54 protein-coding genes (2 of these 54 cut by a window edge) are annotated in these 55283 nt (G+C 72.5%); 8 read left to right on the plus strand and 46 right to left on the minus strand.

Features of this window, described 5'->3' with window-relative positions; genetic code table 11:
* The 21 genes in view from ABZ562_RS18025 to ABZ562_RS18125 are tightly spaced (at most 20 nt apart) and all read right to left on the minus strand, a layout consistent with a single transcriptional unit that may run on beyond the window.
* Positions 1-78, minus strand: partial view of a hypothetical protein gene (locus ABZ562_RS18025; protein WP_361480025.1) — the 5' end (the start) only. It extends 231 nt beyond the left edge of the window; 78 of the gene's 309 nt are visible here — the first part of the coding sequence; the start codon lies at positions 76-78; the stop codon falls past the left edge of the window.
* Between the two features lie 5 nt (positions 79-83).
* Entirely contained in the window at positions 84-2186 is a 2103-nt protein-coding gene (locus ABZ562_RS18030; RefSeq protein WP_361480028.1) for an ATP-binding protein, read from the minus strand.
* 5 nt (positions 2187-2191) lie between these two features.
* Positions 2192-4027 carry a hypothetical protein gene (locus ABZ562_RS18035; RefSeq protein WP_361480031.1) on the minus strand — a complete coding sequence of 612 codons (1836 nt, stop codon included), beginning with the start codon at positions 4025-4027 and terminating at the stop codon, positions 2192-2194.
* Entirely contained in the window at positions 4024-4554 is a 531-nt protein-coding gene (locus ABZ562_RS18040) for a hypothetical protein (protein WP_361480034.1), read from the minus strand. Before ABZ562_RS18040 ends, ABZ562_RS18035 begins: the two co-directional genes overlap by 4 nt.
* Before the next feature lie 2 nt (positions 4555-4556).
* Positions 4557-5693 (minus strand): hypothetical protein, encoded by a 1137-nt coding sequence (locus ABZ562_RS18045; RefSeq protein WP_361480037.1) that lies wholly within the window; start codon positions 5691-5693, stop codon positions 4557-4559.
* Positions 5690-7681, minus strand: a complete 1992-nt coding sequence (locus tag ABZ562_RS18050) for a hypothetical protein (RefSeq protein WP_361480040.1) — start codon at positions 7679-7681, stop codon at positions 5690-5692. The genes ABZ562_RS18045 and ABZ562_RS18050 overlap by 4 nt, the downstream gene beginning before the upstream one ends.
* Positions 7682-7683: 2 nt before the next feature.
* Entirely contained in the window at positions 7684-8934 is a 1251-nt protein-coding gene (locus tag ABZ562_RS18055; RefSeq protein WP_361480043.1) for a hypothetical protein, read from the minus strand.
* Positions 8935-8947: 13 nt separating this feature from the next.
* Complete coding sequence (locus ABZ562_RS18060) at positions 8948-10906, minus strand: phage tail protein (protein WP_361480046.1); 1959 nt, start codon at positions 10904-10906, stop codon at positions 8948-8950.
* Positions 10903-12960: a putative baseplate assembly protein gene (locus ABZ562_RS18065; protein WP_361480049.1), complete on the minus strand. Its 2058-nt coding sequence runs from the start codon at positions 12958-12960 to the stop codon at positions 10903-10905. The genes ABZ562_RS18060 and ABZ562_RS18065 overlap by 4 nt, the downstream gene beginning before the upstream one ends.
* On the minus strand, positions 12957-14906 hold the full coding sequence (locus ABZ562_RS18070; protein ID WP_361480052.1) for a putative baseplate assembly protein: 1950 nt from the start codon (positions 14904-14906) through the stop codon (positions 12957-12959). Before ABZ562_RS18070 ends, ABZ562_RS18065 begins: the two co-directional genes overlap by 4 nt.
* A complete protein-coding gene (locus tag ABZ562_RS18075; RefSeq protein ID WP_361480055.1) occupies positions 14903-15325 on the minus strand; it encodes a GPW/gp25 family protein in 423 nt (140 codons plus the stop codon). Before ABZ562_RS18075 ends, ABZ562_RS18070 begins: the two co-directional genes overlap by 4 nt.
* Positions 15322-16008 (minus strand): phage baseplate assembly protein V, encoded by a 687-nt coding sequence (locus ABZ562_RS18080; protein ID WP_361480058.1) that lies wholly within the window; start codon positions 16006-16008, stop codon positions 15322-15324. The genes ABZ562_RS18075 and ABZ562_RS18080 overlap by 4 nt, the downstream gene beginning before the upstream one ends.
* Positions 16009-16010: 2 nt before the next feature.
* Positions 16011-17192 (minus strand): type IV secretion protein Rhs, encoded by a 1182-nt coding sequence (locus ABZ562_RS18085; protein ID WP_361480061.1) that lies wholly within the window; start codon positions 17190-17192, stop codon positions 16011-16013.
* 10 nt (positions 17193-17202) lie between these two features.
* Complete coding sequence (locus tag ABZ562_RS18090; RefSeq protein ID WP_361480064.1) at positions 17203-17874, minus strand: LysM peptidoglycan-binding domain-containing protein; 672 nt, start codon at positions 17872-17874, stop codon at positions 17203-17205.
* The gene (locus tag ABZ562_RS18095) at positions 17871-18056 is read right to left on the minus strand and encodes a putative phage tail protein (RefSeq protein ID WP_361480067.1); all 186 of its coding nucleotides are present in this window, start codon (positions 18054-18056) and stop codon (positions 17871-17873) included. The genes ABZ562_RS18090 and ABZ562_RS18095 overlap by 4 nt, the downstream gene beginning before the upstream one ends.
* A 5-nt stretch (positions 18057-18061) precedes the next feature.
* A complete protein-coding gene (locus ABZ562_RS18100) occupies positions 18062-18580 on the minus strand; it encodes a phage tail protein (protein ID WP_361480070.1) in 519 nt (172 codons plus the stop codon).
* Complete coding sequence (locus tag ABZ562_RS18105) at positions 18577-20070, minus strand: phage tail sheath subtilisin-like domain-containing protein (RefSeq protein WP_361480073.1); 1494 nt, start codon at positions 20068-20070, stop codon at positions 18577-18579. Before ABZ562_RS18105 ends, ABZ562_RS18100 begins: the two co-directional genes overlap by 4 nt.
* A 1-nt stretch (position 20071) precedes the next feature.
* Entirely contained in the window at positions 20072-20527 is a 456-nt protein-coding gene (locus tag ABZ562_RS18110) for a phage tail protein (protein WP_009720918.1), read from the minus strand.
* Between the two features lie 20 nt (positions 20528-20547).
* Positions 20548-22803, minus strand: a complete 2256-nt coding sequence (locus tag ABZ562_RS18115; protein WP_361480077.1) for a phage tail sheath C-terminal domain-containing protein — start codon at positions 22801-22803, stop codon at positions 20548-20550.
* 10 nt (positions 22804-22813) lie between these two features.
* The gene (locus ABZ562_RS18120) at positions 22814-23539 is read right to left on the minus strand and encodes a carboxypeptidase regulatory-like domain-containing protein (RefSeq protein ID WP_361480080.1); all 726 of its coding nucleotides are present in this window, start codon (positions 23537-23539) and stop codon (positions 22814-22816) included.
* Positions 23536-24114: a DUF4255 domain-containing protein gene (locus tag ABZ562_RS18125; protein WP_361480083.1), complete on the minus strand. Its 579-nt coding sequence runs from the start codon at positions 24112-24114 to the stop codon at positions 23536-23538. Before ABZ562_RS18125 ends, ABZ562_RS18120 begins: the two co-directional genes overlap by 4 nt.
* A 203-nt stretch (positions 24115-24317) precedes the next feature.
* Here ABZ562_RS18125 and ABZ562_RS18130 point away from each other — a divergent pair, with 203 nt between their 5' ends.
* On the plus strand, positions 24318-24527 hold the full coding sequence (locus ABZ562_RS18130) for a hypothetical protein (RefSeq protein WP_361480086.1): 210 nt from the start codon (positions 24318-24320) through the stop codon (positions 24525-24527).
* A gap of 279 nt (positions 24528-24806) precedes the next feature.
* The gene (locus ABZ562_RS18135; protein ID WP_361480089.1) at positions 24807-25508 is read left to right on the plus strand and encodes a BTAD domain-containing putative transcriptional regulator; all 702 of its coding nucleotides are present in this window, start codon (positions 24807-24809) and stop codon (positions 25506-25508) included.
* A 13-nt stretch (positions 25509-25521) separates the two neighbouring features.
* Here ABZ562_RS18135 and ABZ562_RS18140 read toward each other — a convergent pair whose 3' ends face one another.
* Positions 25522-26043: a hypothetical protein gene (locus ABZ562_RS18140; RefSeq protein ID WP_361480092.1), complete on the minus strand. Its 522-nt coding sequence runs from the start codon at positions 26041-26043 to the stop codon at positions 25522-25524.
* A 443-nt stretch (positions 26044-26486) separates the two neighbouring features.
* Between ABZ562_RS18140 and ABZ562_RS18145 the strand changes: the two genes are divergently transcribed.
* A complete protein-coding gene (locus tag ABZ562_RS18145) occupies positions 26487-27581 on the plus strand; it encodes a non-reducing end alpha-L-arabinofuranosidase family hydrolase (RefSeq protein ID WP_361480094.1) in 1095 nt (364 codons plus the stop codon).
* A gap of 40 nt (positions 27582-27621) precedes the next feature.
* Here ABZ562_RS18145 and ABZ562_RS18150 read toward each other — a convergent pair whose 3' ends face one another.
* The gene (locus tag ABZ562_RS18150) at positions 27622-28248 is read right to left on the minus strand and encodes a hypothetical protein (RefSeq protein WP_361480097.1); all 627 of its coding nucleotides are present in this window, start codon (positions 28246-28248) and stop codon (positions 27622-27624) included.
* Between the two features lie 112 nt (positions 28249-28360).
* On the opposite strand from ABZ562_RS18150, the gene ABZ562_RS18155 reads away from it, so the two are divergent.
* Positions 28361-29893: a protein kinase gene (locus ABZ562_RS18155; protein ID WP_361480100.1), complete on the plus strand. Its 1533-nt coding sequence runs from the start codon at positions 28361-28363 to the stop codon at positions 29891-29893.
* A gap of 10 nt (positions 29894-29903) precedes the next feature.
* Here the strand turns inward: ABZ562_RS18155 and ABZ562_RS18160 are convergent, their stop codons facing one another.
* The 17 genes from ABZ562_RS18160 to ABZ562_RS18240 all read right to left on the minus strand — a co-directional run bounded on the left by ABZ562_RS18160 (position 29904) and on the right by ABZ562_RS18240 (position 45263).
* A complete protein-coding gene (locus ABZ562_RS18160) occupies positions 29904-30944 on the minus strand; it encodes an MBL fold metallo-hydrolase (RefSeq protein ID WP_361480103.1) in 1041 nt (346 codons plus the stop codon).
* An 81-nt stretch (positions 30945-31025) separates the two neighbouring features.
* Positions 31026-32543 carry a class I adenylate-forming enzyme family protein gene (locus tag ABZ562_RS18165; protein WP_361480106.1) on the minus strand — a complete coding sequence of 506 codons (1518 nt, stop codon included), beginning with the start codon at positions 32541-32543 and terminating at the stop codon, positions 31026-31028.
* 50 nt (positions 32544-32593) lie between these two features.
* Positions 32594-32914, minus strand: a complete 321-nt coding sequence (locus ABZ562_RS18170) for an EthD family reductase (RefSeq protein ID WP_361480109.1) — start codon at positions 32912-32914, stop codon at positions 32594-32596.
* 48 nt (positions 32915-32962) lie between these two features.
* A complete protein-coding gene (locus tag ABZ562_RS18175) occupies positions 32963-33340 on the minus strand; it encodes a hypothetical protein (protein WP_361480112.1) in 378 nt (125 codons plus the stop codon).
* Complete coding sequence (locus ABZ562_RS18180) at positions 33337-33693, minus strand: nuclear transport factor 2 family protein (protein ID WP_361480115.1); 357 nt, start codon at positions 33691-33693, stop codon at positions 33337-33339. The genes ABZ562_RS18175 and ABZ562_RS18180 overlap by 4 nt, the downstream gene beginning before the upstream one ends.
* Before the next feature lie 268 nt (positions 33694-33961).
* Positions 33962-34582, minus strand: coding sequence for a TetR/AcrR family transcriptional regulator (locus ABZ562_RS18185; RefSeq protein WP_361480117.1), 621 nt, complete (start codon positions 34580-34582; stop codon positions 33962-33964).
* A 111-nt stretch (positions 34583-34693) separates the two neighbouring features.
* Positions 34694-35842, minus strand: a complete 1149-nt coding sequence (locus ABZ562_RS18190) for an acetyl-CoA C-acetyltransferase (protein ID WP_361480120.1) — start codon at positions 35840-35842, stop codon at positions 34694-34696.
* Positions 35843-35865: 23 nt separating this feature from the next.
* Complete coding sequence (locus ABZ562_RS18195; RefSeq protein ID WP_361480123.1) at positions 35866-36657, minus strand: enoyl-CoA hydratase-related protein; 792 nt, start codon at positions 36655-36657, stop codon at positions 35866-35868.
* Entirely contained in the window at positions 36654-37433 is a 780-nt protein-coding gene (locus tag ABZ562_RS18200) for an SDR family oxidoreductase (protein ID WP_361480126.1), read from the minus strand. Before ABZ562_RS18200 ends, ABZ562_RS18195 begins: the two co-directional genes overlap by 4 nt.
* The gene (locus ABZ562_RS18205; protein WP_361480129.1) at positions 37430-38206 is read right to left on the minus strand and encodes an SDR family oxidoreductase; all 777 of its coding nucleotides are present in this window, start codon (positions 38204-38206) and stop codon (positions 37430-37432) included. Before ABZ562_RS18205 ends, ABZ562_RS18200 begins: the two co-directional genes overlap by 4 nt.
* Positions 38203-39435 (minus strand): acyl-CoA dehydrogenase family protein, encoded by a 1233-nt coding sequence (locus ABZ562_RS18210; protein WP_361480132.1) that lies wholly within the window; start codon positions 39433-39435, stop codon positions 38203-38205. The genes ABZ562_RS18205 and ABZ562_RS18210 overlap by 4 nt, the downstream gene beginning before the upstream one ends.
* 25 nt (positions 39436-39460) lie before the next feature.
* A complete protein-coding gene (locus ABZ562_RS18215; RefSeq protein WP_361480134.1) occupies positions 39461-40435 on the minus strand; it encodes a phosphotransferase family protein in 975 nt (324 codons plus the stop codon).
* A complete protein-coding gene (locus ABZ562_RS18220; RefSeq protein ID WP_361480387.1) occupies positions 40432-41670 on the minus strand; it encodes an acyl-CoA dehydrogenase family protein in 1239 nt (412 codons plus the stop codon). The genes ABZ562_RS18215 and ABZ562_RS18220 overlap by 4 nt, the downstream gene beginning before the upstream one ends.
* A gap of 42 nt (positions 41671-41712) precedes the next feature.
* On the minus strand, positions 41713-42858 hold the full coding sequence (locus ABZ562_RS18225; protein WP_361480137.1) for a thiolase family protein: 1146 nt from the start codon (positions 42856-42858) through the stop codon (positions 41713-41715).
* Positions 42855-43235 carry an OB-fold domain-containing protein gene (locus tag ABZ562_RS18230; RefSeq protein WP_361480140.1) on the minus strand — a complete coding sequence of 127 codons (381 nt, stop codon included), beginning with the start codon at positions 43233-43235 and terminating at the stop codon, positions 42855-42857. Before ABZ562_RS18230 ends, ABZ562_RS18225 begins: the two co-directional genes overlap by 4 nt.
* Before the next feature lie 5 nt (positions 43236-43240).
* Complete coding sequence (locus tag ABZ562_RS18235) at positions 43241-44029, minus strand: enoyl-CoA hydratase/isomerase family protein (protein ID WP_361480143.1); 789 nt, start codon at positions 44027-44029, stop codon at positions 43241-43243.
* 94 nt (positions 44030-44123) lie between these two features.
* Positions 44124-45263 (minus strand): acyl-CoA dehydrogenase family protein, encoded by a 1140-nt coding sequence (locus ABZ562_RS18240; protein ID WP_361480146.1) that lies wholly within the window; start codon positions 45261-45263, stop codon positions 44124-44126.
* Between the two features lie 188 nt (positions 45264-45451).
* On the opposite strand from ABZ562_RS18240, the gene ABZ562_RS18245 reads away from it, so the two are divergent.
* Complete coding sequence (locus tag ABZ562_RS18245; protein ID WP_361480390.1) at positions 45452-46492, plus strand: NAD(P)-dependent alcohol dehydrogenase; 1041 nt, start codon at positions 45452-45454, stop codon at positions 46490-46492.
* Positions 46493-46569: 77 nt separating this feature from the next.
* Positions 46570-47322 carry an SDR family oxidoreductase gene (locus ABZ562_RS18250; RefSeq protein WP_361480149.1) on the plus strand — a complete coding sequence of 251 codons (753 nt, stop codon included), beginning with the start codon at positions 46570-46572 and terminating at the stop codon, positions 47320-47322.
* Between the two features lie 79 nt (positions 47323-47401).
* Here the strand turns inward: ABZ562_RS18250 and ABZ562_RS18255 are convergent, their stop codons facing one another.
* Together ABZ562_RS18255 and ABZ562_RS18260 are read right to left on the minus strand one after the other, a co-directional pair.
* Complete coding sequence (locus ABZ562_RS18255; RefSeq protein WP_361480152.1) at positions 47402-48703, minus strand: MFS transporter; 1302 nt, start codon at positions 48701-48703, stop codon at positions 47402-47404.
* A gap of 170 nt (positions 48704-48873) precedes the next feature.
* Positions 48874-49677 carry an SDR family oxidoreductase gene (locus ABZ562_RS18260; RefSeq protein WP_361480155.1) on the minus strand — a complete coding sequence of 268 codons (804 nt, stop codon included), beginning with the start codon at positions 49675-49677 and terminating at the stop codon, positions 48874-48876.
* A gap of 148 nt (positions 49678-49825) precedes the next feature.
* On the opposite strand from ABZ562_RS18260, the gene ABZ562_RS18265 reads away from it, so the two are divergent.
* Positions 49826-51166, plus strand: coding sequence for an FAD-binding protein (locus ABZ562_RS18265; protein ID WP_361480157.1), 1341 nt, complete (start codon positions 49826-49828; stop codon positions 51164-51166).
* Positions 51167-51199: 33 nt separating this feature from the next.
* Here ABZ562_RS18265 and ABZ562_RS18270 read toward each other — a convergent pair whose 3' ends face one another.
* Positions 51200-52219 carry a glutathione S-transferase C-terminal domain-containing protein gene (locus tag ABZ562_RS18270; protein ID WP_361480160.1) on the minus strand — a complete coding sequence of 340 codons (1020 nt, stop codon included), beginning with the start codon at positions 52217-52219 and terminating at the stop codon, positions 51200-51202.
* A 347-nt stretch (positions 52220-52566) separates the two neighbouring features.
* Here ABZ562_RS18270 and ABZ562_RS18275 point away from each other — a divergent pair, with 347 nt between their 5' ends.
* Entirely contained in the window at positions 52567-53673 is a 1107-nt protein-coding gene (locus tag ABZ562_RS18275) for an amidase domain-containing protein (protein ID WP_361480163.1), read from the plus strand.
* 58 nt (positions 53674-53731) lie between these two features.
* Here ABZ562_RS18275 and ABZ562_RS18280 read toward each other — a convergent pair whose 3' ends face one another.
* The 3 genes from ABZ562_RS18280 to ABZ562_RS18290 form a co-directional block, all read right to left on the minus strand.
* Positions 53732-54442, minus strand: coding sequence for a helix-turn-helix domain-containing protein (locus ABZ562_RS18280; protein ID WP_361480166.1), 711 nt, complete (start codon positions 54440-54442; stop codon positions 53732-53734).
* A gap of 139 nt (positions 54443-54581) precedes the next feature.
* Entirely contained in the window at positions 54582-55121 is a 540-nt protein-coding gene (locus ABZ562_RS18285) for a hypothetical protein (RefSeq protein ID WP_361480169.1), read from the minus strand.
* Between the two features lie 43 nt (positions 55122-55164).
* A protein-coding gene (locus tag ABZ562_RS18290; RefSeq protein WP_361480172.1) for a cysteine desulfurase-like protein crosses the window boundary here: on the minus strand, positions 55165-55283 show its end. The gene runs 1084 nt beyond the window's last position; the window shows 119 of its 1203 coding nt (coding positions 1085-1203); its start codon lies beyond the right edge, outside the window; its stop codon occupies positions 55165-55167.

Below are 55283 nucleotides of genomic sequence, written 5' to 3' on the forward strand. Positions count from 1 at the left end.
CGCGGCCTCCGGGGTTCGGGCCGGTGGGACCGGGGCTATCAGGCGGTGGAGGGAGAGCGGGGGTTCGGTGGGCAGCATCGGTGTCACCCCGGGGTTCCGTCGTCGAGCAGGTGGGCGTGCGGGCCGAGTTCGGCCGGGCGGAGCAGGCGGGCCTCGCGCTGGAACTGGCGGGCCACGCCCCGGATGATGTGGCGCATACCGATCGTAGCGCTGTCGGCGTCCGCGGCGGAGAGGGCGGCGGTGCGGGCCGCCGCGGTGATGCCCGCGCCGGTCATGTCGAGGCGGGCCAGGGTATCCAGGTCCACATCGGGGGCGAGGGGGGCCTCCTCGGGGAAGGCGATGCGCCACAGTCTGCGGCGTTCGGCGGCGGCCGGCCGCGGGAAGTGGACGACGAAGTGGAAGCGGCGCGTGAACGCCGGGTCGATGTTGTCCTTGAGGTTGCTGGTGAGGATCACCAGGCCGTCGCTGGCCTCCAGGCGTTGCAGGAGGTAGCCGACCTCCAGGTTGGCGTACCGGTCGGTGCCGTGCTTCACCTCGCCGCGCTTGCCGAACAGGGCGTCGGCCTCGTCGAAGAGCAGCACCGCGTGGCTCTCCTCGGCCTGCCGGAACGCGGTCTCCATGTTCTTCTCCGTCTCCCCCACCCACTTGGAGACGACCTGGGCGAGGTCCACCTTGAGCAGTTCCAGCCCCAGCATGCCGGTGACGATCTCGGCGGACATGGTCTTGCCGGTTCCGGGCTCCCCGGTGAACAGCGCCTTGACTCCGCCGTGTCCCGAGCGGCGGGCGAAGCCCCAGCTCTCGGCAATCCGGGGCCAGGCGCGGAAGGCCGAGGCGATCTCCAGGATCTGGCGGAACTGGACGTCGGGCAGGACCAGGTCGTCGACGGTACGGCGGGGCAGGATCGAGTGGACGGCGCTGCCGCTGCGTCCGCGGGTGACGGTGGCGATGGCGGGTTCGACGTGGTCGGCGACCGGCTCCGGGTGTCCGTTGCCCGCCAGGCGTGCCCCGGCGTCCGCGACCGAGGCGACGGCGCGCAGTTCGCCGCCGCTCATGCGGTACCGGACGGCGAGGTCTTCGAGGAGGGGTCCGTTCAGGTCCGGGAGCGCGGCCGACCACATGGCTCGGCGGTCGGTGAAACCGGGCACGGGGACGGTCAGTTCGGCGTAGGCGCGGGCGGCGAGCAGGCCCGCGGGGCGCCAGGGCTTCAGGCCGGTCAGGCACACCGGCACGCGCGAGCGGAGGAGGGCGGCGGAGATCGCGTCGGCGTGGGGCCGCTGCTGCTCGCCGTGCAGGTCGTCGGTGGGGATCCACAGCACCGCGCCCAGCGCGGCGGCGGTCCGCAAGTCGGCCTCAGGGTCGGCGGTCAGGGTCCGCAGCGGTGCTCCTGCGGCCTGGGTCAGCGCCTGGACGGCGTCGAGCTGACCGTCGGGCGGGCAGCCCCACAGGCCGGTCAGGTCGATGTGGCCGGAGGCGAGGGCTCGGCCGAGTCGGGTGAGGTCGTCCGACGAGAGGTACGGGGAGAGCACGCGGGGTTCGGGCGGCGCGACCTCGCCGGGGTCGTGGCCGAGCAGTCCGACGTCGCCGCCCCAGCCCAGCAGGAAGTCCAGCACCCCGGGGCCGAGGATCAGTTCCTGGGCCAGCTCGACCGCGGCCTCGCCGTGGGGGCGCAGCAGGCCGTATCGGCGTAAGGGGGCGGCCGGGGCGAGGGAGCGGCGCAGGGCGAGGTGGGCCGGTGCGCTGTCCGCCCCCACGGTCACGATCAGTTCGATGCTGGGCAGGCGGCGGTTGAGGTTGTCGACGATGTAGGCGTAGATCCGCTCGTAGCCGCGATCCAGTTCCGGCGCGGCGACCAGCAGCAGCGCGTCCTGCTCGGCGCGCGTCAGGCCGAAGCGGGTGGCGAGGGCGTCGAGGGGGAGGGTCGTGCCTTCGGCGGAGGCGCGGCGTCTGAGGTCGCGTTCGGCTTCCGGCTCCGGCGAGCCGGAGACGTACGGCTCGGCCATGGTGTCGGTGAAAGCGTGCACCTCGCCGAGGAGGACGTCGACCTGTTCGTCGGTGACGCAGTACGGGGTGAGGTCCGGCCGGGTGAGCCGGGCCGCGATCTGCGCCTGGCGCTCGACGGCGGCGCGCAGTGCGCGGTGTGTGTCGGCCAGCCGGATCCGCAGATGCTCCAGCGCTGGTTCGCCCATGTGCCTCACCCGGCCGAGAAGGTCAAGGTCCGGCCGCCCAGCCAGACCACGTCGGGCACGTCGGCGAGCAGGCCGCCGCGCAGGAGGTCCGCGTGGCGCCGTCCCATCGGTACGCGGACCCGGACGGCCGCGGGCTCGAACCGCACGGTGGCCTCCAGGTCGGCGAAGCGGTGCAGGGCCAGGAGCGGATCCGGGGTCTCGCGGTCGCGCCACAGCGTCCAGGCGATGGTGGACAGGCCGAGCGCGGCGGCGAGGGTGACGGTGTGCTCCAGGCCGCTGTCCGGGGAGAGCGGTACGGCGCGGCGCTCGGTGACCAGGGCGGTGACCAGGTCCGCGAAACGCTCAGTGTGGGCGGGCAGTTCGGCGGCGAGGCGCGGGTCCGGGGTCGCGCCCCTGGCGGCCCACAAAGGTGTACGCCAGGGCAGCCGTTTCGCCGGATCGCCACGCAGCGGCCGTACGGCGGTGAGGAACGGCACGCCTCCCGAAGCCAGGTCGCGCAGGGTGCCGGGCGGCAGGGGGCCGTCGCAGAGCAGTACGGTCGGCCGCCCGCACGCCTGCCAGTACGGCAGCAACCCGGCGGCGTCCGGGGCCCAGGCGACGGGGAACATGCCCTGGGCGTCGACGAGCAGCAGCGCGTCGTCGGCGCCGGTGATCAGGAGCGGATCGGCGGGGTCGTGGCCACGGCACACCGAGAGCGCCAGGACGCCGTCGAGGACCGGGAGCGCGGGGCGCACCTGGCGGGCGAAGGCGGTCAGCTGCTCCTCGGCGACGGGTGGGTGGAGGCCCGCGAAGGCGGCCGCGGCCTCGGTGTCCCGCTCGGTGCGGCGCCAGCCTCGTGCCGTGACGCCCAGCACCTTGTACGCGAGGGCCGCCGCGAACAGTGGTGCGTCCTCGGCGAGTTCCAGGCCTGCCAGGGCGGGGCCGATCGCGTCGAGGTATCCGATGCGTGCCAGGGGCCCGGCGAGGAGGAAGGGCAGCCCGGACCACACCCGCACCTCGTCGGTGGTGCGCGACGCCATCGGGGTGTCGCCTGCCGTCCTGGGACCCACCGCGCTGGGTGGCGGATCCATGGTGTGGCCCGCGTCGACGGGCGGCTCATGGGCGGAGCCGTCGGGCGGGCCGGTCACGGTCAGGGCCAGCCGTATCGCCTCCTCGGGGCCCACCGACGTCACGTAAGCGGCAAGGACCCGGGGCAGGTCGGTGGCGTCGGCGCCCGCGACCGCCGTACGCAGCGGCTCGGGCAGCGCGTCGGTGGGCCCGGCGGTAAGGGCGCGCCCGACGAGTTCGGCGAGCAGCCGGGCGGCCGCCGTCGGGTCGTCGGCGCCGAGGAGGGCGGGCAGATACGCCCGTACGGACGTATCCGGCAGCAGCGCGAGCAGCGCGTCCAGTTCACCGCGCTCGGCGAGTTCGGCGAACAGCGCGGTGGCGTTCGGGGTGGTCCGTGGGTCGGGCGGCGCCGCGAAGGACTCCTCGAGCGAGAGGGCGTCGGTGTCGGAGGCGGGCGCGTCGGCGGGGATCTCCACCATCGGCACCGGCGCGAAGTGGACCTCGGCGGGCGGACCGCCGCTCGGGGCCCAGCCGAGTGTTCCGTTCCGGCCCGGCCGGACGGTGACGGTCAGCGGTTCGGTGATCTCCACGTCCGGTCCATCGGCCGCCAGCCGCTCGGCGAAGTGGTCCGCCAGCAGTTCCGGGAGGGAGTCCACCACGTGGCGGACCAGGCCCCGTGGATCGGGGCCCCAGCTCCACCCACCGCGCCGGACCACCGTAACGGTGCACCGGTGCACCGTGATGTCGGCGGTCTCGCCGGTTCCGCCGGTGGCCGACGCGGTGGGGGCGCTCATGTCACCTTCTCCCTTCCCAGGCGGCCCGCCCAGCCCGCCGCGAGCACCAGCACACCGTGCTCACTGCCCGCGGTGAGGGTCACCGGCAGTTTCACCTGGGTCTGCTGGGCGGGGATCTCCCCGGCGAGCACATGGGTGTCCTGCTCGTCGGAGATCAGGGCGACGACGGGAATGGTGCGGTTCGCCGGGACCTGCACGGTGATGGTGATCCCGTCCTTGGCCAGCGCGATGCCGTCGTCCCACCCCGCCAGGCGCACCAGCTCCGGTTTGGGTTTGTCCTCGGACGTCAGCTCCACGCCGAAGGCCAACGGATCGGCGAGGGCTCCGGGTTCGTCGTCCACGGCCGCCACGCCGAGTTTTCCGGCGCTCAGCGGCAGGGTCGCGATGCGGCCGTCGCCCAGGGAGACGCGCAACGGCAGCGCGCGTCCGACGAGTGCGGCCGCGTCGGCCGGGGCGTCGGCGCCGGTCCGGGCCAGGGCGCCCACGACGTGGCCGGTGCCGAGCGCGTACACCACGTGAAGAGCCATCGTCAGCCACCGCCGTTCGTTGCCGTGACCGTCGCCACCACCAGGAAGTCGGCCGCGCCGGGCTGGTCGGCGACCTCCCCCGGGGCAGCGACGGGGTCGTACCGGCGCACCCGGCACCGGAGCCGCCGGTCGGCGTCCACGGCGGTCTCCACCGGGCTGTACAGCGCCGTGTCGGCCAAGGGCGGTGTGCGCGGCGTCAGATGGACGTGGAGCACGACCCGTCCGTCGGCGACCTGTTCCGGGGTGACGCCGGACGGCAGCGGCAGCAGCATCCCGTCGGTGGCGGTCCCGGACGCGACGAGCGTGCTGCCGGTCTGCGTCCCGCCGCTGAAGCTGCCCTCGATCGTGAGGTTGCCGTTGGCCGCCACGGTCATCAGCGGGGCGACCGTGCCGCCGCCCTGGTACAGGCCGAAGACCAGGTTCGGCGTTTCGCCGCCGGACAGGACGAGCGCAGGCTTGCCCTCCTGGGCCTCCGGGGCCGTGCGCAGGGTGAGCGCGCCGGACGCGGCCGAGACGCTGTCCGCGCGTACGCCCACGAACCGCGCCGCGACGCCGCGCGCCTCGGCCACGACGCCGCTGAAGTGGCCGTCCGTCCACTGGACGTAGCCCAGCAGGATGAGCCAGCGGACGGGCGGATCGGCCGGTGGGGCGCCGATCGCGGGCGGTTGCTGCTCCGCGACCAGCAGCTCGTCGCCGAGGCGGCCGAAGAGGATCTGGTACGACTCCTCCACGCGGGTCTTCGTGGCGCTGCCGGAGCAGGAGACCGGAGCGGCGGACCGGTCCGGTTCGCGGTCGGTGGCGGTGAGGAAGACCGGGTAGGGCTCGACGGTGAGCTGGTCCGCGCCGTTGACCTCGTCGAAGTCGCTCTCGCGCAGCACCACCGGCTCGGTGACGACCACCTCGCGGCCGGTCCCGTCGACGGCGATCCCCGGCGACACGCTCACCTCGACGTAACGGACGCCCGTGGCCGGGTCGGTACGGGGCTGGGTGACGAGGCCGAGCCCTTCGGCGATGCCCCATTCGTGCAGGTGCCGGGCGTGGCGTGCGGCCGGGCCGCGTGCGTATTCCACCGTGGCCGACAGGTCGGCGGCGGCGAGCACCTGGCCCTCGTGGAAGGCGGGGCGCAGGGGGCCCGTCATGGCGTATCACCGGGCTTCTGGGTACGGGGGCGGGGCGACCGGGCGCGCTTGACCGGGGGTTTGGGCGGCTCGTCGTCCCCACGGGCCGGTGCCGGATCCGCGCCCGGGTCCGCGTCCGCGTCCGGTGTGCCTTCGCGCTCTGCGAGGCGTTCCTCCAGGTGCGTGACCTGTGTCTCGGCGCTGTCCATATGGGCGCGCAGGCCCTCCACGGCGGCGGTGAGATCGGCGACCTGGGTCCTGAGCCGGGCGAGTTCCTGCATGCTGTCGGTGACTTCGCTGGGAGTCGTGTAGACCTGTTCGTGCAGCGCCTTGGGCGGTGTCTCGCCGGGCGCCGGGGTCAGCAGCAGGGACAGCATCTCCTCCAGGTCCCCGGTGCGCGGCCAGTCGCCGAGCAGCCCGTCGGCGTAGGGGCGCGCCACCGGGCCCTCCGTCGGGAGCGGCAGCGTGTGGTACACGGGCAGGGGCTCGCAGCACACTCGCTCGGCGAGTTCGCGGAGCCGGTACAGCTTGGGCAGCCATTCGCCGTAGGCCGAGCCGCCCGGCAGCACCTGTTCCCGGGTGGCGGAGCAGACCCGTACGACATCGCAGCCGTCCAGCTCCACCCGCGCGAGCAGGACATCGGTGTCGGTGCAGTCGCCGCACGGCGGGTTCAGCGTGGCGCACGCCGCGTCGGTCAGGAACCGGCGCACCGCGGTGCTCAGCGCCGTGGCGGCTCCGGCGATCTGCTGCACCTCGGCGATGGTGGCCTTCTCGGTGCTGTCCGGTGGCGGGGCCGGCAGTGGCGCCGGTACGTCGGCGGTGGCGACGTCGTGGCGCAGCGCGCAGTCGGCGAGGTCGGCGGACTGGTCCAGGCGGCCCAGCAGCCACTCGCGGATCAGGCCGAGGTCCGCGCGGAACTCCACCCGCAGCGCGTGGCCGAGCGGGAGGCCCTGGGCGAGCATGCGCACTTCCAGCGGCGCGTCCGGGTCGCCGCCCTCCGGTACGACCCGGGCCGCGGTCTCGGTGACGACGGCGTTGGCGAGGGAACGGCGCAGCGCGTCGGGCCACGCGGCTTCCATGTCGGCGCCTCGGAGCCGTTCGCACGCCGTGCCCAGGGCGCCACGGGCCTCGCGCAGGGTGGCGAGGTCCGGGTAGTTCTGCCTGAGCTGGTCCTGCCCTGCCGCGTCGTAGGTGTCGAACCGGGCGATGGCGGCGGCGAGTCCCCGTACGTGCTCGGTCATCTCACCGGCCGTCGACGGGGGCGGTGGGCCCTCGCCGCCCCCGTTCTCCCGCAGCCACGCGAAGGCGGTGGCGTACCGCTGCGCGTCGGCGGCGTCGAAGCGGAAGGTGCGGCCGGTGCCGGTCGCGGCGAGGGTCAGGGCGTCGGCGTAGTGGCCGAGCCGCCGGTCGCGGGTGCGGGCGCGGTCGGCCCGCGGGAGGTCGCCGATGCTCGCGAGGAGCCGGGTGCCGGGGTTGTGGCGGTGGTCCTCGGAGTCGTCGCACTTGACGACGAAGCGGAACCCCTCCTGGACCCTGGAGGGCACGCATCCCGGTGAGGGGCAGGGTTCCTCCGTGGCGTACGGTGCCACCGGTTCGACGGGAAGCTCCTGGTACCGCACATAGAGCCCGTAGCGGCGGCCGCCCTCGTCGTCGCAGTCCTCACCGCAGTCCACGCCGAGGGCTTGGACGCGCCGCTCCCGCACCAGGGCGGTGACGTCGACGCGTTCGGTGCAGGACACGACGATGTCGTTTCCGGCGCAGTCGAGTGCGTGTCCGGGATGGACTGCCAGGGTTCCACCGCCGCACGGGTCACAGGTCACGCCGAGGCCGCAGATGACGCCCGGCCCGTACAGGGACCGGTTGTGGAGTCTGCGCTTCGCCGTCGTGTACTCGACCAGCAGGCTGAGGTCGTCCTCGGTCAGCAGTTGCCCTGCGAAGAAGCGAGGACGTACGAAGGCGGAGGTCCGGGTGGCGTCGCCACCGCAGCCGCATCCGCAGTCTGTTCGCATGATCAGCGCTCCTTCACGAAGAACCAGCTCTCGAAGACGTCCCCGCCCGCACCGGTGCCGGAGGTCCAGGGGCCGATGCCCGAGGGCGGGAGGTCGCAGCCGCCGTGCGCGGCCGACCGGGTGGTGTTGTGGTGATCGATGGTCGGTACGCGTCCGCCGACGTGGGTGCCGTCGACCGGGCGGCAGCAGCGGTCGAGGAGGAACGCGGCGCGGACGGTGATCAGTAGGCGATCGCCGTCCTGCAGCGTCTCGCGGGTGGTCTGGCGGTAGCGGAACCGCTCGGTGAACTCGCCGCATCCGCCGTCCGTTTCGAGGTCCGGTTCGGCGAAGGTGCCGCCCATGTACCAGGTGGAGGCGTTGCGTCCGCTGCCGCCCTCGATCACCTGCAGCTCCACGACGCCGGGCCGCAGGGTGTCGGTCCGTACGCCGGAGGAGAACCGGACCACGAGGCCGCCGTCCTCGTCCTGGGTGCCGAGGAGCGCCTTGGCCTCGTCGATGGTGTAGGTGTGTCCGTGGATCCAGTTGATGCCGGTGATCACGGTGGGGACGTGGCGGCCGAACGCGCGGCGTACGTTCATGTGGATCTGGTCGCGGCGCACCGGCTCGTACCAGTCCACGCAATCGATCCTGGCCAGCCACAGCACGGTGTGTTCGCAGGCCGAGCAGCAGGTGTCGCAGCGCTCGTCCGCCGGCGGCTCGCATCCGGTGACCCGTACCGTGTAGCACTCCTCCGTCCAGCCGAACTCGCAGTCGGAGGTGTCCGCGCAGGCGTCGTTGTAGACGGCGCGGGTGGGCTCGACGGGCCGCTCGGCGTATTCGATGCCGACCCAGACGGTGTCGGTGTCCCGTTCGTGCGCGGGCAGCGCCTTCCACAGGTCGATCGCGCAGCCACCGCGCACCACGACCTCGTTGCCGTCGCAGTCCACGCCGAGTCCGGGGGTGATGGTCACCTTGACCCGGCGCCGGGTGTGCCGTTCCTCGACGCCGCTCTGCTCGGCGGGTGGTGGCGTTTCCCCGCCGGTGTCCGGCGGGCAGTCGTCCTCGTCCCGTGGCGCCGGTTCCACGTGCAGACCGCACACCACGCCGTAGCCGAGCAGGCTGCGCATGCGCAGCTTCAACTTCTCGCGGTGGTAGTCCTGTTCGCGCTGGAAGTCCCGCGCGCCCAGCATCTGGCCGTGGAAGTACCGCAGCCTGCGCAGCGGTGGCGCGTCGAACTCCTCCGCACCCGGCCGTGTTGTCCCTGTCTCCGTCATCCGCCCCGTCCTCTCACGACACCTGTGTGTGCACACCGACGGCGGAGACGACTCCCACGCCCACCCCTCGGCGCAACCCTCTCGGTCCCGGCCTCAGCACCCCGTCGCGGCCCAGCCGCAGGGGTTGCGCTCCGCCCAGTACGGGCGCGGGCAGGGGTACGAACGCGGTGTCCACGCCGACCGTGGACCGCGTCCCGACCACGAACCCCGCGCCACCGGTCCGTACCGACCCCACCGTGTGCGCGGGCGCCTGCCGCTCCACCAGCCGCGCGAGCGCCGTCCCGTCCGCCGATCCGGCGGGCAGGGCCACCCGGAACCGGTGCGCGTGCGCGGTGAACGGATCGCTGTCGGGGGCGCCGAACGCGCGCAGTGGCGCCGCGCCCAGCGCCGAGCCACCGACCCGGAACCGGCTCGCTGACCGGCCGAACAGCCTTATGGCGCCCAGCCCTTGGTCCTGCCCCGGCCCCGCGCCGGAGCCGCTGACGGCCGCGCGCAGGTGTGCCCAGCGGCGGTCCGTCGCCAGTTCGTCGATGACCGGGGTCACCCCGAACACGATGCTTATCGCCTCCCGCAGCGCCCACGGTGTGCCCCGGCGCCGGTACAGCTCCGGGGCGGCGGCCAGCAACGCGCGCCGGGTGGGGGCGTCCCAGCCCGCCTCGTACGTCAGGCCCAGCAGCCCGGCCAGCCACGGCAGCACTCGGTCGGGCACCCCGGCCGGGTCGAGGAGCGCCGGATACCGCTCGATGACCCGGTCGAGCTGGGCGAGCGTGGCGTCGAACAGCGACAGGAAGCGTTCGGTGAAGTCGTCGGCCGCGGGGTCCTCACGGAAGGCGGGCGGCAGCAGGTCGGCGCTGGTGACCCGGGGGAAGTCCAGCCGGATCCGCCGTACGACCGGGGTCGCGGCGCCGTCCCCGGAGAGCCGCAGCCGCAGCCGGAGGAAGCGGCCGGGCGGCTGGTCCACGAGGAAGTCGTTCACGCCCGGGGCCGACGCCTGCCAGTCGCTGTCGTCGTACCATTCGTCCTCGCTCACCACGATCTGGACGGCGACCGCCGTCCCGTCGGGCACGTCGGCGTCCACGCGGACCCGATGCCAGCGGCAGCGCGAGATGCCGCTGTCGATGAGGGTGGTGACGTACGACCCACTGGCCTCGTAGACGTCGGTGGTGGGCGGCGCGGGGTCCCGGGGCTGGCCCTGCCAGGTGTAACAGGTGGTCCGGGGGCCGTCCGGGCCCTGCTCGCTCAGGCAGAACCCGTCGTCGTCGGCCGAGGTGAGCGCGGACGGCGGCAGGGCGGCGGCCAGTTCGTCCAGAGTGGCGGCATGGAAGGGGCGGCGGTGGCCGCCCCGGTGGATCGTGAGCCGTCCGCCGTCGTCGGTGAGCAGCCATACGGTCCGCTCCGGTCCGGTGCGCAGGCCGATGACCTCGCCGCGGGCGCCGGTGCGGAGCACACCGCGGAAGCGGCCCGCCTGGTCGTACCGTCGCAGGTCCGTGCCGCCCTGACAGGCCACCAGGATCTCGTCGCCGGGGGCCGGGGCGGCCCAGCGGGGCCGCTCGGCGCGGATCACCCCGGTGAGTTGCGCGCCCTCGCGGTGCCACACCAGGACGCGGCCGGAGTCCACGACCACCAGCCGGTGTCCGCGCGCGGCGACCGAGACCGGTTCGCGCAGCAGGCCGGGGTCGCAGCCGGGCGGCCAGACCGGAGTGAAGGCGCCGCAGGCGTCGCGGCGCAGCAGCCGCCGCTCGCCGGGAACGAGCAGATACCAGGCGCACGGCCCGCACCCCGGCGCGAGGCGGGGGTCGGGGAACCAGGGCAGCAGCTGTCCCCTGGTGGGGCCTTCGGGCGCGGTGCCGCCATAGGCGAGCCGGAGGCCGGACGGGTCGTCGAACCCGACGATGTCGTGCGTCTCCTCCTCGTCCCAGCCGACATAGGCGTCGAGCAGACGGAAGGTCGCGGGGTGGGGTGTGCACGTCATGACCGGTCTCCTACCGGGATCAGCAGCGGGCGCTCCGGCCAGACCAGGGTGTGGGGCGGGAGGGCGTGGTCGGTGCAGGGCGGCAGGCGCATGCCGTCGACGGTGAGCGAGAGCCGGTCGACGGCCAGCACCCCGTCGACCGCCAGCAGCCGCCGGACCAGCGCCGTGTGCCGCAGCGCGCCGCCGAACGGCCAGCCCCCGCCGTTCTCCCCGCCGCGCAGCGGGTCCAGGTAGGTGCGCACCGCGTCGCCCGCCCGGGCGAGGACCGCGGCCCGGTCGAGGTCCGGGTCGAGCGTGACCCAGCACTCCACCCCGACGCGGCGGAACGGCGCGGGGGCGGCGACGACCGTGACCCCGGCGGGCGCGGCTTCGCGGGACAGGAAGTCGGCGACGGCGCGCAGGGTGGCGGCGGTGGGGACGGGCGGTTCGGCGGTGTCGTCGCCCGGTGGTACGGGTGGTACGACGAGGACGCCCACGACGCCGGGGATCGGTGTCCCGGCGAAGTCGGGGTGCAGTCCGGGTACGCCCCGGGCACGGGCCACCGAGGCGCCGGGCGCGCGCAGGGCGAGCTGACCGTAGTCGGCGGGGGCCACGGCCCGGCCGCGGGCCCGCAGTTCGCCGACGCCGCGCCGCATGACGTCGGCGTCGGGTTCGGCGTCCGTACCACCGGAGGCCGGGAAGGGATTGCCCACGCCGGTGACGAACGGCAGCGCGGTCACCACGCCGCTCACGGCTCCCGCCCGTACGGCACCGGCGCTGCCGCCGCCCACGCGGTAGCGCACGGCGCGGACGTTGCGGAAGCCGGGCGGGACGGCCGTGCCGTTGACGCCGTCCCCGAAGGTCACTTCGCCGCTGTCGTAATCCACGGTGAACACCCGGTCGTCGGCCCCGTACCCGGCCAGGCTCTCCACCTCGCGCCAGCGGGTGGAGGTTCCGGCGGTGGTGCCGAACACGTCGCCGCCCGTGTCGTCGTCGACCTCGATGACCACCGATCCGGCGAGGATGGGCACCTGGCTGAGCTTCATGCGCCGCCGCCCGGTCGCCGCGCCGTCCTGGACGGGCTGCAGCGGTTCGTCGCGGATGGTGCGGGCGGCGGTGGCGGTGACCACGTTCAGCCGCAGCCCGGACAGGACCGGCGCCGCCTCGGGGAAGGCGCCGTGCGCGATCCGCAGACGCAGCCAGCGCAGCAGCGGCCGTGGGCGGGTGCCGGGCGGGGTGCCCGGCTGCCAGGAGCGCGGCACCCTCAGCTCGACGGTCCCGTTCGCGCTGAGCCCGGCGGTGGAGTCCCGCATCACCTCGGCGGGGACGAGCCGGGTGCCGTCCAGCACGTCCCAGCGCAGCAGCGGCGCGGGCGGCAGCGGCAGGGGCGCCGACCCTCCGGAGGCGGCGGGCGCGGGGGGCGCGGCGACGACCACGAAGCCCAGCGACAGCCGCGGATAGGGGCCGGCGGGACCGGCGAGTCCGATCCACAGCCCGTTGCCGGGCTCCGGGTCGCGGCCGAAGGGCGTGAAGGGGCGGCTGGGTCCGGACGGTCCCAGCGGCAGCGTCTCCAGCCGTCCGGCCTCCTGGACGGCGAGGGCGCCGAGGCTGGCCGGCGTGGCGTACAGGTCCTGGTCCGTCTCGTAGACGACCTGTCCCGCCGGGGTGGAGGCGGCGCTCTGGAATCCGGCGGGGACGAGCACGGAGGAACCGTCGGGCGGGTTGACGGTGAACTCCAGGAGCGCGGTCGCCGCACCGGCCGGGCGCCGCCGCACGCCCGCCGTCGCCAGGTGTTCGGCGAGCACCTTCTCGGGCAGCCGGTTGACGCGGCCGAGTACGGGTTCGGCGAGGGTGCCGAAGAGGCGGACGAGCGCGACACCGGCGTCCTGGCGGTCGGGGTCGGTCCAGTCCGGGGTGTAGCCCGCGATGCGGCCCCGTACGGCGGTACGGACCGCCTCGCGGGTCGCGTCGACGAGTTCGGGCGATACGCCGCAGGGTCCGGGGCCGGGCACGGTCCGCCCGTCCGTCCGCTCCTCTTCCCGGGCGTCCCTCTCCCACCACACGTCGCCGGTCATACCAGCCCCTCCCCCGGTTCGACGGCGGGCACGATCCGGGTGCGCACCGTGCGCAGGACGGGCAGCTCCCCGGCGGCGATCGGCACCTCGTCGCAGGCTTCGGCCGGGTCGGCCCCGTCGAGGCCGACGCCGATGGCGGCGATGTCCGCGAGGTCCCCCAGCGCCCGCTGCGCGGCCCGCAGCAGGGCCGAGGGCCGCATCGGCTCACCGAACGGCCAGCCGTCCTCGTCGTCGCCGCCCACCAGCGGGTCGAGGAAGCGGCGCAGCGCCACGGTGACCGCGGTGGCCACGCGGGTACGGTCGGCCGGGTCGCCGGACAGGTCGACGCGCAGGGCGACATCGCGGTAGCGGGGCCCGCGGACGAAGACCTCGGAGGTGAGCAGCCGCGCGTGTTCCAGTCGGGTGGCGACCTCGCACACCATGCCCGGGTCGGGCAGCGGCGCGGCGACGAAGTCCTCGCGGGCGAGGTCGTCCCGGGGCGCGGCCGGGACGATGTGCACGGTCACCGCGCCGGGCACCGTGGCACACGGGAAGCCGGGGTGCGCGCCGAGGGCCGGGTAGGCGCGCGCCACGGCGACGCCCGGGGTCGTACGGGCCAGCGTGACGAAGTCGTCGGCGGTGACCGCGCGGGTCACCTCGCCCAGGGACGCTGCCGCGCGCCGGCGCGCCTCGGCAATGGTCTCCGGGTCCGCGCCGCCTTCGGCCCGTACGAGGTTGGCGGCGGAGACCGCACCGAGCCCGGCCGGATCGTCGGCTGCCGGGAGCCAGTTGGCGGTCATGCCGCCGTTGCCGTCCTGGCCGCCGCCGGTCGCGTAGGCGACGTGCACGTCCGGACCGGGGCGGGGAATGCGTCCGGTGAGTCCGTCGCCGAAGACCAGCGCGCCCTCGGTCCGGTCGAGGACGAAGATGCGGTCGGCCGGTGCGCCGAAGGTGAAGTCCGGCACCGGTGTCCATCTCTCGTCCGCCAGGCGCAGGGTGGCCTCCAGGAGCTGGTCGGCGGCGTCCGGCAGGACGAGATGCTGTCCGGGCAGCCTGAGCCAGGCGCCGGTCTGCTCCTGGAGGTCGGCGCCGTCCGCGATGTGGTGGGTGCGGTGATGTGCGGCGGACACGTTGACGGCGAGCTGGAGAAGGCGGGGCGGGGCCGCGTAGGTGGCGGCCGGGGTCGACACCAGGAGCCCGGTGTCCTCGGTGGTCCAGTCGGCCGGAGGGTGCAGCCGCACGACACCGGAGCGCCTGAGCCCGGCCGTGCCGTCCTCGACCTTCTGATACGTGCCGGAGATGTCGGTGCCCGGCCGGAACCAGGACCAGGTCAGCTCGGCGGGCGGCAGTACGTCGGCCACCGCCCCGGGCAGCCACGACGGTACGCACGCGGCGGGCGCGTCCAGTTCGACGAGCAGGCAGATCGGGCCGGGCGCGGGATCCGCTCCGGTGAGCGGCAGGGTGAACCGGACCTCGGCCGGGGCGCCGTCGCTCGCCAGCAGCGCGATGCCGCGGCGGGCCCGCAGGTCCGCCGTGCGGTCGCGGTCGGTCCACACGGTGATCTCGCCGCCCTCGGCGAGCGGGAGGACGGCCACGTCGTCGTCGAGGGTGAAGACGATCCGGCCCGTGGGGTCCCGGGTCAGCGCCGTCCCGGCGGGGACGACGGGCACGGCGGTGTCCTCCTGCCGGGCGGCGAGGCGCAGCACGGTGGCGGCGGGGCGGGCGGGGCGCGGCGGTTCGAGGCGGAGCAGCCGCAGTATCGCGACCACGAGCGCGTCCGGCACCTGGTCGAGCCAGTACAGCCGCTGTTCGAGGAGGTAGGCGAAGAGTTCCAGGAGGGTGACGCCGGGGTCGACGGGCGCGTGCAGGGTCCAGGTGCCGTCCGACTCGGCGGGGATGCGGCGGCGGATGGCCGCCATCATGTCGGCCCAAGTGAGGTCGTCCAGCGTGGGCGGGGGCAGGGTCATGGCGTCCCCCCAGCGGCTCCCGTGAGGCCCGTGAGTCCGGTGTAGAACGGGAAGACCAGGTTCGCCTTGGTGTTGCTGCGCCGGATGCGGTAGACGATCGAGACGGTGATCCGTGACTCGTCGGCCGGGTCGGCCTCCGCGCGGACCTCCTCCAGCTCCACGCGCGGTTCGTGGTCGCGGACGGCGGCGGCGATGGACTGCTCCAAGTCGCGCAGGTTCTGCACGCTGCCGGGCGCGAACAGCAACTCATGGGCGCGGGTGCCCAGTTCGGGTTGCATGACCCGCTCGCCGGTACCCGTGAGCAGCAGCGCCCGCAGACAGTGCTCGATGCTCTCCTCGCCGACGGCGTAGCCGAGCCGCCCGGAGGCGTCGGGCAGGATGGGGAACCGCCAGCCGGTCCCGAGGAACTCCTCGCTCATGCCGTCTTCACCTTCTTCGCCAGCACGTCCGCCGGTTTGAGCTGCGGTGCCGGCGGGCTGCCGGCGGATGCGTGGGTGTGGGTGTTGAACGCCGTGAGCAGCGCGTTGCCGAGCGCGAGCGGTTGGGCGTCGCCGCCGAGGCTGATGGACGGGGAATCGACGGTCACCTTCGGCGCCTTGAGGGTGATCTCGCCCTGCGCGGTCACGGTGACGCTGCCGCCCTCGGCCGCGGTGATCTTCACCGCCTTGCCCTGGTCGTCCAGCTCCACCACGTGTCCGGCGGCGGAGGTGATCCGTACCGCGGCCTTGGACTCGGTGTCGTCCAGGAGCACTTCGTGGCCGTGCCGGGTCCGGATCATCTTCTGGTCGCGGCCGCCGGTGCGGGCGGTCGGTGGTTTGTCCTCGCCGTTGTAGAGGCCGCCCAGGACGATCGGGTACCGCATGTCGCCGTGGACGAAGGCGACGAGCACCTCGTCGCCCTTCTCGGGCACGAACACCGAGCCGTAGCCGTTTCCCGCGTACAGCTGGCCGACCCGGACCCAGTCGGTGACGGTGGTGTCGTCGAACCAGGGGAACTTCAGCTTGACCCGCCCCTCGTCGTCGCCCTCGTTCTCCACCACCAGCGCTTCGACGACGCCGTAGTAGCGCTTGTCGGTGGAGCGGGCGCGTGGCGTGCCCCTCATGGTCACTGGTCCCCCTGATGGATCCGCCGTGCGGTGAACTGGGTGAAGAAACCACTGGTGTTGAGGGTGTGCTCGACCCGCTTGACGAAATAGGTGCCGGAGAAGCGGCGGCCGAGCCCGTAGATCTCCAGGTTGTCGCCGGGCCGCAGTTCGGGCAGGCCCGCCACCTTGCCGGTGGCGGTGATGAACTCGTACGCGCGCTCGCGCAGCAGGCTGATCGCCAGTTCGCGGGCCTCCTGGTCGCTGCCGACGGGCGCGTCGACCATGACCTCCTGGCGGCCCTGCAGGGTGGACTCGGCGGCCTGCGGGCCGCTCTGCCCGTCGGCCGTGTTCTGCCCGGCGGGCAGGTTCTCCGCGGTCGCGGTGAACGCGATGGGCTGCTTCGTACGGGGGTCCCAGCCGCGCACCGTGACCTTGCTGACCTGCTGGGACACCGTCAGCGTCGGGGTGAACTCGATCAGGTTGGGGATCAGCCCCGCGGGCTGGTCGGTGGGGCCGGTTGTCAGCCCCGGTGCGTACGCCAGCCGGTACACCCGGATCGGGCGGCCGTCGCGGCCGTCGGTCGGCTTGATGAAGTACAGCGTGTCCTCGCCGGTCTTCGCGTCCGGCAGGATGTAGCAGTCGAAGTCCAGCCGCTTGGCGCGCTCCAGCAGGAACGTGGCGTCGTCCTGGTTCTTCTGCACCACCAGGTCGTGGGTGGGCCCTTCCCTGGTGACCTCGATGCGCAGATGGTTGCGCTGGGCGATCTGCTCGGCGATGCGCCAGTCCGGCAGGTTGCGGTAGAGCTTGGTCTCGTTCTCGGTGGGCTTGCGGTCCTTGAGCCGCAGCAGCCCGTCCACCCCGCTGACCTGGACGGTGGGCGAGGCGCCGTCGGTGAACTTCGGGCTGAGCGTGGAGATGGTCCCGGTGGCGACGGTGAGCAGCTTGTCGGCGTAGCCGAGCCGGACCGAGACCCGGCCGCCGAGCCGGAAGTCCGCCGAATCGCTGTGCTTGAACCGCAGGTGGGCATCGTCCCAGTTGTTCAGGGTGAGGTCGAAGCCGGACATCTCGTCGATGTCGCGGTTCACCTTGATGTCGATGATGTCGTTCTTGGTGGACGGGTCCATCTCCAGGCCCTCGATGCGCACGTCGAACTCCGGCGCGTACCGGTCGGGCGGGGCCACCTCCGGGGCCGGGGTGCTCATCGCGCCCTCCTCATGGCAGCCGGGGCACGGTCAGCACCCGGCCCGGCCGCAGGTCGCGCGGATCGCTGATGCCGTTGGCGCGCGCCAGCTCCCGCCAGGCGTCGGGCCGCCGGTACACCGCGGCGGAGATGGAGCTGAGCGTGTCGCCGCGGCGCACCACGTAGCTCTTCTCCACCGTGGGCGAGGAGCGCGGGGTCTGGGCGACCTGTACGGCGGCCGTACGGAACTCCTTGAGCGAGAGGTCCAGCATGGCGCGCAGCGGCACCCCGTCCGGCTGGAACAGCTGGTAGTTGACGTCCAGCTTCTCCACGACGCCGGTGAAGACCTCCTCGTCCCAGACGAAGCGGACGACCGGCGGGGCGTGTTCGCGGCTGTCGGGCCGCAACAGGTTGCGCAGCGCGTCGACGTAGGCGGTCCGTACGTTCTCCAGGGTGTCGGAGGTGTCCACCAGCGCCTGAAGGGTGAGCGTTTCCGTGCCGCCGCGGACGTACTGCAGGGGCGGGGTCTCCAGGCCGGGGATGGTGATCTCGGCGAAGGTGTTGCTCTTGCTCAGCTTGTAGTCGGTGGGGTTGAACCGCAGCGGGATCCGCCGCTGCCGCTCGTCGGCGATCACCGGTCGGACGATCTCCAGCCGGGCCCGGGCGGCGCCCTGGCGGGCGAAGGACACGGGGGTGGCACTCACTGGTGGGCCTCCCCGTCGCCGAAGCTCCGCTCGCTCTCGGTGCGTTGGGCGCGGGCGCACTGGTCCTCGTACAGCTTCGCCCAGGCCTGGATGTGCTTGTTGAACAGCTTCGTGAACACGGCGCCGTCGTCGCCGTCCACCTGGAACCGGACCTCCAACTGGTGAATGGTCACCTTCGGCACCCCGGTCACCTCCCCCGGCCCAGGCGCGACAGGCCGTCCGCCGCGGCGTCCTGCAGGACCTTCGTCAGCCCCTCGTGGGCGATCTCCAGCGATTCGATGGCGATCGCGTTCTGCTCGCCGTGCAGGTCCGGGCCGCTCCACTTGGCGGCGAGGCCGCCGTGGAAGGCCCATGCCGCGCCGGGCACTCCGTCCGGGCCGAGCACGATCACGGCGCCGTCGCGGCGGGCGCCGAGGGAGTCGGCGAGCCCGGCCTGGTACCAGGACCACAGCCCCGGATCCCGCACCAGTCCGCGCTTGAGCGTGATCCGGTTCCAGGAGTGGCGCAGCGGCAGCTGGTGGACCGAGTCGTTGCGGCCGCCCTCCGGGTAGCTGGTCACCTCCAGCTGCGCGCCGAGCCCGGTGACCTCCTGGAACGCGCCGGACGCGGCCAGCGGCAGCAGCAGTGCCTGCGCGGGCGGCAGATAGGCGTCACCGGGGTCGAGGGTGACCAGGAAGCGGTATTTGGGCAGGGGGTCCAGGGTCATGCCTCGATTACCTCCAGGTCTCGGTCCTGGCCGAGTACGAGACGGAGCCGGATGAACTCCATGGGGACGGCCGGGGCGACCTCGATCTCGCAGACCAGCTGCCCCGGGTCCTGCTCGGGCGGGTTGTTGGTGTCGTCGCACACCACCTGGAACGCCTGCTCGGGCCGGTCACCGGCGAGCGCCCCGGACCGGTAGGCCGACAGGAGGACGGAGGTCAGCGCCCGCACCAGGGTCAGCCGCAGTTCGGGCGAGTTGACGTCGAACACCAGCGGGCCCGCCACCCGCCGGATCGCCCGCACCAGCAGATGTGTCAGCCTCCGGTGGGCGATGTAGCGGGTGCGCGGATCGGCGGACAGGGTGCGCCCGCCCCACACCATCAGCCCGCGCCCCCGAGTGCACCGGATCAGGTCGACTCCCGCGTCGAAGAGCCGGACCTGCTGTGGCTCGGGGTACTCGGCGGCGAGGTCGACCGCCTCCAGGATCACGGCGTTGGCGGGCGTGTGGTGGGCGCCGCGCTCACCGTCGAGGCGGGCGATGACGCCCAGGACGTGCCCGGACGCCGGTACGGTCCGCAGGTCGTGCCCGTCGGGGACGCGCAGCGGCGGGTGGTAGACGGCGGCGCAGCCGAGCAGCCCGGAGTCACCGGTGGCCGCCAGGGAGCCCACCCACCCGGCCGCCTCGTCCACCGACGACAGCCGGGGCGGTACGTCCAGGACGGCGAGGCGGTCGTGCGAGGGCTCGACGGTGCGGAGCAGTTCGAGCACCAGGTCGGTGTGGGTGGTGCCGGACAGATCCGTGCCGAGGTCCGGCAGCGCCACCAGCGCCGGTTCCGGCAGTTCGGCCTGCGCGGTCACGGCGTCCGCGTACGCGTCGCGGGTGGGCGCCGATTCGGCGCCGCCCGTGAGCGTCAGATCCCAGGACATCGAGATCGGGCCGGGCCGTCCCGGCGGTGGCGGCGGTCCGTCCGGGACCAGCCGGATGTAGCGGGACGCGGCCAGCCGGTCGGCCACCTCGGCGAGCGGCAGTCCGGGAAACGTCTCGGGCGGCTCGCCGGGCAGCATGACCCGTACGCCCACGGTGGGCGGTCCGGCGACCGTGCTGGCCTGGTAACGGATGGCGACGCGCGCACCGTTGGCCCACGCGCCGGGGCTGGTGGCGACCACCTCGAAGCCCGTGGCGGCCAAGCCGCTCAGCGGACCGGCCGCCCACCGGGTCCGGGCCGTGATGGCCGGCCCGGACACGCGGAGCACCCAGGCGGTGCGGCCGCCGTTCTCGAAGAAGCCGCGCAGCGCGTACGGGGTGGCGAAGGCGCCGTCCGGCGGTCCGAAGGCGGCAACGACGTCGCTCCAGCTCTCCACGCGCACCGGAGTGCCGACCGGGCCCCGGCGGAGCCGGCCCAGGAACGCCGCCACGTCCGTGCGCAGCGGCTCCGTGGCCGGGCCACGGGTCGCGGACGTCAGGGATACGCCGGGAAGCGCTTCGCCGGCCATGTCAGGCGTCGATCTCCAGCTTCTCGACCGCCAGGACGAGGGTCTCCATGGCGATCTCGTTCTTGGTGGCGCTGAGGGTGGGGCCGGTGTACTTGGTGGGCCAGCCGCGGTCGAAGTTCCAGCGCATGGCCTCCTGGCGGTTCTCGTCCAGCAGCACGATCGAGCCGGAGGTGCGCCGCACCTTGCCGTTGAGCGCCTCGACCACCCAGTTCCAGAAGCCGACGTGGCCGGTGATGCCGCGCTTGAAGGTGAGGTTGGTGAACTTCTTCAGCCCCGGGATCTTGCGGACGGTGATGTCCTCGCTCCCGGTGCGGTACTCGATCGGCGGAACCTCCAGCTCCAGCCCGCTCACCTCGGTGAAGGACCCGCTCACCGCGACCCCGTCGTCGCTGACGTTGGTGACGATGATCTGGAAGTTGTAGGACGCGTACGGATCGTCCCTGGTAACGGGCGGCATGGTGACTTCTCCTCGGGCGCTCAGGCGAGTTGGGTCTCGCGGGTCTTCTGCTGGATCCGGAAGATCACGAACTCCGCCGGGAAGACCGGCGCGACGCCGATGACGCAGATGAGCCGGCCATTGGCCAGGTCGTCCTCGGTCATCGTGGTGCGGTCGCAGGCGACGAAGAACGCCTCGTCGGCGGTGGTGCCCGCGAGCGCGCCGCTGCGCCATACCGTGGTGAGGAAGTTGGTGACCGTCTGGCGGACCAGGGCCCACAGCGCCTCGTCGTTCGGCTCGAACACCACCCACTGGGTGCCCTCGTCGATCGACTCCTCCAGGTAGAGGAACAGCCGCCGGACATTGATGTACTTCCACGAGCTGTCCGAGGAGAGCGTGCGCGCGCCCCACACCCGGTGTCCCATTCCGGGGAAGAACCGCAGCGCGTTGACGCCCTTGGGGTTGAGCAGGTCCTGATGGCGCTTGGTGATGTCCTGGGCGATGCCATCGGTCAGCCGGATGCCCCGGATGACCGCGTTCGCCGGTGCCTTGTGCACTCCGCGCTCCACGTCCGTGCGCGCGTAGATCCCGGCCATGTGGCCCGACGGCGGCACCTCGGTGTCGCGGCCGGTGGACGGGTCGCGGGTGACCAGCCATGGGTGGTAGAGCGCCGCGTACTTGGTGTCGAACGGCTCGCGGAACGCCAGGATGCCCTCGGTGTCCAGTCCGTCCTGCGGATCGAGGATCGCGAACCGGTCCCTGAGCAGTTCGCAGTGGGTGATCAGGGCCGATTCGACCGTCCCCGACCACACCCCCGGCACCGCGCAGACGGCCACCTCGTCGATGTCCTCCAGCGCGGCGATCCCGGTGCGCTTGCCGCTGCCGCCGTCCTCGCCGACGAAGTCGGCGACGCTCAGGCTCCCGTAGGCGTCGTCGCCGTCCGCCAGGGTCAGCCACGAACCGACCGCGGGCACGGGGAACATCGCCGGGTCGGAGGACAGGTGGGACAGCGCGGTCGCCCCCACCAGCCGCGAGCGGGCGGCCAGGGTGGTCACCAGGTTCGACGGGGAGTCGCCGGTGAGCCGCAGGTTGCGGTACGTCTCCCTCACCACCGCCCCGGACGGGTCGGTGAACCGGGCGTCGAGCTGCGCCTCGACCAGGTGCAGCCGATCGGTTTCGTACAGCGTCCCGAGCACGTCCCCGTCGAAGGTGACGATGTCGTCGACGATCGACTCCACGGTGCGGGTGGTCAGGTTGGTGCCGTTGTCGAGCTGGACGACGGCGCCCTCGTACAGCCGGCTCGCTCCGCCGACCCGCAGCTTCGGTCCTGCCGAGATGTTGCCCCGGCGCACGCGGCGCACCAGCAGCCCCTTGCGCCACTCCTCATGGGACGTGCCGGACGGCAGCGTCAGCGTGACCTTTCCGTCCGCGGGCTGGCCCACCTGGGCCTGGAACCGGTCGGCTCCGATCTGCACCCAGACGTCGGCGTCGGGGACGAGCCCGGTCCTCGCGACGACCTCGATCGTTTCGTCGTCCGCGTCGGCGTCCGCGGCCAGCTGGGTGACGAACAGCGCACCCTCCTGCGGATCCGGCAGCACCGGCAGCGCGGCCGCGGCCATCGGCTGGATCCGCACCTGGACGCCGCTGCCCCACGAGCCGGGGCTGACGGCGGTGAACTCCAGTGTTTCCTCCGCGCTGCGGTCGCCGACCTGCACGTAGTCGCCGCGGGCCGTCCTGACCTCCGCGGGCAGCGCGGCGTCCAGTTCGATCCGGTGGGCGGTCGCGTCGTAGGCGGCGACACCGGCGGTGTGGATCGATTGCTGGTCGTCGCCGCGGAAGATCTGGATCTGCTGCCCGACGCCGGTGAACCCGATCAGGTGGCCGAGTTCCAGGCGGGTCGCCCCCTTGGCGGCGTCCCCGGCGACCGGGCTCACCAGGCCGTGGCCGAGGACGCCCGAGGCCGGTGTCGCCTGCTTGCTGGCGACGCGCTTGACGTACAGGCGCTGGCCGCCGTTGTCGAAGAAGCCCTTGACCGCCAGCGGGAACAGCCACCAGCGGCCGCCCTCGGCGGGGTCGCCCGCCCAGGTGTCCCGGATCAGGGGGTCCGGCCCGGGGACGAACCCGCCGAACGTGTTCTGGAACTCGAGGAAGTTGGTGACCAGCTTGGGCTTGCCGGTGTACGGGCCGCGCACGGTGACCCCGGCCATACCGGCCGTACTGGTGCTCACCCCCGCGATCGGCCGTGGGCCCGCATCGACCTCCTCGATGTAGACCCCGGGGCTCAGATACTCCGCCATGGACGGCTCCTTAACTCTCGCGGATCTCTATGACGTGCCGGCGCTCGGCGTCCTGCGGCAGCCGCACGACCAGCGATCCGGTCCTGCCCGGCCGCTCGGTGGCCCGCAGGCGGAATGTCTCCTCGACGGCGTGCTCACCGGCCTTCTCGCCCTCCCACCGCAGGGCCAGCCGGAAGGCCCCCGTGGCGTCGGACAGGGTGCGCTCGTGCCATGGCGTCAGGTCCCGGCTGGTCCGCCCCTGCGCCTCCACCAGCACATTGGCGATCGGCTCGGCGGTGACCGCGTCGACCACGGCGCCGTGCACCGTGCGCACACCCGGCGGATACGGGAAGGAGACGCCCGGCAGCAGCCGGACCAGCCGCGGTTCGGTCGCCACCGCCGGCGGATGGGCGTCGTCGTACGGGTGCACCAGGAACTCGACGCCCACCAGACCGGCGGAGAACGGCTGGTCGTCGGCCGCATACAGCGGTTGGTAGCCGGCGGCCGCGAAGCGGGCCCGGTGGCGGCGCGGCAGGGCCGTCCACGGCTCGGCGCACCGGCCGAGACCCGGATAGGCGAAGGCGGCGCTGGGCGTGCGGACCGCCGCGTCGTCCAGCGGCAGCCAGGCGCCGTCCTCGAACCGGTCCAGCTGGACCGTCACCCCGGCGCCGCGCACCCGCCGGGCGTAGTCGTCGAACGGGATGAACCAGGCGGGGCTGTGGAGCTCCGAGCGCTCCAGCGGCTGGAAACGGCTCATGGCGTCGCCGCCCCGCTGATGACCCGGCTGTGCACCGGGCGGACCGCCGTCTCGATGGCGGAGTCCAGGTTGACGACGCGGACCTCGTAGTTCAGCGACAGCCGGTACGGCTTCTGGATCGCGTACCAGACCCAGGACTTCTGGTCCAGGGTGAGCGGGGTGAGGCTGAGGTGCAGCGCGTCGGTGCTCGCCGCCAGGCTGCCGGACAGCTGCGGGCCGTCGAGGATCGCGTCGTCGTAGAACGTCTGCATCGCCCGGCCGAGCATCCGGTGCTGGGTCTCCTGGTCACCGCCCCAGGGTGTGATCAGATAGCGCAGCAGCAGAGCCATCGGCGGCTTGCGGGTGACCGGCGGGTCGGGTGGCTGGGAGCGCACCGGTGGCCGGTTGCGCGAGGTCGGGTCCTCGGCGATCTCGTAAAGGAACACCGTGAGTTTCGCCGGCGGTGTCTGTACCGTCTCGGAAAGATCGTTGAGTTCGGCCTTCGGCGGATCCACCTGGCTGAGCCCGCGCAAGGACTGGGTCAAGGTCTCCACGATGGCCGTCGAGACGTCGGCGATGACGCCGAAGTCACCCATGCGAATCCTCCCCGCGCTCCGCACCCGAAAGCGTGAACCGACGCCCGAAAGCGCGCCTCGATGAGGATGCCGGGCCCGGCGTGGCCCAATCGCGATTCACCCATCACACGAGCGTCACCAGCCCGTTTCCGCCGCACGACGATGACGTCGGCGGTCACGGACCGACAACGGCGGGGTGACAGGGATAAGGCATATTTTCCTTCATGGAAATCCACTCCGAGCAGGCCGGCGTCCTGATCCTCCGAGTGTGGGTGGAAGAGGGAAGGCCGGACGGCTTCCGGGCGCGCATTGTGCGGACGGGCGGACGGCACCAGGCGCCTCCTACCGCGGTGAGCGCGGTCGACGATGTGCTGATCGCGGTGCGCGCCTGGCTCGATCAGTTACTCGATCCCGTACGTGATCCCGACGGGTGACGTTTCCGCGACGTCCCGGTGATGCCCGGCCCTATAGCGTTCTGTACCCGAAGGGCCGGACACACGATCATGAATTGCTCGTAACATAGCTGGGCGGCATCCCGATTGCCGTTAGGGGATCATTCACTGCAGCCAATATCGCCCGGGGGGCCGATGAGCGCAGAAGGCCACGTCATAACGTTGAGGCTGCTCAAAAGCTTCGCACTATCGGTCGATCACAAACGCGTTCCCCTTTCTTCCAGTGCCCAGCGTCTCCTCGCGTTCCTCGCCCTGCAGGACATGCCGCGCACCCGAACGTATGTGGCCGGAATGCTGTGGCCCGACGTTACGGCGTCCCGCGCGAACGCCAACCTCAGATCGTCTTTGTGGCGCGCCACCCGAACGGGACATCAGGTCATCGACGCGTCCACGCAGGAACTGGCGATCGCCCGGCACATCGACGTCGACATCCACGCGGCGGCCACCCGCGCGCACCAGCTGCTCGACATGGCACACCCGTGCGACGACATCCTCACCGCCCGGACGCGGGCGGACCTCTCGTCCGATCTGCTGCCCGAGTGGTCGGAGAACGAGTGGGTGCTGGTCGAGCAGGAGCAGTACCACGAACTGCGGCTGTACGCCCTGGAGGCGATGACCGAGCGGCTGACGGCGGCGGGCCGCCACGGTGAGGCCGTCGCGTCCGGGCTCGCCGCGGTCCGCGCGGAACCCCTGCGGGAGAGCGCGCATCGCGTGCTGATCGCCGCGCATCTCGCCGCCGGCAACCGAGGCGCGGCGCTGCGGCAGTTCGAGCAGTGCCGCCGGGTGCTGCTCGAGGAACTGGGGCTCGAGCCCTCCCAGGCGCTGAGAAGCCTGGTCCCCTCTCATCCGCCTCACCCGCCTCATCCGTCCGATGCCGAGGGGGCGGCGTCCCGGAAGCCCCGGCGCGTCGTCGTCCGGCGCTCGGCGAGCGATGTGCTGGTCGAAGGCGCGGGCGGACGGTAGCCCGGCCGGCGGCTCAGCCCAGCCCGTCCTGGTGAGTCCAACGGGGCTCACCAGGGCTGTCGTACGGCTGTGGGGGCTCCCTCCTGGACTCGCCGCGGGCGGCGCTCCGCGCGGCCCGCATATGGTCGCAGGCCCGGGACTGGGGGCTGAACTCGATGCCGGTGGCCGCCGCGAGCGCCGCGAAGAAGCTCTCGCCGAACTCCGACTGCTTGGTGGTCGTCCAGGTGTACGTCGCGCAGTCGCGCAGGGCCCGCGTCATCATGCGGCTCCCGTAGCCCCGGCGCTGCCATCGGTCGTCGACCCGGATCTTCCGCACCAGGCCCCTCCGGCACTCGTCGCACACCTGCCAGGTGAGCCGGGCGAAGTCGTCCCCGTCCGGCACCCGGCACACCCGCAGTTGCCGGCAACCGGCCGGAGCGCCGGGCGGGGTGTACGTCCAGACCTCCCCCTCCTCCTCCAGGGAGCGTCCGCGCTCGTGCCCGCGTAACGCGTCCACCAGCCGGCCCCACAGGCCGCCCCGCTCGCCGCCCGCCATCAGCGGCCGTTCTCGTCGGCGGCGCCGGATCTGCGCACGTCCTCGACGGCTTGCCCTCTCACGCGCCCACGCCCCTTCGTCCGTCCCCGGCCGGTCCCCACAGGCCCGGCGGAGCCAGCCTGCCCGACCCGGCCCCACCCCGACAGAGCGCAATCCACCGGCGCGCGGTTCCGGCCGCCCGTGGATGCGCGAGGTATTGACGCGCTTCGTGAGCCCCCTATCATCCATGTCATCCGAGATCCCGACCGACGTTCGACATTCCGAACCGGGCGGGGCCGGACCGGTTGGTGTACCGCACACCGAGCCGTACGCGAACCGGGCACGACAGCACACTCACCCGCACCATCCGTTCCGGTAAGGCCCTCCCACGCGCCACCGTTCCGGATCCGTCAGGGCGCACCAGGTGTTCGTGCGGCGGGCCCCGACGCCCCTTGGAGCCCCTCATGCTTCCAGGACGACACCACCGCCCGCGCGCCTTTCACGCGGCCGCGGTGCTCCTGCTGGGTCTGGCGATGTCGCTCTTCGCCATCCCCGCCGAGCCGTCCTCCGCGCTGGCCCCGAACGACGTTGCCACGAACGCCCGGGCAGGCGAAACGTCCTCCGCACAGCTGCCGGACAGCTTCCAGTGGTCCTCCAGCGGACCGCTGATCGCGCCCAAACCCGATGCCGCCCATCCCGTCGTCTCGGTCAAGGACCCGACCGTGGTGCAGGCGGGCGGTAAGTGGCATGTCTTCATGACGACCGCCAACACCCAGGGTGCCTGGAGCATGGCCTACACCAGCTTCACCGACTGGTCGCAGGCGGGTTCGGCGCCGCTGACGTATCTGGACACCAACCCCGACATCGGCAACCGGTACGCGGCGGCGCCCCAGGTCTTCTACTTCGCGCCCGAGCGCCTGTGGTACCTCGTGTACCAGACCGGCCCGCCGTCCTACTCCACCAGCACCGACCCCGGCAACCCCCGGAGCTGGTCGGCGCCCAGGACCTTCGACAACGCGGCGGGCTCGGGCACGCTGGACTACTGGGTCATCTGCGACAGCGCCATGTGCTATCTGTTCTCAGCGGATGACAACGGCCATGTCTTCCGCTCGGAGACCAGCGTCGGGGAGTTCCCGGGCGGTTTCCGCAACACCCAACTCGTCCTCCAGGACTCCAAGTCCGCCCTGTTCGAGGGCGGGGCGGTCTACCGGGTGCAGGGGAGCGGCACCTATCTGCTGATGATGGAGGCCATCGGCAGCGACGGCAGGCGCTACTACCGCTCCTTCACCGCCCAGGGCCTCACCGGCCGGTGGCAGCCGCTGGCCGCCACCGAGTCCAACCCCTTCGCCCGCAGCAACAACGTCACCTTCCCCGCCGGCGCCTGGACGCGCGACATCAGCCACGGCGAACTCATCCGGACCGGAAACGACCAGACCATGGCCATCAACCCCTGCCGTCTCCAGTTCCTCTACCAGGGCATGAACCCCTCGGCGAGCGGCGACTACTCCCAGCTTCCCTGGCGCCTGGGACTGCTGACCCAGACCAACACCACCTGCTGAGGCACCACCCGCGGAGGCGGAACCCTTCGGCGCCCCCGGCTCATGGCGTGTCCCGGGGGCGCACCTCGACGCAGATCCAGTCGTACTGGCCGTCATGCAGCAGCTCGGCGCCTTCGAAGAGGGTCACCGAGGAATCGCCGTACTCCCACACCACACCCCGCTCGGCCTCCAGGTCCTCCTCCGGCGGCCGCGGCACCGGCTCGCCCAGCCGCGCGCGCAGCGCTTCCTCGGCCGCCCGGTACGCCGACGCCCAGTCGTCCTCGGTGGCCTCCGGCCGCCACCGCCATCCGGTGAAGGCGTCGAACTCCCAGACCTCCTCCGGGGGCAGCGGCTCCCCGCTCGGTTCGGTCACCTCGAACGCGCCGTAGGCCAGGGGCATCAGCACCCCACGGTCCTCCCGGCATCCGGGGTGGGCACACGCCACCTCCGTCCCTTCCTCCTCGCAGCCGGGGTGGTTGCCGATCCACAGGTGCCAGCCCTCGTCCCGTTCCTCGCCGGGCGGTGGCCACGTCTCCATCTCATGGATGACGGGCTCGCCGTCACGTCCGGACAGGTGCCAGCCATTGCGTACGAAAAGGTCCTCGTAGGCCGGGTACGTCCAGGTCAGCCCGGCGAACTGCAGTGCGCGGTCGAGCCACTGGCCGTCCGCCGGAGTCATCATCGCCATGTGCGGGACAGTACCCGCCACGCGGGGAGGCCCGTGGAGGGCGTGCGCACTCGCGCCGGTTATCGTGTCGGGGCACATCGGGCACGGGCGGGGAAGAACGAAGAGGGATGCGGTGTCGGACAAGGGGCGGCTGGTCGCGGGGCGGTACCGGCTGACCGAGCGGATCGGCAGCGGCGGCATGGGCACGGTGTGGCGGGCCGAGGACGATGTGCTGGGCCGCCAGGTGGCGCTCAAGCGGCTGCACGCCCCGCACCACCTCTCCGACGACGAGATCTCCACGCTGTACGAGCGCGCCCGCCGCGAGGCGCGCAGCGCCGCCCGCATCACGCACCCGAACGTGGTCGTCGTCCATGACGTCGTGGACGACGAGGAGGGGCAGCCGTGCATCGTCATGGAGTACGTGCCGTCCACCACCCTCGGCGCGCTGCTCGAGGAGCGCGGTACCGTCCCGCCCCGGGAGGCGGCGCGGATCGGCCGGGGCATGATCGCCGCGCTCCGGGCCGCGCACGCGGCCGGGGTGCTGCACCGTGACGTCAAGCCCGGCAACGTGCTGCTCGGTGACGACAGGATCGTCCTCACCGACTTCGGCATCGCGGTGACCAGCGGGACGTCGACGCTGACCCGGACCGGCGAGATGATCGGCTCCATCGAGTACATGGCGCCGGAGCGGATCAGGGGCCGTAAGCCCGGGCCCTTTTCGGACCTGTGGGCGCTGGGCGCGACGCTCTACCAGGCGGTGGAGGGGCAGACACCCTTCCGGCGGGATACGGCGATCGAGACGGGCTACGCCATCGCCGTCGACCCGCTGCCGCCCTCGCGGCAGGCCGGGCCGCTGGCGCCGCTGATCGAGGCGCTGCTGGCCAGGGAGCCCGGCGAGCGGCCGTCGGCGGAGGAGACGGAGCGGCGGCTGCGGGCCGTGGCGGCCACGGAGCCGACGGCGCCGCGGCAGGACGCCCCGGACGCGGTCGTGAGCCACCCCGCGGCCGTCACCCCGCCGTCGTCAGGGCCCGTGGCCGCGCCCGAGCCGACCGGCGGCAGCCGTCGTAAGCGCCGTCGTGTCCTGTGGAGCGCCACGGTCGCGGGGCTCGCAACCGTGGCGGTGGCCGGCGCCTTGTATCCGTGGCCGGACGGCGGGGGGCTGCAGGACGGTGGTGGGCAGCGGGGCGGCGGCAAGGCGAAGGCCCCCGCCGCCACTCCCCCGCCCGTGCCCCACGGCTACCACCTGGTCGAGGAGAAGAAGCTCGGCGTCTCCTTCCCCGTACCGAACGGATGGAAGCTGCGCGACCGCACGAGCGAAGGCGCCAAGTACATCGATCCTTCCGGCCTGGTCGAGATCACCATCGGCATGGTGGACCCCGCCGGTCCGACGCCCGTGGCGCACTTCCGGGACATCGAGGCGAACACGAAGAAGAACTACGACGTGTACCAGCGGCTGCGCCTGGACCGCACCACCTTCCGGGGGCGGCCCGCGGCGATCTGGGAGTGCACGTTCGCCGGCAGAGTGCGCACGTTCCGCGCCATCGACCTCGGCTTCGGGCGGGAGGGCGACAAGGAGTACGACGTCTACCTCTCGGCGCCCGAGGAGAAGTGGGACACCTACCGTCCCGTCTTCGACACGGTGAAGGAAGGCCTGCGCACCCACTGAGCAGGGGCCATCACCGCACGCGCGTGTACTGGTTCACGCCGTCGGCGAACGCCACCGCCACCTGTTCGCGGAGCACGAGGACATCGAGGTGCGCGGCGGTCTCGTTGACCGCGAGCATCTGGTTGAAGGCGTTCAGGCTCCCGAACGGCACGGCCCGGCGCGTCCAGGTGAGCCGCCGCGCCACCGCGTGGGCGTCGAGCGTGTCCTCGCCCAGCGCGGTCAGGCTCCCGGCCAGCCGGTCGTCGTGGTGGCCGAGCAGCTCGGCGACCCGGGTGTGGGCGCTGTCGGTGACCGGACCGTGCGCGGGCAGCAGGCGGGCGTCGGCGTAGCGGGTCATCAGCCGCAGCGAGTCCAGGTAGTCGGCGAGCGGACGGCCGCCCGGTTCGGCGAGTTCGAAGCCGATGGAGGGGGTGATGTGCGGCAGGACGTGGTCCCCGGAGAACAGCAGGCCGCGCTGCTCGTCCAGGAAGACCACATGGCCCTTGGTGTGCCCGGGGGTGGGGACGACCCGCAGCTCGCGGTCGCCGAAGCGGAGGGTTTCGGCGCCGAGCCAGCGGTCGGGGGCCTCCCACACGCTCGGGTCGTAGCCGCCGTGGTCCATCCCCTCGATGCGGTCGGCGAGTTCCCCGGCCCCCGCCGCGCGCAGGGTGCGCAGCGAGCCGACGGGCTGGTTGCTGCGCAGCCGGTCGAGCATCTCCAGCCCCGGGCGCTCCCCCGCGCCGAGGTAGACGCGTGAGCCCAGCAGCCGACGCAGCTCCACGGCGTGGGTGTAGTGGTCACGGTGGATGTGGGTGACCAGGATGTGGCTGATGTCGCCGGGGTCGCGGCCGATGGCGGCCAGCGCCTCCTCGAGCGTCTTGCGCGCCTCGGGGATCGCCCAGCCTCCGTCGATCATGACGAGGCCGCCGTCGTCGTCCAGGTCCTCCAGGAGGTAGACGTTCACGGCGTGCAGGCCGTCGTTGGGCAGCGGCAGGGGTACGCGGTGCACCCCGGGCTGTACGGTCTGGACTCCGGCCGCCGCCCACGGGCCCTGATCGAACCGCGTTGTCATGGTCCTCCTCGGTGTACTGCCTGGATCACGCCGGATGGCCTGCCCAGGTGGCACGCGCTCGCGCGTGCGTACGCGGCCTCGTCAGGGCCGGTCGGCCTCGCGGGCACGCATTCTGGCGGCCAGGTCCCGGGCGCCGCCCCGGTCGAGCTTGCCGACCTTCGTCTGGGGCAACTCGTCGGTACCGTACACGTATTCGGGCCACTTGGTCTTGGACAGTCCGATGTTGTCCAGGTGGCCGGTCACCTCGGCCAGGTCGAGGGGCCGGTCGTCCGTGGTGACGACGAGCAGCGCCACGCGTTCGCCGAGGATGTCGTCGGGGACCGGTACCACACACGCCCGGGCCACCCGCGGGTGTCCGGCGACCGCGCGCTCGATCTCGGTGATGTCGATGTTGCGGCCGCCCCGGATGATGATGTCCTTCTCACGGCCCATGATGGTGAGGGTGCCGTCCTCGTGGACGATCAGCAGATCGCCGGTGGGCAGGTAGCCGTCCTCCGTCAGCGCCGGGGGAACGGCCCGGCCGTCTCCGGCGTAGCCGAGGAAGAGGGAGGGGCCGCGCACCTGGGCCCGGCCGGTCACGCCGGGGCCCGCCACCTGACCGTCGGGGGTGACCGCGCGGACGTCCGTGCCCGGGAAGGGGCGGCCGTCCCTGCCGAGCCGGATCTCCTCGGGGTCCTCGGGGCTCGGCGAGGTGTGGCCGAGGCATTCGGACATGCCGAAGACGCGCAGGATCCGGGTGCCCAGGGACCGTTCGGCCCGGGCCAGGGCCGCGCGGTCCATGGGCCCGCCGCCGACGGTGATCGACCGGACGCCCCGGAGGATGCCGGAGCCGGCCGCCTCGTCGCCCATCTGCAACGCCATGGTCGGTACGCACATGGTCCAGCGGACGCCGGTGTCGGCCATCCGCCGCAGCGCGACGGCCCTGTCCCACTTTCCCGTCAGGACGAGCGGCCCGCGCAGCAGGAGGGCGAGGTAGACGCCGAAGCAGTACGCGGCCGTCGACGACAGCGGCACGATCGCGGCGACGGCGTCGCCCGGCGACAGGCCGTTGACGTCGATGGTGGTCGTGGCGGCGTAGCGCAGGGCCGCTTCGGACTGTACGACGCCTTTGGGCCGCCCGGTCGATCCGGAGGTCAGGCCGATCAGGACGCCGCCCGACCACCGGGACACCTCGCGCTGGTGCGGTGTGGCCAGGCACGTCCAGCCGTCGAGCACGGTGCGCGCCGGGCCCGGCAGCCGTTCGGGCACCGCCCATTCGTCGATCGCCGAGGGTTCGGCGACGACGGCGTCCGGGCGGATGTCCTCCCAGGCGCTGGCGAATTCGGCCCGGGTGGTGTGCCGGTTGACCAGCGCGATGACCCCACCGTCCCCGCCGCTGAGGCCCGCGGCGAGGGTGGCGGCGACCGTGCGCCATGAGTTGTCCGCCTGGATCATGACGGTGCCGACGGAACCGTCGGCCGTGCCCGCCGACAGCGCTCGGGCCAGCCGTGTGGCCTCCTCCAGGAGCTGCCGGGCCGTATGGCTGCCCGTGTCGTCGATGACGGCGGTGAAGTCGGCCTCGGCGGCCTGCCGTTGGAACTCCCGCACTACCTGTCGCATTGTGTCCCTCGTTGCGCTGTGCCGAACTCCGTCTGGTCGGGCCGGATCGCTCAGGCGGCGAACAGCTCCGCCTCGTGCCCCATGACCGCGATGCGGCGGCCCTTCATGTCGCCCACCTGGGCGACGGCGGCGGCCCACTCGGGGCTCGCGAGCGCCGCCTTCAGGTCCTCGGGGGAATCGAAGCCGAGGACGGAGATGCCGTCCCAGCCCTCGGAGCGCGGCTCCAGGGCGGCATCGATCTCGGTGTGCCGCCAGCTGCGCAGTCCGGGCAGGTGGCGGGTCAGCTCGGCGTGGTCGCCGCGCCACCACGTGATGAACCGCTCGTGTGTCCACTCCGGGGGCCGGGATGCCAGCAGGACGAGGTTGTACATGGCGGGTCCTCCGCACGGGGTCGGGTCGGTGGGTCGGACGGGCTTCGGTCAGGTGAAGCGGATCTCGGACGAGCGCCCGATCAGCAGGCGCTGCAGCCGCCCGTCGCGGTTCACCCGCCCGGCGGCGACGAAGCTCGCCTCGGGGACGCCCGCGCGCCGCACCTCGCCCAGGAAGAACTCGTCCCGGCCGAGCGTGGTGGCGGCCAGCCGGTGGTGGGTGCGGGTGCCCTTCTCGCGTTGTTCGAGGTAGCCGACCAGGGCGGCGCGGCCCCCGGCGAAGTCGGTGGCGTCGCCGCCGCCGGTGGAGAACAGGATGGACAGCGAGAAGTCGTCGCTGATCAGGTCCAGGATCCTGGAGGGTTCGTCCCCGTCGAGGATGGCGAACCACGCGGTGAGGAAGGGTGCCGGGTCCGGGGTGTCCGTCATGCCCGGCCCCAGTCGACCAGCTGGAAGGAGGTGGTGAAAAAGGCCTGGTAGCGGGCTATGAGTCCGCCCGGTGTGATCACCGCGCCCGAGTGGAAGGAGCCGGTGTACCGGCCGCCCTCGGTCACCACTCCGTACACGGTCTCCAGGTCGCCGTCCCGGCTGTGGCGCAGGACCTCATGGGTCCGGTCCACGGGGTTGCGGCCGGCGATGTACGCGGCGAAGTCTTCCTTGGATGTGCCGGTGATCTCCTTGCCCGGCAGGGCGATGAGGAACCGGAAGTCGGGTTCCAGCAGGTCGAGCGTCCGTTCCGGATGCCTGCTGTCCATACCGGCCAGATACGCGCGCAACACCATGAGGGGCCCTTTCGGTCGGCGGGCGCTCATCGAGGGGTCTGATCAAATTGACTCAAGTTCAATTCAGTTTGAATCGTAAGCCCGCCGAAACACGGCTGACAAGAGTCCGTGCGAGACCATCCTGCGCCTTCGGCGCGGACACGGCACGGGCGGCGGCCACGGGCGGCGGCCGCCGGCGGCGAGCACCGGCGGCGAGCACGGCGGCAGGCATGGCGAAGCCCCCGGCGGAGGTCCACCGGGGGCTGGAGCGGCAGGGTCGCTCAGCGCGTCACGTGGCGACCATCCGCACGCAGGCGCCCTCGATCAGCTCGCTGATCTCCGACAGCGGGGTGGGGCCCGAGGGCCGGTACCAGCGCCAGACGCTGACGATCAGGCCGAGCACGCCCGCACCCAGCAGCTGTGCGTCCCGAAGCGGGAACACGCCCTGGGACATGCCCCGCACCAGCAGGTTCGTCCAGTCCCGCTCGACGAGCTGGACCAGCTGCCGGGCCTCGACGCGCTCGGCCTCCTCCCGCTTGGACTTGCGCGGGCCGGAGAGCAGGTCCATGTGGTTGTGCAGGATGCGCATCTGCAGAACCTCGTGGTCGGAGACCTCGTACGCCGCGCGTACGGCCGCCCGCAGGGCCTCGACCGGGTCCGTGACGCCCGCGGTCGCCTCCGTGAACTTGTCGTGGGACCGCTGGAGCTCCAGCCGCATGATGGTGAGCAGACAGTGGGTCTTGGACTCGAAGTAGTGGTACAGGGCCGTCTGCCCGATGCCGACCCGCTCGGCCACGGTGGACCACTTGGTGGCCTCGAAACCCGTCTCGCCGAAGCAGCCGACGGCGGCCGCCAGAATGGCGGCGCGCTTGGACCTCGGTCCCGCTTCCGGTTCAACCCTTGTCGCCATGACCCCGTCTCCTGGCCGCCGTCCACCTCGTCGGTACCCGAGAGTAGCCCCAAGCTGAACTCAGTTGCCAATCGACGCGGGCCGATCCGGCCCGCCTGGGCCCGGTGTGCGTCAAAGGCGCTCCAGCACGGTCGCGTTCGCCATGCCGCCGCCCTCGCACATCGTCTGCAGGCCATAGCGCCCTCCGGTCCTGCGCAGCTGGTGGACGAGCGTCGTCATGAGCCGGGCCCCGGTGGCGCCGAGCGGATGGCCGAGCGCGATCGCACCGCCGAAGGCGTTGACCCGCTCCGGGGCGGCGCCGATCTCCTTCTGCCAGGCCAGGACGACGGAGGCGAAGGCCTCGTTGATCTCGACCAGATCGATCGCGCCGAGCGGCAGCCCGGCCCGGTCCAGGACCTTCTCGGTGGCGGGGATCGGGCCGGTCAGCATGTGGATCGGATCGGAGCCGACGACGGCCATGGTGTGCACGCGGGCGAGCGGCGTCAGACCGTGGCGGCGCACCGCGTCCTGCGAGGCGATCAGCAGGGCGGCGGCGCCGTCGGAGATCTGGCTGGAAACGGCGGCGGTCAGGCGGCCGTCCTCGGCGAGTGGCTTCAGCCCCGCCATCTTCGCAAGGGTGGTGTCGGCACGCGGGCCCTCGTCGGCGGTGAGGCCGAAGGCCGGGGTGATCTCGTCGTCGAAGACGCCGTCGGCCTGGGCGGCGACGGCCCGCTGGTGGCTGGTGAGCGCGTACTCCTCCATGTCCGTGCGGGAGATGCCCCACTTCTCGGCGATCAGTTCGGCCCCGCGGAACTGTGAGACCTCCTGGTCGCCGAAGCGTTCGCGCCAGCCGTCCCCCGCGAACGGGCTGCCAAGGCCGGCCTGCTCCCCGACGTACATGGGGCTGGCGATGGGCACCAGGCTCATCACCTCCACCCCGCCGGCGACCACCAGGTCGGCGGCGCCGGAGCCGACCGCCTGAGCAGCGAAGTGCACGGCCTGCTGGGAGGAACCGCACTGACGGTCGATGGTGGTGCCGGGCACGTGCTGCGGCAGTCCCGCGGACAGCCAGGCGGTGCGGGCGACGTTGCCGGTCTGGGCACCGATCTGGCCGACGCACCCGAAGTACACGTCGTCGACGGCGCCCGGGTCGGCGCCGGTGCGTTCCAGCAGGGCGCGCAGGACATGAGCGCCGAGGTCGGCGGGGTGCACCCCGCTGAGCGCGCCCTTGCGGCGGCCGACGGGGGTGCGGACGGCTCCGACGATGAATGCTTCGGACATGGCGGGCTCCATGGGTTGGGGACTCAGGTGCTGGGGGCGGCGCGGGTGAAGTCGGGTGTCCGCTTGCCCAGGAAGGCGGCGACGCCCTCCCGGCCGGTGCCGGAGGCGGCCGCGGCGGCGATCGCGCGGGCCTCCCGGTCCAGGTGCGGGCCGAGGTCGGCGGTCAGTCCGGCGGCGACGAGACGGCGGGTGGCGCCGAAGGCGGCGGTGGGTCCGCGGCGCAGGGCCTCGGCCGTGCGCGCCGCCTCCGTGGCCAGCTCGGCGGGGGCGACGACCCGGCTCACCAGCCCGATGTCCGCGGCTTCGGCCGCGGTGACGCGACGGTTGGTCAGCAGCAGATCGAGGGCGCGCTTGGGGCCGATGAGGCGGGGCAGGAACCAGCTGACCCCGGCGTCGGGTGTGTAGCCGATGCCGGTGTAGGCGGCGGTGAACGAGGCGGTGTCGGCGGCGAGGGTCACATCGGCGGACGCGGCCAGGCCGAGCCCCGCGCCCGCGACGGCGCCCTGGACGGCGGCCACCACGGGCGCGTCGCCCGCCGCGAACGTGCGCAGCGCGTCGTGGAGCGCGCCGGTCACCGCGGTGAGGTGTTCCTCCAGTGCCGCGCCGGAGAGCCGGGAGAACTCCCTCAAGTCGCCGCCGACGCAGAAGGACTTCCCCTCGCCGGTCAGCAGCACGGCCCGTACGGACTCGGCGGCGCAGGTCCGCGCCGCCGCCAGCAGTCCGCGCGCCGTTTCCAGGCCGATGGCGTTGCCCGCCTCGCCCCGTCGCAGCGTGACGCGGGCCAGGCCGTCGTCGATCTCGATGCCGACGCTCATCGCGCGGTCCATCCGCCGTCGACGGTCAGGACCTGCCCGGTGCAGTACGAGGAGGCATCCGAGGCGAGGAACAGCAGCGCGCCGTCGAGTTCATGGCTCTCCCCGCCGCGCCGCAGCAGGGTGTTGCGCTCCACCCAGCGGCTGGAGCGCTCGTCGCCGAAGAGATCCGCGGTCATCTCGGTGCGGAACCAGCCCGGGGCGAGCGCGTTGACGCGGGTCCCGCTCGTGCCCCACTGTCCGGCCAGCTCCCGGGTCAGCCCGATCAGTCCGGCCTTGGACGCGGAGTAGCTCGCGCCGCCGAGCGGGGCGGCGGTCACCAGGCCAAGGATGGAGGAGACGTTGATGACGCTCCGGGGCGGCGCGTGCTGCTCGGCGGGTGCCTCCGCCACGAGGCGTGCCAGGTGGAAGGGCGCGGTGAGGTTGACACCCAGGACATCGGCGAAGGCGCTCGGGGATTCGTCCTCGGCGCGGGTCTCGCCCGAGGTGGCCGCGTTGTTGACCAGGATGCCGACGTGGCCTCCGGCGGTCCGCGCGGTCTCGATCAGCCGTATGCGGTCCTCGGCATGCGAGACGTCGCAGGCGACGGGGTGGATGCGGGCGTCTTTGTCGGCCAGTTCCTTCAGCCGGTCGATGCGCCGGGCGGCGGCGAACACGGTGGCCCCGGCCTGCGCGAGGACGGTGGCGAAGCGTGCGCCGAGCCCGGCGGAGGCGCCGGTGACCACCGCCGTCCTGCCCCGCAGCGAGAACAGCTCGTCGGCGGCGAGGGGCGCGCTCATCCGTCCACCCCGATCGGCAGGGCGGTCGCGCCGCCGTCGAGCACCAGGGTCTGGCCGGTCATCCAGGAGGAGGCGTCGGAGGCCAGGAACAGCGCCGCCTGTGCCACGTCCTCCACCGTGCCCAGGCGCCGCAGCGGCAGCTTGGCGGTGAGGATCTCCTCGCGCGCCTCCCACACCGCCCGCGCCAGCTCGGTCTTGATCAGTCCCGGGGCGATGGCGTTGACGCGGGCGCGCGGCCCGAGCTCGTAGGCGAGCTGCCGGGTCATGTGCAGCATGGCGGCCTTGGTGGCGTTGTAGTAGCCGATGTGCGGGTCGACGATGAGCCCGCCGACGGAGGCGATGTTGACCACCGCTCCCCCGTGTTCGGCCATCCAGGCGCGCCAGGCGTACCGGGTCCAGGCGATCATGCCGTACTGGTTGACGCGGACGGTCTTCTCCGCGCGCGGCAGGTCCAGGTCGAGCAGATCGCCGTGGTACGGGTTGGTGGCCGCGTTGTTGACGAGGACGTCGAGGCGGCCGAAGCGGGACATGGTCTCCTCGACGCAGCCTTCCGCCTGCTCGGGTTCGCCGGCGTTGGCGACCACCGTGTGCACGTCGCCGTCGCCCTTGACGCGGAGCAGTTCCTCGCGGGCCTCGGCGAGTCCGGCCGGTTTGCGGGCCGCGATCACCACGTGCGCGCCGGCCGCCCGGTAGGCGGTGGCGATGCCGAGGCCGATACCGCGGGATCCACCGGTGATGACGGCCACCTTGCCGTCGAGGCTGTTGGCGCTCACGCCGCCCCCGTCTCCGTGTCGGTCTTCTTCTTGTATCGCGCGAGCTCCTGGCGGGCCACCGTCCGCAGATGCACCTCGTCGGGGCCGTCGGCGATGCGCAGCGCCCGGGTGATGGCGTACAGCCGGGCCAGTACCGTGTCGTCGCTGACCCCCGCCGCGCCGTGGGCCTGCACCGCGCGGTCGACCACCTTGTGGGCGACCTCCAGCGCGGCGACCTTGATCGCGGCGACCTCCATGCGGGCGGCGGCGTTGCCGACGGTGTCCATGAGCCAGGCCGATTTGAGGACCAGGAGGCGCACCTGCTCGATGTCGATGCGGCTGCGGGCGATCCACTCCCGGACCACGCCCCGGTCGGCGAGGGGCCCGCCGAAGGCGGTGCGCTCGGTGACGCGTTCGCACATCAGTTGCAGGGCGCGCTCGGCGAATCCGATGGCGCGCATCGCGTAGTGCATCCGCCCAGGTCCCAGCCGTCCCTGGGCGAGCGCGAAGCCCTCGCCCTCACCGACGAGGATGTTCTCCACCGGTACGCGGACGTCCTCGAAGAGCACGTCGCCGTGTCCGAGCCGGTCGGTGTAGCCGAACATCGGCAGGTCGCGCAGGACCGTGATGCCCGGGGTGTCCCGGGGGACGAGCAGCATGCTCTGCTGCCGGTAGGTGGGCGCGTCCGGGTCGGTCTTGCCCATCACGATGATGAGCTCGCAGTCGGGGTCGAGGATCCCGGAGGTGTACCACTTGCGGCCGTTGACGACGTAGCTGTCGCCGTCGCGGGTGATGCTGGTGCGGATGTTGCGTGCGTCGGAGCTGGCGACCTCCGGCTCGGTCATGGCGAAGCACGAGCGGATCTCGGCGTCGAGCAGCGGGCGCAGCCAGCGCTTCTGCTGCTCGGGCGTGCCGTACAGCGCGAGCAGTTCCATGTTGCCGGTGTCGGGCGCCGAGCAGTTGAACACCTCGGGGCCGATGATGGAGCGGCCCGCCAGCTCGGCCAGTGGCGCGTATTCGAGGTTGGTGAGTCCCGCGCCCCAGTCGCCGTGTGCCATGAAGAGGTTCCACAGGCCCTCGGCGCGGGCCTTCTCCTTCAGCTCGGCCATGACCGGCGGCAGGGCGTGCGGGTCGTCCGCTTCGGCGATCTGCCGGTCGTACACCGCTTCCGCGGGGAAGACGTGCTCCTCCATGAAGGACCGCATGCGGTCCGAGAGTTCACTCGCGCGTGGCGAGAATCCGAAATCCACGATGGCTCCTGTTCAGTGGGCCGGATCAGCCGAGGATGTCGCGTGCGGTGCGGATCATCGCGGCGATGGTGGGCGGCAGGCGCTCCTGGTCCGGGTCGTGGTGCTTGCCCTCGCGGTGGCGGCGCAGATTGTGGCCCATGATCGCGGCCATCTTCATGCGGCCGAGTGCCCGGAACCAGTCCATCGCGGGCAGCGCGGGGCCGCCGTCGCGGTAGGTGTCCAGCAGTTCGGCCTCGTCGGGCAGACCGGGCACGGCCTGCCCCAGCTCGGGGAAGTTGCGGTGGTCGGCGAAGAGCAGGAACCAGCCGAGGTCGATCCGCGGGTCTCCGACGCTCCAGATCTCCCAGTCCACGACGGCCACGGCGCGTTCGTCCACGCACAGCACATTGCCGAGCCGGAAGTCCCCGTGCAGCAGCACCGGCGGGAGGCCGCGTGGTACGCCATCGGCGAGACGTGCCAGCAACTCCTCCCCGCCGGGCCGCAGTTCGGTGGGAACGGCACGCAGGGTGCGGCTCCATCGCTCCAGCTCGCCCGCGGCGTCGAGCGGTTCGGGCGCGTCGAGCCCGGGTGTGTGCACATCGGTGGTGTGCAGCCGCCGCAGGACGGAGGCGATCTCCAGCATCCGGGCGCGGGCGGTCGCGGAGGGCACCTCGTGCTCGTCGAGGACCGGCTCGACGGCCTCCCCGGCCGCGAAGTCCATGGCGAACCAGGCGGGTTCGGTGTCGTCGACCGCCACGACGCCCGGCACCGGCACCGTGGACCCGGCCAGCGCGCCCAGCACCCGGGCCTGGCGCAGGACGTCGTTGCGTCCGACGGGCCGCTGCCCGGGCGGCACCGCCTTGACGACGTACCGGGCCTCCCCCGCGGTGACCGAGTAGGTCAGCCCGGAGTGGCCGCCCGGCAGGGTCCGCAGCTCCCCTATCGATGCGCCGGGATGCCGTGTGGCGAGCCGGTCGCGGACCCGGGCGGCCAGCTCGGGCCCCTTCGTGGCGGTGCTCATCGGGCGGGCTCCTTGGGCAGGCCGAGGACGCGTTCGGCGAGGATGGTGCGCTGGATCTCGTCGGTGCCGCCCGCGATGCTGTAGCCGGGGGCGCCGAGCAGGTGTTCCGTCCAGGCGTACGTGCCCCACTCCCCCGTGTCCGCCACCAGGCTCGGCCCCAGCAGCTCGGACACCAGGTCGCTGGTGCGGCGCATGGTCTCGGTGGCGTACAGCTTGCCGACCGAGGCCTCCGCGCCGGGTTCGCGCCCGGCGACCAGGGCGGCGGTCACCCGCAGTCCGATGAGCCGCTGGACGAGGGTGCGGATGTGGAGGTCGGCGGCCCGCTGCCGTTCGCCGCCGGTGAGGGGGCGGGGCAGGTGCGCGGCGAGGTCCAGCGCCCGGTCGGCGTTGTCGAGGCCGAGGCTGCCGGAGTCGAGCCGCTCGGCGGCCAGCACGCTGAGCGTGACCCGCCAGCCCTCGCCGACCGGGCCGAGCCGGTCGGTGTCGGGCACGGTCACCCCGTCGAGGTAGACCTCGTTGAAGCTGGAGCCACCGGTCATCTGCCGGATGGGCCGCACCGTGACGCCGGGCGCGTCCATACGCACCAGGAAGACGGTGATGCCGGCGTGTTTACGCACGTCCGGATCGGTGCGGCACACGGCGACGCCCCAGGTGGCGACGCGGGCTCCGGAGGTCCACACCTTGTGCCCGGTCAGCACCCAGTCTCCCCCGCTCTCGGCTTCGCTCGAGCGGGCGGTGCCCCCCTCGTCGCGCACCGCCCTGGTGCGCACCGCGGCGAGGTCGGATCCGGCCTCGGTCTCCGAGAACAGCTGGCAGGCCAGTTCGTCGGTGCGCAGCATGGGCCGCAGCCAGCGCCGCTTCTGCTCCTCGGTGCCCCAGATGGCGATCGCGGGGGCGACGAGCGCCTGGGTCACCGGGAAGATCTCGGGACGCTGGGGCACGTCGAAGGCCGCTTCCTCGGCGCGGTAGAGCTGCTCGTAGTACGCGGGCAGGCCCCGGCCCCCGTACGACTCCTCCCAGGTGAGCGCGGACCACCCCTGGTCGTAGCGGATGCGCTCCCACTCCTGGACGCGGGCGGTGTGCTCGCGCTCCTGCTCCTCGGTCCAGTTCTCGAACACGGCGACGGAGTCGGAGCCGCTGCCCCACTCCCCGTCGGCGGCGCGGGGCCGGGCGACCGTGCGGAGCCACTGCCGGGCCCCGGTGCGGAACTCCTCGGGTTCCGGGATGCCGCTCATCTCTTCTGCCACTTCCTTCTCCACCTCCGACCGGCGGGACGTTCAGCGGGACAGCACCGTGCAGGCGCTGACGCCGGGGGCGCCGTACACATGGGTGAAGCCGACCCGGGGGCGGCCCGGGACCTGGCGTTCTCCGGCTCGTCCGCGCAGCTGCTGGACGACTTCGTAGACCTGGCGCAGCCCCGAGGCTCCGATGGGTTCACCGTTGGCGATGCAGCCGCCGTCGGTGTTGACCGGCAGCGCCCCGCCGATGCCGGTGGCACCGGAGGCGATCAGCCGCTCCTGCTCGCCGTCCGCGCAGAACCCGCACTCGGCGATGTGCATGACCTCGGCGCCGCTCTCGGTGTCCTGGAGCTGGCAGACGTCGACGTCGCGGGGGCCGAGCCCCGCCTCCTCGAAGGCGGCGGCCGAGGCGTCGCGGCTGACGCTGGTCAGCTCGCCCGCGGGGATCCACGGGCTGAACACTTCGAACGAGCCGAAGCGCCGGGTGCGCACCGCCGCCGAGCGCAGGGTGACCGGCGAGCCGTCCATGGTGCGGGCGGCCTCCGGGGAGCACAGCACCAGCGCGGCCGCGCCCGCTCCGGGGGAGCAGAACATGTAGCGGGTGAGGGGGTCGCTGACCATGCCGGAGCCGAGGATCTCCTCGGCGGACAGCGGCTCGCGGCGCCATGCCCCGGGGGTCAGGGCACCGTTGCGGTACGCCTTCTCGGCGACCAGCGCGAGGGTCCTCGGGGTGATCCCGTGGTCGTGCATATAGCGCTGGATCTTCATGCCGAAGAACTGGGTGGTGACCATCAGCCCGTCGCTGCCGTACTCCGCGCCCAGACCCCAGTCCTCGGGCCTGGGGTCGAAGGCGCCGCGCGGATGCTTGTCGAAACCGACGGCCAGGACGACATCCGCCATGCCGGAGCGGATCGCGTTCACGGCGGAGATCAGCGCGCTGCCGCCGGTGGCGCAGCCGTTCTTGACATTGATGAACGGCAGTCCGGTCAGGCCGAGTTGGGCCACCAGGGTGTCGGCGAGGCCCGCGCTGTCGCTGCCGCCGAACGCGGCCCGCACCCGCGACCACTCGATGCCGGCGTCCGCCAGCGCGGCGTTCACCGCGCCGACGGCCAGCTGCCGGCCGGTCGCCTCGGACCGGCCGAACGGGGTGCGCCCGGCGCCGCAGATCAGGACGTCGGTGCTCATGATCCCTCCTCGCCGGGGGTGGTGGGCCTGGCTCGCGGGACTCCGGGGCCCGCGGTCACCGTGAGGGGCATGCCGATGCGGATGTCCTCGAGGTCGTCGACGTCGAGGACGGCGGCCACCCGCACGCCCTCCGCCAGCTCGACGTAGCCGAGTGCGAACGGCGTGAAGCCTCCGGGCGGGGCCTGGTAGGGCGGCGACTTGGGGGCATACCGCTGCACCGTCCAGGTCCACAGCATGCCCGTGCCCTGGAGGGCCGCCGGGTCGGCGGAGCCCCCGCAGCGCGGACACGCGTCCTCCGCGGGATAGACCGTCACCGCGCAGCCGGAGCAGCGCGAGCCGTGGAGCCCGGGGTCCGGGCTCCGCGGATCCGTGGCCATCCGGATCAGCGCCCCTGCCACTTGGGCTCGCGCTTCTCCAGGAACGCCGACACGCCCTCGTTGGCGTCCTCGGAGTTGAGCGCGACGCCCACGGCGAGGTGCTCCATCACCATCAGCGACTGGGTGTCGGCGTCCAGGCTGCGGTCGATCGTCATCTTCGTGAGCCACATCATGAAGGGGCTCTTGTCGGTGAGGTCCCCGATGAAGTCCTCGACCGTCGCGTCCAGCTCCTCGGCCGGGGCGGACTTGTTGATGAGCCCGAACTCGGTGGCCTCGACGCCCGAGAGCAGCTTGCCGGTGAGCATCAGCTCCTTGGTCTTGCGGATGCCGATCATGCGCGGCACCCGGTAGATCGGGCCGGCTCCGCCGAACAGCGCGCGGCGGATGTGGAAGTCCCCGATCTTGGCGTCGTCCGCGGCGATGGCGAAGTCGCAGGAGATCATGATCTCGAAGCCGCCGGCGGTGACGTAGCCCTCCAGGACCGCGACCGAGGGGGTCTTCATCGAGTAGAGGCGATCGCACACCTTCGCGGACTTCACCGCCACGTCGATCGCGTTGGACTTGCCGACGTACTCGGCCTTCAGGCTGTCCAGGTCGAAGCCCGAGCAGAAGGTGCCGCCGCGTCCGCGGACCACCAGGACCCGCAGCTCGGGGTCCTCGTCGACCTCGGTGATGATCTCGTCGAGCCGGTCCAGGATCGGCACGGTGACGCAGTTCTTCTTCCACGGGCGGTTGAGCCACACCCGGGCGACGTGGCCGTCACGCTCGAACTGGATCTCGTCTTCCACGGTCATACCCTCACCCCTTCGAAACTGAACTGAATTCATTACAACTCTGGGAGCAGGAGCCCGCCCTGTCAACCCCTTGATCGGGACGGGTAGGCGTCGATCAACTCGAACGGGATTCAAGAGCCAGTCCGGCGAGCCGGGTCCGGTGCCGGTCCGCCGTACCGAACAGCGCCTCGCCGCTGCGGGCGCGGCGCACATACAGATGGGCCGGGTGCTCCCAGGTGAAGCCGATGCCGCCGTGCAGCTGGACGTACTCGGCCGTGGCCAGGCGGAAGGTCTCGGAGCAGACCACGGCGGCGGCACAGGCGGCCACCGGCAGCTGCGGCGGGGCGACGGCGGCGCAGGCCGTGGCGTACGCGGATGCCGAGCGCGCCGCCTCCAGCGCGACGAGCACATCGGCCAGCCGGTGCTTGACGGCCTGGAAGGAGCCGATGGGCCGTCCGAACTGGTGGCGCTGGGCGGCGAATTCGACCGTGGCGTCCAGCGCGTGGGCGCTGCCGCCGACCTGTTCGGCCGCGAGCGCGGCCCGTCCGGTGTCCAGGGTCGCCGCGACCGTGGCCTCGGCTGCCTCCGCCGTGCCCACGGGGGTGGCGGGCGCGCCCCGGAACTCCAGCAGCGCCTGGCGGCGCGTCTCGTCCAGGACGCGGCGCGGCGTGCGCCGGCAGGTGCCGGGGTCCGGTTCGCAGGCGAACAGCCGGGGTCCGCCGGGGGTCTCGGCCCGCACCAGGAGCAGATCCGCGCCGGCGCCGTCGAGCACGAAGTCCGCCCGCCCGCGCAGCACCCATCCGGCGCTCCCCCGCTCGGCGGTGACCGTGGGCGCGTCGTCGCCGAATCCGGCAACGGTCGCGGTGAGCGTGCCGTCGGAGATCGGGGGCAGATAGCGCTCGCACGCCGCGCGGTCACCGCTGTGCAGCAGGGCGTGCGCGGCCAGGACCACCGTGGGCAGCAGCGGCGCACAGCACAGGGCCCGTCCGGTTTCCTCCAGGACGACGGCCAGCTCGGCGAACGTGAAGCCCGACCCGCCGTACTCCTCGGGGACGGCCAGCCCGTGGACGCCGATCTCGCCCGCGAGCCGGGCCCAGAGGGCTTCGTCGTATCCGCGCGGGGTGGCCAGATGTTTACGGACGTCCTCCGGACCGCTCGCCTCGGCACAGAGGTCCCGCAGGACGGTACGCAGCTGCCGCTGTTCATCCGTTTCGGAGAGGAGCTGAGGGGCGATCTCGGGATGGCGAGGGTTCATGGGGGCTCCACCGTGCTCGTACGACGGGATCAAATTTGAGAATTGAACTCAATTCATGACCGTAGACAGGGAGCCTCGACCCGGCAAGACCCCGCATCGGACCGGCCATGCCCCAGCACCGACTATTGAACTTACTTCACCTCTGTTACCGTGGCGGCCGCGGCCCGACAAGACCTGGGACGGTGACGATGAGGGCACTGCGGCTGACCGCGTGGGGCGAGCCCCCGGCATTGATCGACGTCGAGCAGCCCGTGCCCCACGGCGCGGAGGTCCTGCTGCGGGTCGAGGCCACCGGGCTGTGCCACTCCGATCTGCACGTCATCGACGCGGCCGCGGGGGCGCTCCCCTACCGGCCGCCGTTCACGCTCGGCCATGAGGTCGCCGGGCTGGTCGCGGCCCTGGGACCGGACGCCGAGGGCGTGCGGGTGGGCGAGCGGGTGGTGCTCTACGGGCCGTGGGGGTGCGGCACCTGTGGCCGGTGCGCCGCGGGCTGGGACAACTACTGCGACCGGCGTGACACCCTCCACTGGCACGGCGCCGGCCTGGGCCGGGACGGCGGAATGGCCGCGTACACGCTCGTCCCCTCCGCCCGCCATCTGGTGCCGGTCGGCGATCTGACGGCCGAACAGGCAGCCCCTCTCTCCGACGCCGGTCTGACCTCGTACCACGCCGTGGCCGGGCTCCGGCACACACTCGGGGAGGGCAGCACCACCGTCGTCATCGGCATCGGCGGGCTCGGCCACCTGGCGGTGCGCATCCTCCGCGCGACCACGGCGAGCCGGGTGCTGGCGGTCGATGTCAGGGAGGAAGCCCTGGCCCTCGCGGACCGCTCCGGCGCGGACTTCGGCACCCTGATGCGGGCGGACACCGCCCGGGTGCTGAGGGCGCGCGGCGGCGGCGCGGGAGCGGATGCGGTACTCGACTTCGTCGGCACCGCGGAAACGCTGGAACTGGCCACCGGCATCCTGCGGCCCGGCGGTGAACTCGCGCTCGTCGGCAGCGGAGGCGGCCGTCTGACGGTCTCCAAGCCGGGCGCTCAGCCACCCGGGTTCAGGCTCTCGCTGCCCTTCTGGGGCCCCCGCCCCCAGCTCGCCGAGGTGGTCGCGCTGGCGCGTTCGGGAGCGCTGCCGGTCGAGACGGAGCGGTTCCCGCTGTCCGCCGCGCCGGAGGCGATCGACCGGCTCCGCCGGGGCCGGGTGCGGGGCCGGGCCGTGCTGGTGCCCGACTGATCACGCGGCCAGGGCCGCCTGATCGCTGTTGTTCGGGGAATTCATGGACGCGGGACGGACACGGAAGGGGAGCCCGTATGCGCTTCGAGGGAAAGGTCGCGGTCGTCACCGGCGGGGCCCGGGGCATGGGCGCCGCGCATGTCCGCGGGCTGGCCGCGGAAGGGGCCCGGGTCGCCGTCTGTGACCTGTTGGACGAGGAGGGAGAGGCCCTGGCGGGCGAACTTCCCCACGCGCGGTACTGCCACCTCGACGTCACCGACGAGGCGGGGTGGCGATCCGTCGTCCGCACGGCCGAGGACACCCTCGGCCCCGTGGATGTCCTGGTCAACAACGCCGGGATCATTCACTTCGGCGGCGTGGAGGAGCAGACCCCCGAGCACTTCCGCCGGATCCTCGACGTCAATCTGGTGGGCGCCTTCCTCGGCATGCACACCGTCCTGCCCGGCATGCGCGCCCGTGGCCACGGGGCGGTCGTGAACATCTCCTCGGCCGCCGGCCTCATGGGCTTCGCCGACGGCATCGGCTATGTGGCGAGCAAGTGGGGGGTGCGGGGGATGACCAAGGCCGCCGCGCTGGACATGGCGGGCTCGGGGGTGCGCGTCAACTCCGTCCACCCGGGCGTCATCCGCACACCCATGGGCGGCAGCGCCTCACCCGATTTGTTCGCCCAGCAGCCCGTGCCCCGCATCGGCGAGCCCGACGAGGTCACCCGCATGGTGCTCTTCCTCGCCAGTGACGACGCCTCCTACACCACGGGCGGGGAGTTCCCCGTCGACGGCGGCCAGACCATCGGCCATGTCGGCCACGCCCACACGGCGGACGAAACCTGACCGGTGACCGCCGCCGTCCACGCTTCCAGGTCCTGTCCGGCGGATCTTCACGAGTCCGCGAAGATCCGCCGGACAGGGCCTAGACGTCCTTGCGGACGGTGAAGAGGGCGGCGAGCCCGACCAGGCAGACCGCCATCACGAAGAACGCCGGGGAGAGCAGGTTCCCCGTCCGCTGGACCAGGAACGCCGCGATGTAGGGAGCCGTACCGCCCGCGAGGACGGTGCCGATGTTGTACCCGATCGCCATACCGGTGTACCGGACCCGGCGTTCGAACAGACGCGGCCACAGGCTGGCAGCCGGGACCTGCACGAACGCGCTGCTCAGCATGAACAGCAGATAGGCCAGGCCCGCCATGGCCAGGCTGTGCCGCCCCATGAGCATCATCGCGGGATAGGCCGTCACCAGGAAGCCCAGAATCCCGGCCAGCAGGACGCGACGGCAGCCGAACCGGGCGGCGAGCCACCCGGCCGGCACCATGAGCAGCACGGTGATGAGCACGACCCCGGCGGTCAGCCAGAACACCCGCGTGGGGTCGTATCCCAGGTTCGAGGTCAGGTAGATGCCGATGTACGTCAGGCCGAGGAAGATGGCGCCGCCCTGGGCCATGGCCAGGCCGATGGACTGCAGCAGCGCGGTGCGGTGGGTGGACAGCACCTCCCGGACCGGCGCGGTGGGGATGTCGGCGCGCCGCGCCGCCTCCTCGAATTCCGGGGTGTCCTCGATCCGCAACCGGGCCCACAGGCAGATCAGGGTGAGGGGGACGGCCATCAGGAACGGCAGCCGCCACCCCCAGGTGGCCATCTGGTCGCTGGTGGTGAGTGCGGAGATCGCCCCGGCCGTGGCGGCCGCGAACATGAAGCCGAGGTTGGACCCGATGGGCGTGACGGCGCCGAGGAACGCCCTGCGCCGTGGTGGCGCCGACTCGTAGATGTAGGTGTAGGCGCCGACCGACTCGCCGCCCGAGGAGATGCCCTGCATCAGCCGGGTGATGAACAGCAGCACCGCGGCGAGCACACCGATCTGGTCGTAGGTCGGCAGCAATCCCGTGACGCTGCTGGCCACCCCCATGCACAGCACGGAGGACACCAGGGCCTTGCGGCGGCCCCACCGGTCGCCGAGGCGTCCGAAGAAGATGCCGCCGAGCGGCCGCACCACCAGGCCCGTGGCCAGCACCGCGAGCGCCGCCAGCACCGAGGCCGCCGGATCGTCGCCCGGGAAGAACTGCGGGGCGATCACCACGGCGAGATATCCGTAAACGCTGAAATCATAGTATTCGATGAGGGTGCCGATGCTTCCGGCGAGCATCGCACGGCGCACCGTGCGGGGAGCGTAGGACGACGACTCCGCCCCCGGCGGGGCGGGCTGCTCAGTGGTGCTCATGATCCGGCTCTCCTTCCGAACGGAAACGAATCCCGTTCCTTGCCGACGCCCGGGACGCTACAGAACTGAACTCAGTACAGCTAGCCTCGGGAGGGGATTTCTCGGATGGATCCGGGAGGCGACGGCGGGAGCGGCAAGCAGCGACCTGAATTGGATTCAGGATGCAGTTGTCAGGCGGTGAACCGGCCGCCGTTGGCGAGCAGCACCGCGCCGACCAGGTTCGCCGCGGCGTCGCCGGCCAGGAACAGGGCGATGTCGGCGATCTCCTCGGGGGTCGCGTACGGGCGCACCCGCGGATCGGCGAACCCCGTGCGCAGCACCTCCGGCGTGCGCGCGGCCATGCCCGTCTCGGTCGGCCCCGGCGCGACCACGTTCACCCGGATGCCGGAGGGGATGACCTCCTTGGCCACGGCCTGGCACAGGGCGTGCACCCCCGCCTTGGACGCGGCGTAGTGGGGGTAGCCGACCGGGGTGTCGAAGGCCGACGACGAGCCGATCACGACGATGGCGCCGGCCTTCGCCGGCCGCATGGCCCGCACCGAGGCGCGCAGCACATGGAAGGTGCCGTCGAGGTTGATCCGCATGACGCGCCGCCAGACCTCGTCGTCGAGCGCGTCGGTCACCTCGGGCACGCGCCCTTCCACGACGGCGTCCGCGATGCGCTGCTTGGCCCACGGATCGTCGACCCCCGCCGCGTGCACCACCAGATCGAGCCCACCGTGCCGCCGCAGCACCTCCTCGACGGCGCGGTCGACCGCCGCGGCGTCCGCCACATCGACCGCGACCGCCCGGCCGGCCGGCACGTCCTTCGCGACGGCCGCCGCGCTCGCGCCGTCGACATCGGCCAGGACCACGGCCCGGGCCCCTTCGGCGGCCAGCCGACGGGCGACCGCGACTCCCATGCCCGAGCCGGCGCCCGTCACCATGGCGATCTTGCCCTCGAACCGTCCCGTGTGCGGCCCTTGCTGGTTCACGGCAACCTCCCGCGACGCTTGTTGAATTGACTTCACCTCTCTTACCGCGCCGGTCGCGGCCCCGACAAGGTCCGGGCAAGGTTGCCGAACTCCCTTGTGATGTGAATTGGATTCGGTTTTACTGAACCCCCGACCGGAGGAGACGCGCGTGGACACGGAAGCCGTCGATCTGCTCATCATCGGGGCGGGCATGGCGGGCCTGACCGCCGGCGCCCGTGCCGTCCGCGGTGGACTGTCCGTGATGGTCGTGGACACGAGCGCGGATGTCGGCGGCTCCGCTCGTTTCGCCGGTTACGCGTGGACCGCCCCGAGTCACGAGATCATGGACCGGCACAATCCACGAGGAGACCGCGCGCTGAGGCGCGCCCTGGTGGACCGGTTCGCCGAGGGTGTTTCCTGGATCCGCTCCGTGGGGGTGGAGGTGGGGGACGCCCAGCGCGTCCTCAGCTTCGGCCGCGGACACCGGTTCGACACCAACCACTACCTCGACACCTGCCGCCGGCTCATCCTCGACGGCGGTGGCCGGATCCTGCTCGCCACCCACACCGAACGCCTGCTGACCGAGCACGACGCCATCGTGGGAGCCCGGCTGAGGTCACCCGACGGGACGGGCAGGGAGGTCGGCGCCCGCGCCACGCTCCTGGCGACCGGGGGGTTCCAGGGCGATCCCGCGCTCCGCACCGCCCATGTGCATCCCCACGCCGACCGCATGCAGCTCCGTTCCCACCCCGGCAACCAGGGCGGCGGCTACCGTCTGGCCACCGGCGTCGGCGCGGCCACCGGCCATGCGGACGCGGGCTTCTACGGCCACCTCGTGCCGAGCGGCACACCCTTCACCGATCCGGTGGACTTCGTCGACCTGTCGCTGTACTACAGCGAGCACGCGCTCCTGTTCAACCTGCGCAACGAGCGCTTCGTCGATGAGACGCTGGGCGACCACCTCACCGCCATGGCGCTGCTGGACCAGCCGGAGAGCCGCGGTCTGCTCGTCGCCGACGCCCGGGTCTTCCGCGACTGGATCGTCGGCTCCTACGTCGACGGCGCGGTCGCCGTGGACAAGTTCGCGCTGGCGAGCAAGCGCGGCGGCCGCGCGGGGCTGGCCGAAGACCTCGACGAACTGGCCTGCCTGCCCGAGGAGTGGGGATACCGGGGCGACTCCATCCGCGACGGCGTCCGGCGGTTCAACGAGCGCGCGGCAGCGGGGCTCGCCACGGCACCCGGCCGGGAGCTGGACCCGCTGCCGCTGGACGAACCGCCGTACTACGTCATCGAGACGGCGCCGGCCATCACCTTCCCCTTCCACGGCGTGCGCATCGACGAACGGGCCCGGGTCCTGGCGGAGAACGGGGAGCCGCTGCCAGGACTCCTCGCCGCCGGGTCCGACACCGGCGGCCTGTGGCACCGCGCCTACGCGGGCGGTATCGCCGGCGCCCTCGTCTTCGGGCTGACCGCGGCGGACACCGCCGCGGCGCTCACCCGCCGGCCCTGATGCCCGCTACCCGCTACCCGCTGCGGAAGCCCCTCAGCGGGCGCGGCCGGCCTCCGGAATCGCCTCACCGGACGGCACCGGACCGGGCGGGGTGCCGTCGCCGAAGGGGCGCCCGCCCAGCTCCTCCCGCCCGTGCGGGGTCGACCAGCCGGAGAGGTCGGGGCCCAGGGGGACGAGGCGCTTGGGGTTCACCTCGGTGTGCACCTGGTAGTAGTGCCGCTTGATGTGGTCGAAGTCCACCGTGTCGCCGAATCCGGGCGTCTGGAAGAGGTCGCGTACGTACCCCCACAGCACCCGGTCCTCGCTCAGCTTGTTGCGGTTGCACTTGAAGTGGCCGTGATAGACCGCGTCGAAGCGCACCAGCGTGGTGAACAGCCGGATGTCGGCCTCGGTGATGGTCTCGCCGACCAGATACCGCCGCGTGGCCAGACGCTCCGACAGCCAGTCCAGCCGGGCGAAGAGACGCCGGAAGGCGTCGTCGTACGTTTCCTGGTGGTTGGCGAAACCGGCCCGGTAGACGCCGTTGTTCACGTCGAGGAAGAACGCGTCCATCACCTCGTCGATCTCCTCGCGATGCTCCTCCGGGTACAGGTCCGGCGCCCCCGGCCGGTGCAGGGCGGTCCACTGGGTGGCGAGGTCGAGGGTGAGGGTGTGGAAATCGTTGGTGACCAGCTTCCCGCTGGGGATGTCGACGATCGCGGGCACGCTCACGCCACCCGGGTACTCCTTCTCACGGGCGTCGTACGCCTCGCTGAGGAACGCGATGCCCAGCACCGGGTCCCGCTCCCCCGGGTCCAGGGTGAAACGCCAGCTCCGCTCGTCCTGGATGGGGTCAGCGACCGCCAGTGAAAGGGCCGATTCCAGGCCGAGCAGCCGCCGCGAGACCAGCGCCCGGCTGGCCCAGGGGCAGGCCCGGCTGACGACCAGCCGGTAGCGCCCGGCCTCGACCGGCCAGCCGTCCCGGCTGTCGGCCGTGATCCGGTCGGAGAAGTGTGGCCCGGATCGGGTGAATTCCTTCTTTTCCCGGGGTGTCTCCTGGCCGGCGGTGCTCAATTCGGTACCTCCCGAAGCGTGCGGCGTTCCTGTGTCCGCCCGACATGTGTACGACTCGGCTCACTACCTACCCTGCTCCAAACCGGCGAGACACGCGACACAGCACGATCCAGGACACTTCGGCGGGAAGCCTGCGGCCAGTGTTCGGATGCCCAGGGGACGAGGCGCCGCGCGGCAGCCCGTCCGGGCCAGTCCAAGAAAATCCGCATTATGCCGCAAGTGGAGAACTCGTGGATGCCACTTCGCAACCTGAGCACAAAATCACCAAAGAGGCGGCGCTTGTGCAAGGATCCGACCCCCCGGGTCGATCCAGCCCGGGATGCGGAGGGGAAAACATAGTGAAATCAATGACCTTCAGATCCGCTGCCGGGGCGGCACTGACGGTGGCGTTGTCGGCCGTGGCACTGCCCGCTTCGGCCGCGAGTGCGGCGCAGACGGGTGTGGTGGACGGAGCGACCACCACGTCCTTCGGGCAGTTGGCCGACGCGGTGCTCACCGAGCGTACGGCGGCGCTGCTGGACGGGCAGCAGGCGCGGCGTACGACGGCACCGGCCACCAAGAAGGCGCGGCTGTCGGCCGGTCTGACGCGGACCGAGAACACGGCGCTGTCCACGCTGCGGACCCGCAAGGCGCGGCTGGCCGCCCTCGGCGAGGCGTACACGAAAGCCGACACCAAGGTCACCGTGGGCAAGACCCGCGTCGCGAGCGGGCGGGCGATCGTCCAGGCCACGGAGACCACCACGCTGACGTACAAGAAGATCCGCGGGGACGAGCCCGCGACGACCAGCTTCCAGGCGCACCACGAGCTGAGCTTCACCGCCGGGACCGGCGGGAAGTGGGAGCTGACGGGCATCAGGCCCACCGACGACGGGCCCCGGGCCATCAACGAGCCGGCCACGGTGGCGGTGAAGGCGGCGGCCCTGCCCAGCGCGACTCCCGCGTCCACGACGAAGCCGTCCCGGTCGACGACCAAGCCGGCGGGCGCGTACGACTACGCGGCGATGGCCGCGTACGCGGAGAAGTACTGGAGCAACTACAACCCGGCCTACCGGAAGTTCAACGAGGCCGGTGGGGACTGCACCAACTTCATCAGCCAGGCCCTCAAGGCCGGCGGGTGGAAGCACGCGCCGGGTGACGGGCAGGACTACCGCACCTGGTGGTACGACACCTCCACCCAGGCGACGTCCTGGGTGGGCGCCAACGAGTGGTCGTGGTTCACACTGGACGCCAAGCGCGCGACCAACCTGGGGAACGTGTACGACATGGGTGTCGGGGACGTCATGCAGATGGACTTCGACCGGGACGGGTCCAAGGACCACACCATGATGGTCACATACCGCTCCTCCAGCGGTGTGCCGTACATGACCTACCACTCGGTCAACACGTACCGGAAGTCGCTGGCGAGCATCATCGCCTCCAACCCGAACTCCCTGTACTACGCCTACCGCACCTGACCGGAAAAGCTCCGCAGGCCGTGGCCTCCGCCCTTCGGGCGGGGGCCACGGCCCGTTGTCACGCGCGGTGTCCGGTGGGGGCGCTCTCCGCCGCGGCCGGCGTCTCGCGGCTGAAGGCGTGCTCCGGTTCCGGATGGCCGGGGCCCGGGCCGCGGAGGTGATGGCCGGCGCCGGGGCGGAGGCCGTCGAGGTGGACGGCGATGTGGCGGCGGGCGGTGATGTCGAGCCACTCGGGCGGGGTGTTGGGCAGGGGTCTGCTGATCAGGGCCGCGGCCATCAGCAGGTCGATGGGGTTGACGTCCTCGCGCACCGCGCCGCACTCCCGGCCGAGGGCGAGCACCGCCTCCAGGGATCCGGTGATGCGGTGGCGCAGGGCAGTGGCTTCCTCGTCGTGGAAGGCCGGGCCGCCGAACAGCGGGAGGACGAGGCGGGAGCGCTGCTCGACCACGCCGGTCAGGAAGCGTTCGACGGCCCGCAGCGGGGCGTCCGGGCCGCCTTCTTCGGCCACCTCCTGGGCGGCCCGCGCTTCGGCCAGCACGGTTTCGTAGCCCTCGACGGCCACTTGCCGGCAGAGCGCGGCGCGGTCGGGGAAACGGCGGTAGAGCGTCGCGATGCTGACGCCGGCACGGCGGGCGATGTCGTCCAGGGGCGCGGCGGTGCCGTGCTCGCTGAACATCGCACGGGCCGCGTCCAGGATGCGCTGCTGGTTACGGCGGGCGTCGGCGCGCATCGCGGGCTTCGACCGTATGGATTCCTGACCGTCCCTCACGCTTCCGCGCCTTCCCTCCGTGTGCGTACCGCATGCCGTGGACCATGCCGCACGGCTGAGCCTAGCCGGGCGGCGGGCGGGAACCGACGGTTGCGTACGGGCCTCAGGGACGGAAGGACGCTCGGGGACGCCGCTGCAGCTACGCGCCGCCGGTCCAGCCGGTGGCGGCCACCAGCTCGCGCGCGATGTCCACCACCAGCCGCCCGTCGGTGGCCACGCGCAGGGTGTCCGCGGGGGCCTGCTCGTCCAGGAGGCGGGCCTTGCGGGCGCTGCCCCGCAGTTCGCGCTCCAGTTCCGAGCCGAGCTCCCGGCCCGTCAGCCGCTCCTCCACCGTGGCGTCCGAGGCCGTGAGGAGGACGCGGACGATCCGGGCGCCGGGCCCGGTGGCACGCTCGATCATGTCCGTGGTCGCGGGCAGCACGCTCACGGTGTTCGTGTACACCAGGCGCCGGTGGCCGAGTTCGGCGTAATGGGCCCAGACGGCCGTCAGGTTGCGTTCGGCGATCTTCGTGCGGTGCGGATCGCCCTCGGGGGCCGGATGCACCTGGGCCATGAAGTCTCCCTCCAGGATCGCATGGGGCACGGACGCGGCGCGCAGCTGCGCCGATACCTCCCAGCCGACCGTCGTCTTGCCGACGCCCGCGCGTCCCGCGATGACGAGTACCTCGGTGTGTTCCATGGAGGGAGGGTGTCAGCCGTGGGCCGCCGGGCGCGATGCGTTGTCACGACAGAAAGTCCGACAGTCCCTCCACCAGCCGGTCCACGTCCTCGGTGCTGGTGTAAGGGGCCAGGCCGACGCGGAGTCCGCCGGTGTCGCCGAGGCCCAGTCTGCGGGAGGTCT

This window comes from Streptomyces sp. NPDC019937, from assembly GCF_040631655.1.
GTDB lineage: Bacteria > Actinomycetota > Actinomycetes > Streptomycetales > Streptomycetaceae > Streptomyces.

Bases quoted from the DNA above. Each gene is read 5' to 3' on its own strand.
- ABZ562_RS18030 (WP_361480028.1), bottom strand. From the start codon at position 2,186: ATGGGCGAACCAGCGCTGGAGCATCTGCGGATCCGGCTGGCCGACACA.
- ABZ562_RS18035 (WP_361480031.1), bottom strand. From the start codon at position 4,027: ATGAGCGCCCCCACCGCGTCGGCCACCGGCGGAACCGGCGAGACCGCC.
- ABZ562_RS18040 (WP_361480034.1), bottom strand. From the start codon at position 4,554: ATGGCTCTTCACGTGGTGTACGCGCTCGGCACCGGCCACGTCGTGGGC.
- ABZ562_RS18045 (WP_361480037.1), bottom strand. From the start codon at position 5,693: ATGACGGGCCCCCTGCGCCCCGCCTTCCACGAGGGCCAGGTGCTCGCC.
- ABZ562_RS18050 (WP_361480040.1), bottom strand. From the start codon at position 7,681: ATGCGAACAGACTGCGGATGCGGCTGCGGTGGCGACGCCACCCGGACC.
- ABZ562_RS18055 (WP_361480043.1), bottom strand. From the start codon at position 8,934: ATGACGGAGACAGGGACAACACGGCCGGGTGCGGAGGAGTTCGACGCG.
- ABZ562_RS18060 (WP_361480046.1), bottom strand. From the start codon at position 10,906: ATGACGTGCACACCCCACCCCGCGACCTTCCGTCTGCTCGACGCCTAT.
- ABZ562_RS18065 (WP_361480049.1), bottom strand. From the start codon at position 12,960: ATGACCGGCGACGTGTGGTGGGAGAGGGACGCCCGGGAAGAGGAGCGG.
- ABZ562_RS18070 (WP_361480052.1), bottom strand. From the start codon at position 14,906: ATGACCCTGCCCCCGCCCACGCTGGACGACCTCACTTGGGCCGACATG.
- ABZ562_RS18075 (WP_361480055.1), bottom strand. From the start codon at position 15,325: ATGAGCGAGGAGTTCCTCGGGACCGGCTGGCGGTTCCCCATCCTGCCC.
- ABZ562_RS18080 (WP_361480058.1), bottom strand. From the start codon at position 16,008: ATGAGGGGCACGCCACGCGCCCGCTCCACCGACAAGCGCTACTACGGC.
- ABZ562_RS18085 (WP_361480061.1), bottom strand. From the start codon at position 17,192: ATGAGCACCCCGGCCCCGGAGGTGGCCCCGCCCGACCGGTACGCGCCG.
- ABZ562_RS18100 (WP_361480070.1), bottom strand. From the start codon at position 18,580: ATGACCCTGGACCCCCTGCCCAAATACCGCTTCCTGGTCACCCTCGAC.
- ABZ562_RS18105 (WP_361480073.1), bottom strand. From the start codon at position 20,070: ATGGCCGGCGAAGCGCTTCCCGGCGTATCCCTGACGTCCGCGACCCGT.
- ABZ562_RS18110 (WP_009720918.1), bottom strand. From the start codon at position 20,527: ATGCCGCCCGTTACCAGGGACGATCCGTACGCGTCCTACAACTTCCAG.
- ABZ562_RS18115 (WP_361480077.1), bottom strand. From the start codon at position 22,803: ATGGCGGAGTATCTGAGCCCCGGGGTCTACATCGAGGAGGTCGATGCG.
- ABZ562_RS18120 (WP_361480080.1), bottom strand. From the start codon at position 23,539: ATGAGCCGTTTCCAGCCGCTGGAGCGCTCGGAGCTCCACAGCCCCGCC.
- ABZ562_RS18125 (WP_361480083.1), bottom strand. From the start codon at position 24,114: ATGGGTGACTTCGGCGTCATCGCCGACGTCTCGACGGCCATCGTGGAG.
- ABZ562_RS18130 (WP_361480086.1), top strand. From the start codon at position 24,318: ATGGAAATCCACTCCGAGCAGGCCGGCGTCCTGATCCTCCGAGTGTGG.
- ABZ562_RS18135 (WP_361480089.1), top strand. From the start codon at position 24,807: ATGCCGCGCACCCGAACGTATGTGGCCGGAATGCTGTGGCCCGACGTT.
- ABZ562_RS18140 (WP_361480092.1), bottom strand. From the start codon at position 26,043: ATGGCGGGCGGCGAGCGGGGCGGCCTGTGGGGCCGGCTGGTGGACGCG.
- ABZ562_RS18145 (WP_361480094.1), top strand. From the start codon at position 26,487: ATGCTTCCAGGACGACACCACCGCCCGCGCGCCTTTCACGCGGCCGCG.
- ABZ562_RS18150 (WP_361480097.1), bottom strand. From the start codon at position 28,248: ATGGCGATGATGACTCCGGCGGACGGCCAGTGGCTCGACCGCGCACTG.
- ABZ562_RS18160 (WP_361480103.1), bottom strand. From the start codon at position 30,944: ATGACAACGCGGTTCGATCAGGGCCCGTGGGCGGCGGCCGGAGTCCAG.
- ABZ562_RS18165 (WP_361480106.1), bottom strand. From the start codon at position 32,543: ATGCGACAGGTAGTGCGGGAGTTCCAACGGCAGGCCGCCGAGGCCGAC.
- ABZ562_RS18170 (WP_361480109.1), bottom strand. From the start codon at position 32,914: ATGTACAACCTCGTCCTGCTGGCATCCCGGCCCCCGGAGTGGACACAC.
- ABZ562_RS18175 (WP_361480112.1), bottom strand. From the start codon at position 33,340: ATGACGGACACCCCGGACCCGGCACCCTTCCTCACCGCGTGGTTCGCC.
- ABZ562_RS18180 (WP_361480115.1), bottom strand. From the start codon at position 33,693: ATGGTGTTGCGCGCGTATCTGGCCGGTATGGACAGCAGGCATCCGGAA.
- ABZ562_RS18185 (WP_361480117.1), bottom strand. From the start codon at position 34,582: ATGGCGACAAGGGTTGAACCGGAAGCGGGACCGAGGTCCAAGCGCGCC.
- ABZ562_RS18190 (WP_361480120.1), bottom strand. From the start codon at position 35,842: ATGTCCGAAGCATTCATCGTCGGAGCCGTCCGCACCCCCGTCGGCCGC.
- ABZ562_RS18195 (WP_361480123.1), bottom strand. From the start codon at position 36,657: ATGAGCGTCGGCATCGAGATCGACGACGGCCTGGCCCGCGTCACGCTG.
- ABZ562_RS18200 (WP_361480126.1), bottom strand. From the start codon at position 37,433: ATGAGCGCGCCCCTCGCCGCCGACGAGCTGTTCTCGCTGCGGGGCAGG.
- ABZ562_RS18215 (WP_361480134.1), bottom strand. From the start codon at position 40,435: ATGAGCACCGCCACGAAGGGGCCCGAGCTGGCCGCCCGGGTCCGCGAC.
- ABZ562_RS18220 (WP_361480387.1), bottom strand. From the start codon at position 41,670: ATGAGCGGCATCCCGGAACCCGAGGAGTTCCGCACCGGGGCCCGGCAG.
- ABZ562_RS18225 (WP_361480137.1), bottom strand. From the start codon at position 42,858: ATGAGCACCGACGTCCTGATCTGCGGCGCCGGGCGCACCCCGTTCGGC.
- ABZ562_RS18230 (WP_361480140.1), bottom strand. From the start codon at position 43,235: ATGGCCACGGATCCGCGGAGCCCGGACCCCGGGCTCCACGGCTCGCGC.
- ABZ562_RS18235 (WP_361480143.1), bottom strand. From the start codon at position 44,029: ATGACCGTGGAAGACGAGATCCAGTTCGAGCGTGACGGCCACGTCGCC.
- ABZ562_RS18240 (WP_361480146.1), bottom strand. From the start codon at position 45,263: ATGAACCCTCGCCATCCCGAGATCGCCCCTCAGCTCCTCTCCGAAACG.
- ABZ562_RS18245 (WP_361480390.1), top strand. From the start codon at position 45,452: ATGAGGGCACTGCGGCTGACCGCGTGGGGCGAGCCCCCGGCATTGATC.
- ABZ562_RS18250 (WP_361480149.1), top strand. From the start codon at position 46,570: ATGCGCTTCGAGGGAAAGGTCGCGGTCGTCACCGGCGGGGCCCGGGGC.
- ABZ562_RS18255 (WP_361480152.1), bottom strand. From the start codon at position 48,703: ATGAGCACCACTGAGCAGCCCGCCCCGCCGGGGGCGGAGTCGTCGTCC.
- ABZ562_RS18275 (WP_361480163.1), top strand. From the start codon at position 52,567: ATGACCTTCAGATCCGCTGCCGGGGCGGCACTGACGGTGGCGTTGTCG.
- ABZ562_RS18285 (WP_361480169.1), bottom strand. From the start codon at position 55,121: ATGGAACACACCGAGGTACTCGTCATCGCGGGACGCGCGGGCGTCGGC.